Annotated in this window: 54 protein-coding genes and 1 pseudogene (1 of these 55 running past the window's edge); 10 read left to right on the top strand and 45 right to left on the bottom strand. The window is 46.1% G+C overall.

The genetic code is table 11. The annotated features are described in order from the left end of the window. Positions 1-102: 102 nt before the first annotated feature. The 6 genes from ABEQ74_RS01640 to ABEQ74_RS01665 form a co-directional block, all read right to left on the bottom strand. Complete coding sequence (locus tag ABEQ74_RS01640) at positions 103-627, bottom strand: CueP family metal-binding protein (RefSeq protein WP_430118772.1); 525 nt, start codon at positions 625-627, stop codon at positions 103-105. A 216-nt stretch (positions 628-843) separates the two neighbouring features. After that, complete coding sequence (locus ABEQ74_RS01645; protein WP_430118774.1) at positions 844-1,143, bottom strand: putative quinol monooxygenase; 300 nt, start codon at positions 1,141-1,143, stop codon at positions 844-846. Between the two features lie 10 nt (positions 1,144-1,153). Beyond that, positions 1,154-1,792, bottom strand: a complete 639-nt coding sequence (locus tag ABEQ74_RS01650) for a nitroreductase family protein (RefSeq protein ID WP_430118776.1) — start codon at positions 1,790-1,792, stop codon at positions 1,154-1,156. A gap of 21 nt (positions 1,793-1,813) precedes the next feature. After that, on the bottom strand, positions 1,814-2,224 hold the full coding sequence (locus tag ABEQ74_RS01655; protein WP_430118778.1) for a MarR family winged helix-turn-helix transcriptional regulator: 411 nt from the start codon (positions 2,222-2,224) through the stop codon (positions 1,814-1,816). A gap of 286 nt (positions 2,225-2,510) precedes the next feature. Further along, a complete protein-coding gene (locus tag ABEQ74_RS01660; RefSeq protein WP_430118780.1) occupies positions 2,511-3,014 on the bottom strand; it encodes a DUF3600 domain-containing protein in 504 nt (167 codons plus the stop codon). Beyond that, positions 3,004-3,567 carry a sigma-70 family RNA polymerase sigma factor gene (locus tag ABEQ74_RS01665; protein WP_430118782.1) on the bottom strand — a complete coding sequence of 188 codons (564 nt, stop codon included), beginning with the start codon at positions 3,565-3,567 and terminating at the stop codon, positions 3,004-3,006. The genes ABEQ74_RS01660 and ABEQ74_RS01665 overlap by 11 nt, the downstream gene beginning before the upstream one ends. 267 nt (positions 3,568-3,834) lie before the next feature. Here ABEQ74_RS01665 and ABEQ74_RS01670 point away from each other — a divergent pair, with 267 nt between their 5' ends. Continuing rightward, on the top strand, positions 3,835-4,323 hold the full coding sequence (locus ABEQ74_RS01670; RefSeq protein ID WP_430118784.1) for a YfbM family protein: 489 nt from the start codon (positions 3,835-3,837) through the stop codon (positions 4,321-4,323). 588 nt (positions 4,324-4,911) lie between these two features. Here ABEQ74_RS01670 and ABEQ74_RS01675 read toward each other — a convergent pair. From ABEQ74_RS01675 to ABEQ74_RS01770, 20 genes are all read right to left on the bottom strand, one after another. After that, positions 4,912-5,844, bottom strand: coding sequence for a DMT family transporter (locus ABEQ74_RS01675; RefSeq protein ID WP_430118786.1), 933 nt, complete (start codon positions 5,842-5,844; stop codon positions 4,912-4,914). A 266-nt stretch (positions 5,845-6,110) separates the two neighbouring features. Continuing rightward, positions 6,111-6,797: a FadR/GntR family transcriptional regulator gene (locus ABEQ74_RS01680; RefSeq protein WP_430118788.1), complete on the bottom strand. Its 687-nt coding sequence runs from the start codon at positions 6,795-6,797 to the stop codon at positions 6,111-6,113. 595 nt (positions 6,798-7,392) lie between these two features. Continuing rightward, on the bottom strand, positions 7,393-8,082 hold the full coding sequence (locus ABEQ74_RS01685) for a class I SAM-dependent methyltransferase (RefSeq protein ID WP_430118790.1): 690 nt from the start codon (positions 8,080-8,082) through the stop codon (positions 7,393-7,395). Between the two features lie 38 nt (positions 8,083-8,120). Continuing rightward, positions 8,121-8,969: a DMT family transporter gene (locus ABEQ74_RS01690; RefSeq protein WP_430118792.1), complete on the bottom strand. Its 849-nt coding sequence runs from the start codon at positions 8,967-8,969 to the stop codon at positions 8,121-8,123. Positions 8,970-9,008: 39 nt separating this feature from the next. Then, the gene (locus tag ABEQ74_RS01695; RefSeq protein ID WP_430118794.1) at positions 9,009-9,797 is read right to left on the bottom strand and encodes an ABC transporter ATP-binding protein; all 789 of its coding nucleotides are present in this window, start codon (positions 9,795-9,797) and stop codon (positions 9,009-9,011) included. 6 nt (positions 9,798-9,803) lie between these two features. Beyond that, positions 9,804-10,649, bottom strand: coding sequence for an ABC transporter ATP-binding protein (locus ABEQ74_RS01700; RefSeq protein WP_430118796.1), 846 nt, complete (start codon positions 10,647-10,649; stop codon positions 9,804-9,806). Positions 10,650-10,680: 31 nt separating this feature from the next. Next, a complete protein-coding gene (nikC, locus tag ABEQ74_RS01705) occupies positions 10,681-11,538 on the bottom strand; it encodes a nickel transporter permease (protein ID WP_430118798.1) in 858 nt (285 codons plus the stop codon). After that, positions 11,535-12,479 (bottom strand): nickel ABC transporter permease, encoded by a 945-nt coding sequence (nikB, locus tag ABEQ74_RS01710; RefSeq protein WP_430118800.1) that lies wholly within the window; start codon positions 12,477-12,479, stop codon positions 11,535-11,537. The genes nikC and nikB overlap by 4 nt, the downstream gene beginning before the upstream one ends. 1 nt (position 12,480) lies before the next feature. Next, a complete protein-coding gene (gene nikA, locus ABEQ74_RS01715) occupies positions 12,481-14,082 on the bottom strand; it encodes a nickel ABC transporter substrate-binding protein (RefSeq protein ID WP_430118802.1) in 1,602 nt (533 codons plus the stop codon). Next, positions 14,079-15,095, bottom strand: coding sequence for an opine metallophore biosynthesis dehydrogenase (locus ABEQ74_RS01720; protein WP_430118804.1), 1,017 nt, complete (start codon positions 15,093-15,095; stop codon positions 14,079-14,081). Before ABEQ74_RS01720 ends, nikA begins: the two co-directional genes overlap by 4 nt. Continuing rightward, positions 15,092-15,427 (bottom strand): opine metallophore biosynthesis dehydrogenase, encoded by a 336-nt coding sequence (locus ABEQ74_RS01725; RefSeq protein WP_430118806.1) that lies wholly within the window; start codon positions 15,425-15,427, stop codon positions 15,092-15,094. Before ABEQ74_RS01725 ends, ABEQ74_RS01720 begins: the two co-directional genes overlap by 4 nt. 14 nt (positions 15,428-15,441) lie before the next feature. Beyond that, positions 15,442-16,104 carry a nicotianamine synthase family protein gene (locus ABEQ74_RS01730; RefSeq protein ID WP_430118808.1) on the bottom strand — a complete coding sequence of 221 codons (663 nt, stop codon included), beginning with the start codon at positions 16,102-16,104 and terminating at the stop codon, positions 15,442-15,444. A 341-nt stretch (positions 16,105-16,445) separates the two neighbouring features. Further along, positions 16,446-17,624: an MFS transporter gene (locus ABEQ74_RS01735; RefSeq protein ID WP_430118810.1), complete on the bottom strand. Its 1,179-nt coding sequence runs from the start codon at positions 17,622-17,624 to the stop codon at positions 16,446-16,448. Between the two features lie 2 nt (positions 17,625-17,626). Continuing rightward, on the bottom strand, positions 17,627-18,907 hold the full coding sequence (locus ABEQ74_RS01740; RefSeq protein WP_430118812.1) for a hypothetical protein: 1,281 nt from the start codon (positions 18,905-18,907) through the stop codon (positions 17,627-17,629). A 54-nt stretch (positions 18,908-18,961) separates the two neighbouring features. Then, a complete protein-coding gene (locus ABEQ74_RS01745) occupies positions 18,962-20,131 on the bottom strand; it encodes an ROK family transcriptional regulator (RefSeq protein ID WP_430118814.1) in 1,170 nt (389 codons plus the stop codon). 331 nt (positions 20,132-20,462) lie between these two features. Continuing rightward, the gene (locus tag ABEQ74_RS01750) at positions 20,463-23,054 is read right to left on the bottom strand and encodes an FtsX-like permease family protein (protein WP_430118816.1); all 2,592 of its coding nucleotides are present in this window, start codon (positions 23,052-23,054) and stop codon (positions 20,463-20,465) included. Beyond that, on the bottom strand, positions 23,051-23,734 hold the full coding sequence (locus ABEQ74_RS01755; protein WP_430118818.1) for an ABC transporter ATP-binding protein: 684 nt from the start codon (positions 23,732-23,734) through the stop codon (positions 23,051-23,053). The genes ABEQ74_RS01750 and ABEQ74_RS01755 overlap by 4 nt, the downstream gene beginning before the upstream one ends. A 24-nt stretch (positions 23,735-23,758) precedes the next feature. Further along, positions 23,759-24,691, bottom strand: a complete 933-nt coding sequence (locus ABEQ74_RS01760) for a VanZ family protein (protein WP_430118820.1) — start codon at positions 24,689-24,691, stop codon at positions 23,759-23,761. Between the two features lie 101 nt (positions 24,692-24,792). Further along, positions 24,793-25,800 (bottom strand): sensor histidine kinase, encoded by a 1,008-nt coding sequence (locus ABEQ74_RS01765; RefSeq protein ID WP_430118822.1) that lies wholly within the window; start codon positions 25,798-25,800, stop codon positions 24,793-24,795. Beyond that, a complete protein-coding gene (locus tag ABEQ74_RS01770) occupies positions 25,801-26,484 on the bottom strand; it encodes a response regulator transcription factor (protein ID WP_430118824.1) in 684 nt (227 codons plus the stop codon). 292 nt (positions 26,485-26,776) lie between these two features. Between ABEQ74_RS01770 and ABEQ74_RS01775 the strand changes: the two genes are divergently transcribed. Continuing rightward, on the top strand, positions 26,777-27,259 hold the full coding sequence (locus ABEQ74_RS01775; protein ID WP_430118826.1) for a MarR family transcriptional regulator: 483 nt from the start codon (positions 26,777-26,779) through the stop codon (positions 27,257-27,259). A 58-nt stretch (positions 27,260-27,317) separates the two neighbouring features. After that, entirely contained in the window at positions 27,318-28,349 is a 1,032-nt protein-coding gene (locus ABEQ74_RS01780; RefSeq protein WP_430118828.1) for a nitroreductase family protein, read from the top strand. Positions 28,350-28,391: 42 nt separating this feature from the next. Here the strand turns inward: ABEQ74_RS01780 and ABEQ74_RS01785 are convergent, their stop codons facing one another. Continuing rightward, positions 28,392-29,300, bottom strand: coding sequence for a LysR family transcriptional regulator (locus ABEQ74_RS01785; protein WP_430118830.1), 909 nt, complete (start codon positions 29,298-29,300; stop codon positions 28,392-28,394). Positions 29,301-29,445: 145 nt separating this feature from the next. On the opposite strand from ABEQ74_RS01785, the gene ABEQ74_RS01790 reads away from it, so the two are divergent. Further along, complete coding sequence (locus tag ABEQ74_RS01790; RefSeq protein WP_430118832.1) at positions 29,446-30,465, top strand: alpha/beta fold hydrolase; 1,020 nt, start codon at positions 29,446-29,448, stop codon at positions 30,463-30,465. 87 nt (positions 30,466-30,552) lie between these two features. Here the strand turns inward: ABEQ74_RS01790 and ABEQ74_RS01795 are convergent, their stop codons facing one another. Further along, positions 30,553-31,200 (bottom strand): uridine kinase family protein, encoded by a 648-nt coding sequence (locus ABEQ74_RS01795; protein ID WP_430118834.1) that lies wholly within the window; start codon positions 31,198-31,200, stop codon positions 30,553-30,555. A gap of 629 nt (positions 31,201-31,829) precedes the next feature. Between ABEQ74_RS01795 and ABEQ74_RS01800 the strand changes: the two genes are divergently transcribed. Then, complete coding sequence (locus ABEQ74_RS01800) at positions 31,830-32,786, top strand: ABC transporter ATP-binding protein (protein ID WP_430118836.1); 957 nt, start codon at positions 31,830-31,832, stop codon at positions 32,784-32,786. A 2-nt stretch (positions 32,787-32,788) separates the two neighbouring features. After that, complete coding sequence (locus ABEQ74_RS01805; RefSeq protein WP_430118838.1) at positions 32,789-33,619, top strand: ABC transporter permease; 831 nt, start codon at positions 32,789-32,791, stop codon at positions 33,617-33,619. Between the two features lie 204 nt (positions 33,620-33,823). Here the strand turns inward: ABEQ74_RS01805 and ABEQ74_RS01810 are convergent, their stop codons facing one another. Continuing rightward, a complete protein-coding gene (locus ABEQ74_RS01810) occupies positions 33,824-34,648 on the bottom strand; it encodes a copper amine oxidase N-terminal domain-containing protein (RefSeq protein ID WP_430118840.1) in 825 nt (274 codons plus the stop codon). A 391-nt stretch (positions 34,649-35,039) separates the two neighbouring features. On the opposite strand from ABEQ74_RS01810, the gene ABEQ74_RS01815 reads away from it, so the two are divergent. The 4 genes from ABEQ74_RS01815 to ABEQ74_RS01830 all read left to right on the top strand — a co-directional run bounded on the left by ABEQ74_RS01815 (position 35,040) and on the right by ABEQ74_RS01830 (position 38,463). After that, the gene (locus tag ABEQ74_RS01815; RefSeq protein ID WP_430118842.1) at positions 35,040-35,852 is read left to right on the top strand and encodes a class I SAM-dependent methyltransferase; all 813 of its coding nucleotides are present in this window, start codon (positions 35,040-35,042) and stop codon (positions 35,850-35,852) included. Between the two features lie 229 nt (positions 35,853-36,081). Beyond that, entirely contained in the window at positions 36,082-36,408 is a 327-nt protein-coding gene (locus tag ABEQ74_RS01820; protein WP_430118844.1) for an ArsR/SmtB family transcription factor, read from the top strand. A gap of 81 nt (positions 36,409-36,489) precedes the next feature. After that, positions 36,490-37,785, top strand: coding sequence for an arsenic transporter (locus ABEQ74_RS01825; RefSeq protein ID WP_430118847.1), 1,296 nt, complete (start codon positions 36,490-36,492; stop codon positions 37,783-37,785). A gap of 180 nt (positions 37,786-37,965) precedes the next feature. Then, complete coding sequence (locus ABEQ74_RS01830) at positions 37,966-38,463, top strand: SMI1/KNR4 family protein (RefSeq protein WP_430118849.1); 498 nt, start codon at positions 37,966-37,968, stop codon at positions 38,461-38,463. 126 nt (positions 38,464-38,589) lie between these two features. Here ABEQ74_RS01830 and ABEQ74_RS01835 read toward each other — a convergent pair whose 3' ends face one another. The 16 genes and pseudogenes from ABEQ74_RS01835 to ABEQ74_RS01910 form a co-directional block, all read right to left on the bottom strand. Next, positions 38,590-39,339 (bottom strand): ABC transporter permease, encoded by a 750-nt coding sequence (locus tag ABEQ74_RS01835; protein WP_430118851.1) that lies wholly within the window; start codon positions 39,337-39,339, stop codon positions 38,590-38,592. Next, positions 39,340-40,101: an ABC transporter ATP-binding protein gene (locus tag ABEQ74_RS01840; RefSeq protein ID WP_430118853.1), complete on the bottom strand. Its 762-nt coding sequence runs from the start codon at positions 40,099-40,101 to the stop codon at positions 39,340-39,342. It abuts the gene before it with no gap. A gap of 189 nt (positions 40,102-40,290) precedes the next feature. Beyond that, positions 40,291-40,632, bottom strand: a complete 342-nt coding sequence (locus ABEQ74_RS01845) for a DUF1048 domain-containing protein (RefSeq protein WP_430118855.1) — start codon at positions 40,630-40,632, stop codon at positions 40,291-40,293. Between the two features lie 72 nt (positions 40,633-40,704). Further along, positions 40,705-41,025, bottom strand: coding sequence for a PadR family transcriptional regulator (locus tag ABEQ74_RS01850; RefSeq protein ID WP_430118857.1), 321 nt, complete (start codon positions 41,023-41,025; stop codon positions 40,705-40,707). A 177-nt stretch (positions 41,026-41,202) separates the two neighbouring features. Beyond that, positions 41,203-42,186 carry an SGNH/GDSL hydrolase family protein gene (locus ABEQ74_RS01855; RefSeq protein ID WP_430118859.1) on the bottom strand — a complete coding sequence of 328 codons (984 nt, stop codon included), beginning with the start codon at positions 42,184-42,186 and terminating at the stop codon, positions 41,203-41,205. Next, positions 42,183-43,559, bottom strand: coding sequence for an FAD-dependent oxidoreductase (locus ABEQ74_RS01860; RefSeq protein WP_430118861.1), 1,377 nt, complete (start codon positions 43,557-43,559; stop codon positions 42,183-42,185). The genes ABEQ74_RS01855 and ABEQ74_RS01860 overlap by 4 nt, the downstream gene beginning before the upstream one ends. Before the next feature lie 44 nt (positions 43,560-43,603). After that, positions 43,604-44,614 (bottom strand): glycoside hydrolase family 130 protein, encoded by a 1,011-nt coding sequence (locus ABEQ74_RS01865; protein WP_430118863.1) that lies wholly within the window; start codon positions 44,612-44,614, stop codon positions 43,604-43,606. 217 nt (positions 44,615-44,831) lie between these two features. Beyond that, complete coding sequence (locus ABEQ74_RS01870; protein ID WP_430118865.1) at positions 44,832-45,737, bottom strand: carbohydrate ABC transporter permease; 906 nt, start codon at positions 45,735-45,737, stop codon at positions 44,832-44,834. Positions 45,738-45,822: 85 nt separating this feature from the next. Next, a complete protein-coding gene (locus ABEQ74_RS01875) occupies positions 45,823-46,722 on the bottom strand; it encodes a carbohydrate ABC transporter permease (RefSeq protein ID WP_430118867.1) in 900 nt (299 codons plus the stop codon). Between the two features lie 72 nt (positions 46,723-46,794). Further along, on the bottom strand, positions 46,795-48,201 hold the full coding sequence (locus ABEQ74_RS01880) for an ABC transporter substrate-binding protein (RefSeq protein WP_430118869.1): 1,407 nt from the start codon (positions 48,199-48,201) through the stop codon (positions 46,795-46,797). Between the two features lie 128 nt (positions 48,202-48,329). Continuing rightward, positions 48,330-49,955, bottom strand: a complete 1,626-nt coding sequence (locus ABEQ74_RS01885) for a response regulator (RefSeq protein ID WP_430118871.1) — start codon at positions 49,953-49,955, stop codon at positions 48,330-48,332. After that, positions 49,942-51,696 carry a cache domain-containing sensor histidine kinase gene (locus ABEQ74_RS01890; protein WP_430118873.1) on the bottom strand — a complete coding sequence of 585 codons (1,755 nt, stop codon included), beginning with the start codon at positions 51,694-51,696 and terminating at the stop codon, positions 49,942-49,944. Before ABEQ74_RS01890 ends, ABEQ74_RS01885 begins: the two co-directional genes overlap by 14 nt. Positions 51,697-51,899: 203 nt before the next feature. After that, positions 51,900-54,965 carry a family 16 glycoside hydrolase gene (locus ABEQ74_RS01895; RefSeq protein WP_430118875.1) on the bottom strand — a complete coding sequence of 1,022 codons (3,066 nt, stop codon included), beginning with the start codon at positions 54,963-54,965 and terminating at the stop codon, positions 51,900-51,902. Positions 54,966-55,382: 417 nt separating this feature from the next. Beyond that, positions 55,383-55,562, bottom strand: a pseudogene (locus ABEQ74_RS01900) (VOC family protein); the annotation flags it as partial. A gap of 92 nt (positions 55,563-55,654) precedes the next feature. Then, positions 55,655-56,128 carry a GlcG/HbpS family heme-binding protein gene (locus tag ABEQ74_RS01905; RefSeq protein ID WP_430118877.1) on the bottom strand — a complete coding sequence of 158 codons (474 nt, stop codon included), beginning with the start codon at positions 56,126-56,128 and terminating at the stop codon, positions 55,655-55,657. A 116-nt stretch (positions 56,129-56,244) separates the two neighbouring features. Continuing rightward, a protein-coding gene (locus ABEQ74_RS01910; RefSeq protein WP_430118879.1) for an ATP-binding protein crosses the window boundary here: on the bottom strand, positions 56,245-57,671 show its 3' portion. It continues 28 nt past the right edge of the window; only the last 1,427 of its 1,455 coding nucleotides appear in the window; its start codon lies beyond the right edge, outside the window; it ends in the stop codon at positions 56,245-56,247.

The following is a 57,671-nucleotide window of genomic DNA, read 5'->3' on the forward strand; positions in this document are numbered from 1 at the left end:
GCGCGCGCCGATTGAGTACCGATACGCGCTGGCTGCTTAGTCTTTTTCATCTGTCTACTTGACAGGGGTATGACCAGTATCGGGGCTTTTTTATATGGCATGTTATGTAAGCTGCATCGTTGTGATACAAGTATTGTTATCTTTAAAAGTAGCGATTTCAGATTCTGCTGTTTTTCCATCATACATAATTTTCACTTGATATTTCCCATCGCGCGGTAACCAGAGATCAATAAATCCATTATCAAAAGAAGTAATCGTTTCGTCCATGACTACAGTACCTTCTTCATCCTGAATAAACACATCGAAGTTTTTTGCTGCCAATTCTCCTTGGCACCCCGTTAAGCTGTGGATTGCACATTCATGTGTGCTTTCAATAAACGGTGCAATGGAAACAAAGAACTCATCCTTTGGAAGGTCATAAGAAGTCTTGTTCCCCTTATCCGTCACAATGAGTTCATGTGATGTAATGGACGCACTGACATCCTCAAAAGTACCAACACTATACGCATGGACTTTTTCTTTAATGTCCTGTGGCTCCGCTTCATTCGATGCACTATTATTGTTATTACAAGCTACTGACACCAGACTCAGTAATAAAGCCGAAACTATGAGCAAACCCTTTTTCATACATTATTCCACTCCTGTTTTCTTGTCATATTGAAAGGTCAAACATTTAGATTGTATCACATATCCATTTAAGTCATTGGTGCTCAACGTCACATCCATCTCTCACTCTAACGCTCAAAACAAACGAACTAGCATCAAAAAAATAAGAAGCCGCGGATTTCCGCGACTTCTTATGCGTATATGATCTTGTCGTCTTACATGCCGGAATATGAAATGCTATTGTTTGGTGATCAGTTGACCTACAAAAGCTTGAGCATGTAACGGGGCTGTCAAGTATTTTGGAGCTTTAGCTACGAACGCCTGAAAATGGCTGCTTGCATTGTGAGCTCCTACTGCTTCTTGGTCTTCCCACTGTTCGACCATCAGATATGTGTTTTCCTGATCCATATCCTTCATGAGCTTATATGATACATTCCCTGCTTCGGCGCGGGATGACTCAATAAGTTCTTGTACCGTCTCCAGAAATTCTGCTTCTACATCAGGGTTAATTTTCATTTCTGCATGAATAATAATCATAGTCATATCCTCACTTCCACTCCGCAATACGATCAATAGGCAGACGAGTGGTTCTACGTGCCTCTTTAGCAGCTTTACCTACAGATATAAGCATAACCGGGACATAACGTTCCTTCTCCAGACCAAATGCTTCTGCAATTCTGGATTTGTCATATCCGCCAATCGGGTTTGTATCATATCCATGAGCACGAGCAGAAAGCATAAGTTGCATGGATACCAGACCACTGTCAATCAGAATCATTTCGCGAAAAGCTTGTGCTGGCATACGTCCAAAAAGATCCGTATAGTTCGCCATGATTTGCTCTTTAATCTCTTGCGGTAAGAACCCTCTCTCCACAGCAGAACTCATGATTTCATCCGCATTATCAAATGCATTCATATCACCGAAAACAGCGATGACTGCAGAAGAAGTAGTAACTTGCGTTTTGTTGCCTGGTGCAAGCTCCTCAAGCGTCGATTTACCTTCTGGGCTATCAATGACAAGAAATCTCCAAGGCTGAAGATTAACAGATGATGGTGCCAATGTCGCTTCTTCCAATATTTCAGTCATTTCCTCACGGCTGATTTTGACTGCGGGATCATACACACGCACAGAGCGCCGAGAAGTAATAATATCTTTATAATCATTGTTTAAGGATGTTACAGTCATAGTATTCTCTCCTATTCTCTATTATGGATGGGTCTTGCTTGTATCTTTCATTCTGCGGATCTGGCTGTTCAGCTTCTGAAGAGCTTGAATCAACCCAAGTCTTTCAGACTCTGTAAGGTCTGTCTGCAGTTCCTCCAGGAAACGATCTTTCTCTGCTTTAAACAGCGCTACCTTCTCTTTGCCTTCTTCCGTAAGCTGAACTAACGTAATCCGGTTGTCGCTCTCACACCTGGTTCGCTGAAGGATTCCTTCCGCTTCCAATTGCTGAACATGACGAGTTACCGCCGCTGGATCAATAGAAACTGCTTTCTGCAGATCTGATTGGCTAATTTGGCCCCCCGTCAGTTTGCACAGGAGTTCGAGTCGATTGGGACTAACACCAGCACAGCGTTCAAACCGGGTCGCAATATGCTTGTTCAAATGCAATAGCAAATACAGTAGGTCGTCTGTATGACATGTAGAGATGATAAAGACCTCCTTCCATTAATTGACCCGTCAATAGTTGATGGGTCAATGATAAAACTTTATGTAACGAAAATCAAGTCTCTTGCATTAATTTCCAGAAAGTTATATAGAGAGACAGGAAACAGGTCGCGAGAAACGAGTCTATAAATGAATCTTTTCTATACTAACCGAGCTTTTTGGAGATTATGTATAAAATGAACACTGACAAGAAAGAGGGACCCTATCCACATCGATGGGGTCCCTCTTCTTATTCCTACGGTTTCGCTGTTCCGTTAATCTTCTCGAAGAACGGGGCCAGCATTGGGAGGAGTTGCTCAAAGTGCTGCTGTTCTTCTTTGGTCAACTTATCCATATGTTTAATTCCTTTTTCATCGGTCATCTTCAGCTTTAATTGCACCATCTGCTTGAATAGGTCCATAAATTCCTCGAATTCCTCTTCTGTGAGCTTGCTCTTTGCTGCTTGAATCATTTCCTCCATCTCGTTATAGTCTTCCTGCGAACCGCCGTGCTGTTCTATCGTTTTTACTGAACCGAATATTGCATCCGCCAGATAGGAAGAAGCAAATACAGCTGACGGAATCAGGATTACTGCAGCTATAATACCTGCGATCACGCGTTTTTTCATTGGGGATCTACCTCTCTTTTTGTTCACATAGTGTTGGTGGGACTGACTTACACGCCCATGTAAATCGGGTGGGCAATGCATCGAATCAGCCACCTGGCGCAGCTCTTCACGTAACTCCTTGTCAATGGACATACGCGTCACCTCCCGACATTTCGTATCGTTTCCGAAGTTCTTTGAGTGCCAGATGATGTCTGGATTTCACGGTGCCGACGGGGATCTGCAGAATGTCTGCGATTTCTTCCAGAGCGTAATCGTGAAAATAACGCAGGATGACGACCACGCGTAGTTTGTACGACAGCTGGCGGACAAGGTTAAACAGCTCAAGCTGCATTTCAGACTGCAGGACAGCTTTATCCGTCCAGTCGAACTGTGCACAAGTCAATTGGCGATTTCGTTCAAAGATACGAATTCGTCGCCAGGCCTTTCTTTTCCAATCCTGGACAAGCCGCACCGTAATCCCGTGCAACCAAAATCGAAATGGCCGGTTATGGTCGTACTTGTCAAACGAGCGCCACATATGCATGTAAACTTCATTTACGATATCTTCAACATCCTGTTTGTTGTAGACGAGAAAAGCAACCGTCCGATAGACGTCTTGGTGAGTCGCCTGATAGACAAGCTGAAAGGCTGACTCGTCGCCTGACGCCGCTTTTTCAATCCACTGAATTAAATCTTTATCATTCATGGGGGCCCCTCCTGAACGTGTTACAACTCTTAATTCGCTCTCGAGGAAAAAAAGGTTCAGTAAAAGAATATAATTTTTTAAAAAGCCGCGATTTTCGCGACTTTAAGAGACTACCCAATGCGAGCACACTTCTGCCACAAACGACATTACAGGCAATCCTTGAATTTGTCGATTATATCCAAAACTCCTTGATATACACAATTTCCAGATGTTACATTTAGATAGTGTAGTAGCGTCACTACTAAAAATAGAGAGAAGGATGCCAAAATGGGAATGTACGGATATTACTTTGCTCTGGATGACAAACTGGTGCAGCAAATCGATGCAGGCGATATTGAATTGAAAAGTTTAAATATAAAAGATTATCCCGGACTAGATATTGATAGATCCTGGGAGGCGATTCACTACTTGCTATGTGGAGATATAGCCGATGGTGAGCCCCCACTCAGCTATGTCGTTCCAATAACGTCAAAGCGAGGCATCGAATTTGGCTCATTCGGGGCGTTCTCCTTACGTGCCGATCAAGTTGCAGAAGCGCACCAAAAGATTTCTGAGATGGATGAAGAGCAGCTCCGATTGCGATACGATTTCCCGACCATGATCAAAGAAGAGGTATATCCTCTTGAACCTGGCATGGTTTCAGTCGAGGATGAGGACGAGTTCTTTGCCTTCATATTGCAGCATTTTAATGAAATCCAACGTTTCTACAGCCAAACTGCGTCCGAGGGTAAGGGTCTGATCTTCTACATTTTCTGATTCCAATTATATCGCAAGTGGTAACAAATACCATTACACAGGCTCAAGAGATTCCTCCTCTAACTTCTTATGCTCGCAAATCATCCGATTTTTTGTCTAGCTTTTCGTTTTCTTCCGCTCTAGTTTGGTTATGTTGCGCACATGAGTATACAAGGTTATTTTTAAAAGGAACGCTATTGTATACATCCAAATAAATTTGAGCTTTTTGTAAGAAGTAAACTGAACCTACCTGTTTAAAATAACTCATGGCAGAATGAATGGATAAGACAAAATCGGTGCGTGGGAGTTGAACGGTGGGATTTCTCCGTCATTATAAAAATGCATGCTGACCCGAGTTCGGGGCAGCATGCACATTCTTGTTTTATTCACTGATGACAAGGTATTGCTTAATTTACATTTAGACGAATCTGTTCTTAAAATGCTGGCACACCTAATCTATGTGCGCATCTCCGAAGGTCAACTGTTTCTGTTATTTCTCCACTTGCAAGCGCAATATAACCTGTTGTTATAAGAAGCAGGGTCGTTTTTCAAGAATCAATGAGTCCAAGATGAGCCCCATGCTCCCCGTCATTTAGCATTTCAACTCATTCAATCGGTTACATCTACCACGTCAGGAGTAGCACTCCGAATGGGTCGGCGGAAAATTTCCGTACAAGCGACACCTGCTAGCGCGATTCCACCACCGATAACATGATAAGCATGAACAGGTTCGCCCAACAAGACGATTGCAATGATTGCGGTTAGGACCGGTAACAGATTCATAAAAACGGAACAACGATTCGGTCCAAGAATATGTACGCCACGGACCCATAGAAAAGGAAGAACGACTGAAGCCAAACCTCCAGCATAGGCGATGAGCGGCAACGTTTCGGTGTTTAAAGCACGCATCGGCGCAGGTGTCGCAAGAAAAGCCGGGAACATGATAACCATCGCGCTGATCGCTTGCATATAGGTAGATTGCCAGCCAGCGACTGGCAAATTCCAACGTTTGAGTAACACACCATATAGCGCATAGACGATGGCTGCAATAAACATTAACGGATCGCCTAAATGAACACCATTTCGTATCAGCGAAACAGGATCACCTCCACTGACTAAGTAGACGAGGCCAACAAGCGATAGGATACCACCTCCAATCATACCGACGGTAGGAGTGTCTTTAAGCATCATGGCACTCAACGCTACAGTAAGAAGCGGCGTCATTGAAGTAAACACTGCGATATTAGTTGCCGTGGTTGTTTCCGCTGCCCAATAGGATAGGCTTTGGAAAAAGCACATCGATAAAAAACCAAGAATAGCAAATTTTCCTATATGCGGCCATATCACTTTACGATTTCGCCATGCAGGCACGGCTACGAATGTGCTCATTAGGAGTACCGCCAACACCAAACGATAGAAGGTGATAGCTTCTGGTCCGATCGTGTGTGCGGACATACGGGAAACGATAACATTTCCTGACCAAAGCACGATAGCAAAAAAGGGATAAAGAAACGTGAGTTTATGCGGTTTGTTTGAATTCATATATTTCCCTCCTATAAACATGATATCATCTGATGTTTAACGATAAAAAGGTAATATGCTTGGCGAGTTCTCCTAAGCTTAAATTCGAAGACAAATATTCTGCTGAAAGTAGAAAAATATAGGTACTCTTTCTCCAGAATTTGTATCACTATTCTTTTAAACAGCATATCATCTGATGTTTAACGTCGTTTTTTTTGCTACTAGAGTTCATTTCATTGTAACAGTATTTTGATCACCTCCTTTCGTTTATAATTGTTGCTGTAAATTTATAACTCAGCAAGGGTCCCATTCAGAATGTCTAATGTCCATTTTACTGCTTGATCGGGATCTCCTTGTTTGATCGCCTCATACACTTGTTCATGATAATAACTTAGCGGATTATGGGAGCGGTAATTTTGATTCAATTTGTCCATGGCATCGGATAAAACCTGGGAGAAAGTACGAAACATATCAATAATCACTGCATTTTTGCTTGCCATTGCAATGGCCATGTGAAAATCAATATCTGATTTTGCGTATAGGTCATGATCATCCTGCTCCAGCGCCATTTTTCTCGTATCCAAATGTTCGCGCATGTTAGCTAAATCCGTCTCATCGCGGCGCAGGGCAGCCAATCTGGAGTTTTCTAATTCAATCATTTTTCTTGCTTCGAATACCTCAATAAGTTCAGCGCGATGCAGACGGTTAATGAGCGGTTCCTGGATGATAGGAGAGGACTTCAGATATGTACCAAACCCCTGCTTCTTATCTAACAGGCCAGCATGAACCAACACTCGAATGGCTTCCCGAATAGTGGATCGACCTACGCCAAACAATTGCATCAGTTCAGGTTCCGGAGGAAGCAGGTCCCCAGGTTGAAGTTTCTCCGTTGAGATTTTATTTTGGAGTTGGATGACAACATCGTCAACGAGCTTATGGTGTTGAACCGGCTTTACCGACCCTTTTGATAACATCTGATCATCTCCTTTTTAGTATGGTAGCATTGTGTTTAATGTGAGGCAAGAGCAAATTATTATCGCTCCCATCCTTTTCACCATTAAATTTATGGGCTTGTGCGTAATAAAAACATCCCGCTAAGCGCGGGATGTTCTTCGATCAATATTGAGGATTTCATGTAAGATTTTTTTGTGGCGTACGCACTAATGAACCCGATCGACCTCATGACCGATAGGTCGACGAATGCCAGAACCATTACGAAACATCAACTTGACGTCAGGATCACTAAGCGAAAACTTGTTGCAAATGGATACTTTTTGAAGAAACGGCAGTCCCAGTTTCCCCCGAAACGTTTACAGATAATAGCCGGGTAACGTATCAGACGTCACCAGCAGATCCACTCGCTCGTCTCCAAGGAAACATAGTCGATATATTTAATCTCTTGCAAATAGAGTTGATCCCAGAGCCTGTTCACAAGAAGTGACGAGTCACATTCATACGTGTATACAATGCGATTCCCAAAGGGATCTGTGGTTTCTGACAGCTTTCATGAGATGCGACGGATTTCAAGCTATTATATGAGAAAATAATTAGTATTTATTGAAGCGAGCATTACGCTTGCGGAGCTACAAATCGGAATAAATAGGATTGTTCGTACGCAAACTGCAATTGATCTACTACTCGGTTATACCACTTATTTCCATGAGACAGATCAACAAAGCCTGCTGGAAGCATGCGACGAACGCTCACCTGAAACCCTGCCTGCATGAACGCTTGGGAGATGGTATCCAGTGTGTGATCCTGCATCGGGATAACCGCATTGCTATTAATGCGCTCTCGTATCACGGGTAAACTGGGATTGCTTGTGTAATCGGCAAAGGTTGCATAATAGACTCCTCCAGGTTTGAGACAGGTTTTGATTTTCAACGCATGTTCATCCAGATTCGGAATCAAGTACAACACAGCAAGACTGAAGGCAAAATCAAACCGATTCACAAACTGCTCAGGCTGCCCGGTAGCATGGAATTCAAGCGGCAATCCTCCCTTGCGTTGGTTCGCAATATCAATGGATTGCCGTGCAAGATCTGTTCCAATGCCTTCCTTGAAAGGACGCAACTCATATAGAAGTCTTAAAAAACCACCCTGGTTACAGCCAAAATCAAGGACGCTGCATTCTTCCAAATTCTCTTCCGGTATGAAACCGAGTACTCTCTTCCAGTGTGGAATATGATCATCCTCCATCCCCTGCTCCCCTTCACCAGGATGTTGCCACCACACCTCATATAGCGTTTGTTCGTTCAAAATGAAAACCTCCTTCATTTAAAATACATAGGTAGAGTCTATTGCGCTTTAGCCGAACCCCCTCGACTTGATAAAGCAATACATCCCGCCACAATAATCACACCACCGATTACAGTCAACATGTCCGGAATCTCTTGCCAAAATATAAAGCCAAACAATCCATTCAGTACAAGACCGAAATAACTGACAACTTGAACCACAATGGCACTCTCATGCGTGAACGCGCGAGTAAGGAACACTTGGCCGAGCAGCGAAACCACACCAATGGCCAGCAGGTATGCAGATTGAATAAGGTCTGGAATGACAAATTGCTGCCACATAAAGGGCAACGCCACCAGCGCCGATGTTGCCACAAAATAAAATACAATTTCATAGGATGGATGTATTCTGCTTAAATAACGAATGGAAATCCCGGCAGCTGCCGAAAAGATAGCACCCAATATCCCTACCAAAGCATATATTGAATAACTGGTATACTCATGGGGCTTAATCAGAAGCACTGCTCCCAGGAAAATAAAGGGCAGTATGCTTAGAGTTCTTCGGGAAATCTTCTCTTTTAAGAAAATAACGGATAGAACGATCACAAATACGGGAGACATCTGTGCGAGTATACTTGCATCCGTCAATGGGATTCTGGACAAGGTGAAAAAATAGGCTAGCATATACAATCCGCCCAGCACACCTCTTAATGCCAGCATGGGGATTCCTGTTCTAGAAAAAGAAATCTGTCTGGAACGCATCAACACAAGGATCAGAATGGTTCCGATCAGTCCACGGAAGAATGCAATCTCCGCTGGTGGAATCGTTCCACTAACCTCCTTCACGAGAACGTTCATCACGCTAAATACCAATGATGAGAACAAAGCTAACCATACACCATTTTTCATGAGAACCTCTTTCATCGTAGATTATATAAAAATCAACTATTAATCCAGATCATATACCGCTGATAACAGGCACTTCGTATACTCATGCCGTTCAGGCTCACCGATCAGCTCACTTGCAAACTCATCTACGATTTCCCCATCCTTCATGACGATAATTCGATTGCTCATCTGATGAACGGCTGCAATATCATGAGAAATGAACAAGAATGACATCTCCAGATCTGTCTGCAATTGTTTTAACAGCTGGAGAATATGAGCTTGCACTGTAACATCCAGGCTGGAAGTGGGTTCATCACAGATGAGCAGCTGTGGTCTGAGACTGATGCCTCTTGCAATCGCTACTCGCTGACGTTGACCTCCACTAAGTTCATGGGGGTAACGATCCAGATGTTCTGGTCCGAGTCCCACCATATCCAGCAGCTTTGCTGCTGTTTCACGTCTGGCATGGCTGACATCCGCAAGGAATGATGGTTTGACTTCCGGAAAATTATCCAAAGGTTCCAGCACGGATCGCCAGACAGGTAATCGATCATTCAAGGAAGCATTACTGTCCTGAAATACAACTTGAATGTGCTGTCTCATATTTCTGAGCAAGCTCTTTTTGGCTTGTACAAGTGATGTCCCGTCCAGACATATATCTCCACGATCCGGCTCTTCCAAAGCAAGCAGTAAACGTGAAAGCGAGCTTTTGCCACTGCCGCTCTCGCCTACAAGCCCCAGGCATTCCCCTTTCTGTATGGTAAAGGAGACCTGACGGACCGCATGAACGGCTTCCTTCCCTTGTCCATATGTCTTAACCAGATTAGTAACATTCAGCAATGGTTCCATTATCCACTACCTCCACATTTCAGTTTCTTGTATATGGAGACCATGCTTGCGAGTGATTCGAGGACAAGCCCGCAACAGCGCTTGCGTATACGGATGCTGGGGGTCATCCCGAATCTGATCGCGGCTTCCCGTTTCCACAAGACAGCCATTTTGCATCACTGCGATCCGATGTGAACGCTTGATGACCTGCCTCAAATCATGGGAGATCAAGAGAATTGCGCAGCTGACTTCACGCTGCAGATCCTCCATCAAGTCCATAATGGCTCTTCCTGTGATGACATCCAGCGCGGTGATCGGTTCATCTGCAATCAGCAGAGCCGGCTTCAGCATTAATGCGGCGGCAAGCGCAATCCGCTGCAATTGCCCTCCACTCAACTGATAAGGATAACTCCGAAACGAGTGTTCTGCTGGGAGTTTCACGCGATGCAGCCAGTCCATGACCATTTCTTTCGCTTCCTTACGCGTGACCTGAGCATGTGTACGAATGACTTCCACCAGCTGATGGCCCACTTTCATGAAAGGTGTGAAGCTGCCTCGATAATCCTGAAATACGCATCCAATGGCTTTACCGCGCAGCGATTTTACGTATCGGGCCGGTGCTTCTAATAGATCTGTCCCCTGAAAAAAAATCTGTCCATGGGTAACAGTGAGAGGTCTCGCTAAGTGGCCAGCTACGGCACTCGCTGTAATGCTTTTACCACTTCCGCTTTCTCCAACGATGGCCAGTGTTTCTCCAATATGAATATCGAATGAAATGTCTTCCGTGATGCGGTGAATGCTTCCTTTATCCAAGACACTTATCGCCAGCTGATCTACCTTAAGGACGAGATGTCCTTTCTGTAATTCCTTCAATACTAGACCCTCCCATCCGCGCCTAACTTCATTAACGATTGCGTACGTCCAGGTGATCCCGAATGCCATCACTGATCAGATTGCAACTAAACACTACGATTAGAATACACATGCCCGGATAAATCATCAGTTGTGGCGCAGCCTGAAAATATGAGCGCCCCTCATTCAGCATCGCTCCCCATTCTGGAACAGGAGGCTGTACGCCTAGACCAAGAAATGAAAGCATGGATATTAGCAGAATAAATCGGCCCACCTCAAGCGCAGCCATGACAGCGAGTGGAGACAGGACATGTCTTACTAAGTGACGATATAGAATGGTCCACATCCCACTACCTGCTACAACAGCTGCTCTGACATAATCCTTCTCCTTCTCCAGAAGGATAATACTTCGTACCAATCTTGCATAAGTAATCCACTTTACACACGCAACGGCCAACATGACATGCAGAAGACCGGGTCCAAGGAAACCGGCAACAGCAACAGCGAGCAAAAACTCGGGCACTGCCCCTATGCCATCTATGAATCTCATCAGCAGAGTGTCCAGGCGTCCACCCCAATATCCGGATAACATACCGATAGGTACACCAATCAGGATGACGGTCAGTAGCACAAGAAAGGTCGTACTCATCGTGGTGCGCGTCCCCTCAATAATGCGAGATAATATGCATCTGCCCAGATGGTCTGTACCTAGTGGAAACTGAGCATTGGCTGGAAGTAAACGATCTGACATACGAACCTGCAATGGATCGTTGGGCATGATCCAGGGTCCAGTGAGAGCGACGAGAATAAAAAGCAGAATGATGCCTGCGCCCATCCATACCAGTGGATTGGATCGTAGTCGTCGACTTTCGTAAGGGCTTATACCCTGAAGTAGAAATATTCTTTTCACGCTCGGCGCCCCCCTTTGGGACGAATTCTGGGATCGAGCAATCTGTAGCTAAGGTCCACAAGTATATTGGCCGTTACAACAAATACACCTGTAAGAAGAACGTAACCCTGAATAACCGGATAATTTCTTTGGGTAATTGCCTCCATGACCATGCTTCCTAGTCCCGGCCATGCAAAAAGAGTCTCTGTTACAACAGAGCCCGCCAGCAGTGCACTCAGACTCATTCCAAATATCGTTATGACCGGAAGCAAGGCAGCTCGAAGGGCATGTTTTACAACGATCCTCCATTCGGCTATTCCCCTAGCCCGAGCGGCACGAACATATTCTTGAGATAACGCATCAAGTATTCCGGACCGGAGTAACCGAATGTACTCGGGGGCCATGACAAACCCCAGCGTAATCGATGGGAGGATGAGATGTCTAACGTCACCGCTTCCCATTGTCGGCAGCCAGTTCAACTTGAAAGAAAAGGCATAAACTAACAACAATCCAAGCCAGAAGCTTGGGATGGAAGCGCCGATCAGCGCGAATAAACGGCTAAAATGATCGGGCCATTTTCCTTTATATTTTGCAGCTACTACACCAAGCGGAATGGATACAAGCAAGAGCACGATAATAGCACCTGCAGTCAGGGAGACGGTAGCAGGAAGTCGATCCATCATCAGGTCCCAAACGTCCCGGTTGTTGACCAAAGACTTTCCCAGATCGAGTTGCACGACACTCCAGAGCCAGAGGCCATACTGTTGCACCAACGGCAGATTTAACCCAAGTTGTTCCCTCATCTGTTCCTGATCCAATTGGGAGACCGCTCCCTCACTGGCCTTTAATATCGTGAACACCGGGTCACCCGGTGCCATCTTCATCAGTAGGAACGTAGTCATACTTAGCATCAAAAGTACAAAAATCAGCTGAAACATTCGTGAAAACAACTGCCTATACATATCACTTCACATCCAGTGTATGCGTTATAATGTAAAACTCCTCTGCTCCAGGTTTCCAACCGGTTACCCGATTGTTCACACCTACCAGGATGTTAGGATTGATAATATAAGAGTGAGGCACATCCTTGTTGATCACGGTCACCGCCTGTTGTGTGAGTTGATTTCGTTTCTCTGTGTCACCTGTCACATTCAGTTCCTTCAAAATGGGCTCAAGTCCCTTCACTTCAATGTTGGCAGGATTATATGAACCTCCCGGAACATATGCGGAATTCAGGAATGAACCCCCGTCCCCCCTTGGTGAAGTTAAATAACTGGCCGTAGAGATGTCCCAATCCGTGTGATCTGCGATATAAACATCCGGATATTCCACGGAAACAATCTCAATCTTTATGCCTGCTTTAGCCGCTTCCGACTGAACCACCTGAGGTATCAGAGGCAGTTCAGGATTAACTCCGGTAAATGCAATAAGCTTCAAGGTCAGCGGCTGCCCTTCCTTCTGTAACATGCCATCTGAACCCTTGCTATACCCGGCATTTTCCAATAACTGTGATGCGCCAACTTCATCCAGTTTTTGATACCCTTCTTTATTGCCAAAAGGAAGTGCAGCATTAAACGGCCCATTGGCTGGTGATGCATGGCCGAGCATAATATCCTGAACAATTGAATCCCGATCAATAAGTTTATCGAGCGCTTGACGAACACGAAAGTCGCTGACTTTTGGACTGACCGGGTTATAGGTGAAATAGTGTGTTCTCAAGCCCGTAACAGAGCTAACACCCAGTTCGCTGTCTGTCTCAATGGAGGCAAGCATCTCTGGAGCTAAGTGAAATACAATGTCCGCTTGCTTGGACTGGAAGGCGAGTGTTCTGACATTGGCATCTGCGTTAAACTTGAATGTAACCTCGTTTAGCTTGGCCTTTCCATCCCAGTAATCGTCGAAACGTATAAGGTGGATTTCACTGCCTGATGTGAAGCTGGTGACCCTGAACGGACCGGTCCCTACTGGGGCGCTGTTGAATGCCACTTTGCCCATACTGTCCTCCGCAGCTACACTGATAATGCTGGTGGTCGGATGTACAAGTTCTGTTGGGAATGCAGGGTAAGGTTCTCTTGTAGTTATCTGAAGCTTCTGTCCACTTGCCTCGATCGAATCAATTTTCAGTGCAGCTGCAAGTGCTTTGCTGTCCGTAATTCCTCTCTCGAACGATGCTTTTACAGCTTCAGCATCGAGTAGGGTGCCATCCTGGAATTTGATACCTTCCCGAATGGTGAAGATCCAAGTCCGGTCGTCCTTGGCTTCCCAGTCAGATGCCAGCCAAGGAGAAACCTCCATATTCTCATCAAGACGCAGCAATGTTTCTGTTATACCCGCGCGCAAAGCGATCCACGTATTGTGCGGGTCGAGCGTATCATTGGGAAGACTATGTATGATCGTGAGATGTTTGGATGCAGATGAACTGGAATTGTTTTTCTCACTGGATGAACTGGAAGAAGCACTCCCCCCATTGTCTTGAGTACAGCCGGGCAGAATAATGGACAGGCATAACATCCATATAAAACCTAAGAAGACAGTTCTGCGCTGAGATCGAATCCATACACTCATGACTTGAAAACATCCTCTCTATCCTTTAAGTTTATTGTTTGCATTTCCCTGATAATCACTTCTGCTTCATCCAATGTGCTGTCATTAATGAGATCAGGAAGGAATGCTTCAGTTCCTTGTTCCTCCATAAATTTTCCTAATTGTTTTTCAAAGGTTAGGATAAACGTCTTGGCTTGGAGCATTGGAAGGTAAAGTGCTTGCCCGACAAGGTATAACAGCTTTAATTTTCTGTAATCTTCATAAGGAACACGAGGAATAACCCATCTCCCCTCTTGATCTCGACTCACCTGTTGGTAGGGTACAGCTGCGAATGGACGGTATTGACCCTGTTCGTCAGGAGTAGAGAATGGATCAATGAGGAGAGATGCATACCTAACATATAACAAGTACTCTTGGTGAATATCCTCAAACTGAACAAATCCCTCGATGTCTAATCTGGAGAGCGTTTGCTCCTGAACGGGATAGTTGTCATCATTCATAAATTTCAGCAAATTCACCGGATCCGCTCCAAACTTCACAAGAACACTGGAGATTTCCTTCCACAGTCGCACCATGCTGCGGATGGCATCTGGTGTAATGGGTCCTTCCGGGTATAACTTATACATATACTTGGTGGAGCGAGTGAGACTGAAAATCTCTTGTAAAGAAAATGAATTCAGAAAAAACGGTGGATGGACATAGGTCGTAATACTTCTGCTTTCTGCCTCGATTGGATGAGATGTCCGTTCGGCTGTAATGCCGAGGCTCGACATAAAATCCTGAAGTATAAACAACATGCTGCTGTTTGCCTGGCTGGAACCGATGTATATCTTCCTTTTCAGGCCTTTGATAATGGATTTTAGGAGAGTAGATGAATCTGGGGGGAATTTTGTTGCTGCATAGTATGTGGAGAAGCTAATCACCTCTACATGATCGCGGGACTGGCCAAGGCTTTCCTTTACTAGAATATTGGAGCCTATTCCTGGTGATATCAGAATGATTCGTTTAATCTGAATCCGCTGATCCAGTTTCAATTCATGAATGATCTCAACGTAACTGTGGCTGGGAACACATAGAACGATGGTTTGCAATCATCTTCTATGGAGTCGAATCCTGCATAAAATTTGTCCAATCGCGCTGTCGCTGAAAGATGCTTGCCGCGCTCAACCAGTACTTCCGTACATAGCTGGAATGAATATTGATCAAGCTCTTGTTGCAGTCGCTCCGCATGAATTCCTAGGCGGTTGGTCAGACCCAGACGGCGACACCAACCTTTAGACAGATCTACGGCAACATGAATACCCGCTGGCCCTGCACCCACAATCAATACATTGCCAAGAGGGGGAGTTTCGTGCAGCTTGTTCACCCTCTTCACCTTCCTTATACTATGCTGTGCTTCGGTTCGATAATCATTGTTTCATAGAAGCCTTCTCCTGCTGAAATGGCGGTCCTTCGCCAGTCATCGGACAGGTCTTCTTCAAGCGGATAATTAAAAAGCGTTTTCAGTCCGTTTCCATACCTCATCATGATGCGCGTGCCAGGTTGAATCTTCTCTTTCAAATCATTTAGAACATCCAATTTGTTACGAACAAGAGAGGCAATAACAACATGCGTAGCTTCATTCACAAAAGATATTTCCTTAAGTGGCTTTCCAGTAAATATAATTCTGCTGCCAAGTCCCCAAGTTTCTGCTACTTTTCTTCCCTGTTCCACGGCTTCCGGATCAATATCCAAGCATACAATAGTTGCATGGGTCTCATGAGCGATGGTTAGTGCCGAGAGAGGAAATGCGCCTGAACCGACAAAAAGAACTTTGGATCGATGCCCAATATGGAAATCACGCAGCTCGTTTCTAACGGATCTGGATAGTATTTCGATGTACTCACTTACATTCAAGCGTTGCTCAATGGCGAGGCCGGATTGATACTTTTCCATATCACATAGCGCTTGTACAGATGTTTCACGCAGTTGCTCAACATACAATTGGATTTCCTCCTGACTCCCCCACTCAAGCCACTGCTTGTCATTTTCTTCAATCGTCATAAATTGACACAGCGCATCCAGCTTCATTTGTAAGAGATCGAAACACTCCTCGTGCTCCTTCGCCTAGGCACTTAATTGTTTAATTTTGTATTCAAGTGATCTCAAGGAAAGTAAGAAGGCATATTTGCTTTTCATTTCATTCCCTCCGTTCTGGACTAGACACATAATCAATCCTATTGTCGCTGCAGTATAAACAGAGGTGTATAGAAAGCGCTACCAATTTAACGTGTTTACATTATACATAAAAAGGTATTTTTACCATATAGCTCAATATGGCTATAAAAGTAAAAAAAGCCCGCAATTTGTGCGGGCTTTTAAGCGTTTATCATCTGATTTAATTGTTATTTATCGATTTTCGGCGTCTTGATCATGAAGGCAAATATACTAATAAGTGCCGTAAAAAGAATCAGTACGTTGAATCCGTTCTGGATTCCGAAGGATTTGGAGATCTGACCAATTAAGACTCCAACAACGGCACCTCCGAGACCCGAAGCAACGTAGATCAAGCCTTGCAAGGAGCCTGTTTTTTCTGTCAGTTTGGAAGCAATACCTTGCGCAGTTGGAAACAAGACGGACATCGCCAATCCGAACACCATGATAAGATAGCTGAAATCTTTCATGAAGATGCGTCCCGCAATCAAAGAGACAAGGGCGAAAAGCGAGAATAATACCAATGTGCGGCGCTCTCCTAGTTTGTAAATGATGAATCCTCCGGCAAACCGACCGATTGTGAACAAGAAAGCGAAGCTTGCAATGATATAACTTGCGGTCGCGGCCTTGTGTGCGGCATCCATTCCTGCAATGTCAAGCGACGTGTAGAGAATCGGGAAGAAATTCAAGAACCCGGCCTCCGCGGCGACATAGAACAAGATGAATAGAATGACCAGGATAATCTGGCTATTCTGGAAGAGCTGTAGCACAGATTTAACCGTAACATCATTTTGTCCATTTACTGCAGAGGTTTGAGACTGTTTGAAAGAGATTAAAGCGAATAAGATGATGGCAATAATGACGGCAACGCCTATATAGAATGCTCGCCAGGTGACGTTGTGCTCAAAAATCATATTGATAATCAGCGGAGTCACGATCATACCGACCCCGAACAACGCATTCGCCAAATTAAAGACTACCCCTGCGCGTTCCTTGAAGAATGCTGGAATCAGGGTGGCAACAGACACGGTCATGGAACCGATCCCGAGACCGACGATGAGATAGAATCCCAGGAAGAATGTCACGGTAAACGCCATGCTGGTTCCGAATAAGCCGATCATCATGAGTACGGTCCCGGCCATCATGACAATTTTGATCCCTTTGCGGTCGGCGAGTATCCCCGCCACCAAGCTTGCCAGAAGGAATCCGATTTGGAAGATGGATACCATGAGGCCGACCTGACTTATATCAAGCTGTATATCGTATTGTACCTTCTCTAATATGATCCCTTTTGTATTCTGAATCCCGCCGAGCACGAACATCGTGGCAAAAATCAAGAAAAAGATAATGGGTCGCTGTAATTTTTGCATGATTAGTGAGCTCCTTTTTCTCGGAGATTTTGAATAGCTTCAAACAGATCGTCGGTTGCCCAGCCGTAGCAGTAATACAACAGATCGTCGGCTGCGCTCCGTTCGCCGGCATGGATCGCTTCTAGTAAATTTTCCGGCGTGAGGTTCCACATTTGGATACCGCTAAATATGCGAGTATCCGGCGCGGATTTCTCACGAACAATATTGTTCTGATCCGCAACGAACTCAATCGGGAAACCTTCCGCTTTGAACGTCTTGTAAGAAAGGTCATATGGAAGATCAAAGAATTTCTTAAATGCATGGAATGCTGCTTCCTCTTCCTCCGGTGTATCCGTGAGTTTATGGATCAATCCTTGTACGTCAGCTCCTCCTCCAAGCTTGTGATAAGGGAAGTGCTTCAGTGCAGGAGATAGTTTCGTCAGGCTGGCATAATCTTGTCCGAGCAACCAGCCGTAGGCAGGCGGCCACAGGTCGAGCCAGATTGTAAACTCTTCATTGATCTTTCGTACCCGCGTGATGAGATGCTCCACGAATTCCGAGACACTGTCTTGACGGAATTGGATCCAGGCCTGAATAAGTTCATTAGCGTTCGCATAGTCGACGGCCGCATCGAATTGTTTCGCTTTGAACATCATACTCCATGTGTTAATTGCTTCTTTAATGGCATGAACGTCTAGGTGCCGCGCCTGCATCTTTGCTTGGCAATGCGGACAGAAGCAGGTCAGCAGTTGCTTGGGATTGATCTCCTCTCCCGCCCAATCCGGATAGCGAATGCGGTCAATCATGTAGGAAGTGAATCCATAACGTTGATTTAGATCCACGAAGGCTTTTTCCCAGAAACCGATTACATCCGGCGCATTCGGACAGAGCCAGTGCGGAATGACTTGTCCCGTATAATCCGTGACCAAATTGTTCTGGAGCTTGCTTCCCTCAAAGTGGCCGTTCAGAATATTCAACCATGGAATGATTTCAAAGTCTTCTCCTTGCATCGCGTTCTTGATGATCATAAGCGGATCCTGCTCAGGAGAGAGAGTAGGTTCCCGGCGTTGATCCAGGCCTGATTCTGCATAAGAAGGCAAAATGGCATGCATTGTGCCTGTCCCGAAGACGACTTCATGGACGGGGTTACGCGGTAACTTCCCAACAGGGACCGGATTGCGCTCAAAAATGGTGTTTACCTCAGGAAAGATGTATTGAACGTCTTTCAGCTTCTTAATGTAAGAAATAATCTGCGACATGCCTTCATCAATAATGTCATGCGGGTGAAGTTGAATGCCTGACATAAGCTCCACGCTCCTTTAGTTTTGATTCATTATTTGCTGGGTTATTCTGGGTTATTACAATTGCTTGTCTTTCAAGAATTGTAGGGTTGGATAGGATTGATTTAGTCCTAAAATCGCTATGCCTTGTAAAGCCGAGTGATGCTGAAGCTTGGAAATTTCTATCGATACGTCCGTGACCTCTGTCGTGTGAAGCTTTACTTTGCTGATGATGTGATCCAGTGATAAAGACTTGGTCACTCCGCCCATAAGTAAAATTTTTTCCGGGTTAATGAGGGCTATCATATTGAGAATCCCCATTGAAAGATGATCCTCGAACTTGTCTACAAGATACTTTGCCTGAAGATCGCCTTGCTTGGCTTGCTGGAATACCTCTTTTGCAGACATCTTTCTCTTGTATAGCTTAAAGGCAGCGTCCTCAATCCCCGAACCGGAGCATGACATTTCCAAATGCCCCTTTTCTGAAGGCGCATACATCTGATCGCGATGAACAACCATATAACCGATTTCGCCTGCGGCATTATGCGACCCGCGAATGACTTTACCGTCAATCATCATGGCCGAACCGAGTCCGGTACCAATTCCAATCAGCACGGCTGAATTCAAATCCTTGAAGGCTCCGGAATACATTTCACCGACGAGCGCGGCGCGTACGTCATTCTCGATAGTAACTGGTACTTGAAAAACTTCTCTAAAATATTGTCCCAACTGAATGTTCTTCCATTCGGGCAAGTTAGGGGAGCCTTCGAGAACTACGCCCGTAGCCTGATCCACGATGCCGGGAGTTGCGATGCTAATAAACGAAAGCCGTTCGATCGGGTGCCCTGATTGTTGAATGAAATGTTTCAAATCGGCAGTCATTCGATCCAGGAATTCATTGCTTGTCTGCAGATCATAAGTCGGAACCATCTGCTGAAAGAAACACTCACCCGCTAAGTTAAACATGCCCAGATGAATCGTCGTTCCGCCTAAATCTATGGCAATGCCATAAGTCGCATTTTTCGAAAAATGCAAGTTCGTTCCACGTTTGCTTGCATCGGCATCATCCTTTTCATCATAGATGAGGTTCTCATCGATCAATTCTTTGACGATCTCTGATATTGTTGCCTTTGTAATACCGGAATGCTTTGCTATTTCAGAGCGTGGTAAAGGTCCCAGGTCTTTGATGATATTCAAGACGATTTCTTTGTTCATCTTGCGTATCGTGCTTGGTAAATTCACTTTCATTAGAGTTAGTCACCTTACTTTCTTACAATAATTAAAATTCATTTAAGTTTATATTATAAACTTAAATGAGATAAAAACAAGAAAATAGAATTCTTTTTTATATAAAACCGAATGATTGTCTCGAATTAAGTTTATAATACATCCTTAATGTAAGCGGAGTCAACCGTAATATTATCCAATTTCAGAATGTTGCGTAGGCTCTCCCACCACGAAACTTATTATGCAACCCGTTAAACAAAAAAGAACCGTTCCCAGGTTACCCTAGAATACGGTTCTCTTCCATCATGCTTAACACTCTGCCGATATTGATCAATATTAGGCAATCAGTTGCTTATATATTCTCCTGCTTTAACGCATCAATAATATTTTCTTTTTTTACTTTCCTGCTGGAAAAAACAATCGCACAAACGACAATAACAAATGCCGCGACGACAACAGAGAGCATACTCATCCAGGGAACGATGAATCCATAGCTAAATTTGTTCGCAAATGCCCTATAGATTAGAGTCATCAGGGCGAAACTGACGGGAAGCCCGAACAGCAGCGATTTGACTCCATAAAAGATACTTTCATAGTTCATCATTTTGGCAAAGCCTTTTGGCGTCATGCCAACGGATTTCAACATCGCAAATTCTCTTTTTCGAAGGGATAGGCCCGTCGAGATCGTATTAAAAATGTTTGCTATGGAAATTGCAGAGATTAATATGATAAACCCGTAAGAGAAGACGGATATCATTAAAATCTGTTGCTCTTCGTTTTTTCTGGATTGATAAACATTATAGACATTCAGATTTGTCTCATACATCTCTTCGATTTGCTGCTGTGTTCTCATCGGTTCCGCACTTTTCAAATAAAGGTATGTCTGAACGTTAGCTAGCTCCTCATCGTCCGCCAGTCGATCCATGACGCGTTCCGACACGATCATAGTTAACCCACCTAAGCCTGCCGGGCTCATCCCCATCGGAGCTTGATCTGTCAACGCGGCAACGGTTACTTTGTTTACCTCCGTTGCTTCCGTATTTTCGATATAGCTATTCGTTAATTCGATACTTTGCCCAACATTTAAATACATAGCCTTCGTCTGAACATACTTCCCCGTGTCCATATCTTGATATTTGGTTGTATCTATCACAATCACGGCAGGATGATCCGGATCTGTAAGCTGTTCGTAATTTGCACCAACCGCTTTGGCATAGACTTGCAGACTCAAATCATTTAATGCATGAAGCTTAATCTCGTAACGGTACTTTCCGTCTTGCAGCAAACTTTTATCCTTCTTAACCAGCTCTTGCAATTCATCGGCGATGGATGCCTCATCGACCCAGGCGTTCTTATACAACTCTTGTACCAGGTTATATTCCGTTACACCATTCAGAGATACAATTGACTGCAACAACGGGTTGTCTATTTTCTTTCCATCGCTGTACGACAGTTGAATATCATAATTGACTCCTTCCCGTGACAGTTCCAGGGATTGCTTCATGTTGTTGGTAAAGAACGATACTGTCAAAAACAGAACAATGCTGATCACGAGCGAAAATACAATGGCATGATAGCGCCGTTTGTTCCTTTTTAAGTTTTTCAATCCGATTTCTGCTTCAATGCCGAATAGCTTTCGAATGAGCTTCGGTGTTTTCACCGCTTTGGCCGTAAGCTTTACGTCGGTTGATTGACGAATCGCATCCATAGCGGAAACCTTAGACGCTTTGATCGCCGGGAGATACGCCGAAATGAAAATCGTAACCATCGAAACCACACAGGCAATGAATAGCGATAACGGCGTGACGATCACCATCAGCTTTTCATTGGTCCATAATGCTCCTTGTATCATGGTGTTCATGAACCAAAATGTGATCCCAATCCCGGCAAGACCGCATAGGATGCCAATGGGAATGCTGATCAAGCCAATGATGACAGCTTCAAAAAGCACGGAATTTCGTTTCTGTCTTTTTGTCGCCCCTGCGCTCGCAAGCATTCCTAAATGGCGGGAACGATCCGAGACGGATATTGCAAAAGCATTATAGATGAGCGAGATCGAACCGATCATGATGATCGCCATCAAGATCGCCGATATTGAGTACATCATGCTTTGTGAAGCACCGCTTTTGGATAAACCGTAATAATGCAGCAAATCGTTATTATATTGGACCGTTTCGATATCGTTACTCTTTGCCAAATTTTCCGCATGAGCGAACAAGGACGAATTGATTTTCTGCAAGACTACGGCCGCATTGACTCGATCGTTTGCCCCGATGATGTTTTCATCGACATAACTAATAATCGTATAACCTGGTGCCCAAGCCGTTTCCCATACGGGACGCTTGATGAAGCCTACTACCGTGTAATCCCTTGTCTTGATATGCTGCAACGTTTCGGTCAATTTGCCGTCTTCCCTACGCAGCGGTTCGGTCTGATCCAAGGGATGATCGCCCCCTTGCTCGAATCGTTCGCCGATACGAAGGGATAGACGATCGCCGATTTCGTACTTCACTTTGGCGTTCGTTGCAATGGGCTCGGAGATAACGACTTCCTTGTCTGTTTGCGGAAGACGCCCCTTGCTTAGTTCTACCTGAAATTTCGCGAAACCTTGTGCATCATATTCCTTGATGAACAAGTATGGTTTATTCGGATTTTGTCCTCCTTCTAATGGGGCATACCCAAGATCTCTTGTGATCGCAACGGTTTTGGTTGCCTCATCGCCATGTATCGCTGCAAGCTGTTCTTTTGTTACATCTTGATATTCGACATGCCACTCCCCTGAATCCCCGATGGTTTGTCGGATCATTAAATCCGAGAATGAAAATGCAAGCGTAGCGACAGCGGTCACCATGGCAACCGAAATGATGACGCCAATGATGGTGACGAGCGTACGCCTCTTGTTTTGCTTTAAATTCCGGATGGTAAGTTTGTAGACAATATTCACCGACGGATCACCTCGTCTTTGGCGATCTTCCCGTCTTCAATTGAAATAATCCTGTTGGCCTGTAAAGCGATTCGTTCGTCGTGCGTGATGACAACCAGCGTCTGACGATATGTTTTATTCAACATTTTCAACAAATCGATGATCTCGCTGCTATTTCTACTATCCAAATTCCCGGTCGGCTCGTCTGCCAGCATGATGGCAGGGTTACTGATGATCGCTCTGCCGATCGAAACCCTCTGCTGCTGTCCCCCGGATAACTGATTAGGTAAATGGTTTAAACGATGCTCTAAATTCAACGACTTTACGAGTCCATCAAATTGCTTCTTGTCTTCCTGTTGGTTGTCCAGCAAGAGCGGCAGCGTCATGTTCTCTTTCACCGTTAAGGTGGGAATCAGATTGAAAAACTGATAGATCAGTCCGATTTGTCGCCGCCGGAAGATCGCCAGACGCGTTTCGTCCAATGCATAGATGTCCGTATTCTCTACGAGAACTTTGCCGCTTGATGGTCGATCCACGCCGCCCAGCAGATGAAGAAGGGTTGATTTTCCCGATCCGGACGGGCCGATAATCGCTACAAATTCACCTTTTTGAACCGAAAATGAAACATCGTCAAGCGCCTTTACCGCCGATTCACCAGTGCCGTATATTTTAGAAAGATGCTCGATTTTTAAAATTTCCATGGCCATATCTCCCTCCCCTCATGCTCAATTCCAGCTATATATCATCTCTTTATATCCAACATCCCACAGGGTTATATTTCCCTCAATGGTTATCGTAAGCTCATTGGCCTGAGGGAGATAAATGGAGCTCATATCCGGCTCATGGCGTCCGGCTTCTACGGATACAGTCAGGAACTCATGTCCATCGGCGGTAACCCTCATGCAGCCTCGGGAATCCTCTTGATCGGGAATTCCATAATTCAAGAAGAGGTATACCTCCTTCTTATTGCCTAACGTGTACGTATACGTTTCCTTACCTTGGGCGCTATACACATTATATTGTGGTTCCACGTCTTGACCGCCAATCTTAAAACTAGAAGGTTTGGTTCCTGTTGAAGGATTCCCAGTACTATCCCTTAAATCGTTTATCGCTACAAAGGGGCCCATTTCTTCAGTGAACACTTGGTCAACCACCCCGAAGATCCCCCACACGCCGAGCATCAAGACAACGCTGGAAATACCTGTAGCAACAATATTTCTCCAGAAGTTTTTCGTGCGAAATCCAAGTTTGTAGGCTCCGAATCCGATGGCTGCGCCCAATGAGTTCTGTATGACGTCGTTCATGTCGAAGCTGCCAAGGAAAGTTAGTGCCTGAATCGTCTCCAGCACCAGAATGGACAGGATGAACAAAGTTATGAAGCGGACAAAGCTAGTCTGGTATAGCATCGGAATCAAAATGCCAAAAGGGATAAAGGCTGCGACGTTCCCGAAGCCCACAAAGTCCATCAATGTTGGATGTAAAAGATCGGACAGACCTGGCAGTCTAAAAAAATCGTTTGGTAAAAAAATAAAAGTGTAGCCGCTGATTTGATCTACCTTATCTACTCTGCCGAAAGCGAAAAACAAAAAATAAAGAATAAACAGGGTGTAGAATATCGTGATGGCAAAAATAATCTTACGCTGCTGCTTCAATTGCATTGTCTTACCTCCATCGTTCTTCTGATGAATATCATTTTATCTGTCTAATATGACTTTCCAGTGACGATGGAGGTGACAATTCAGTCACTTAAGGAGCAACTCTAAATCACGTGCTTATAAAATTTAATCCGAAACTGTGTACCCTTCCCGCTGTCGCTCGTCACATCGATCACACCGTTCTGGCTAGAAATGATGCTATGAGCCATCGCAAGCCCTATGCCGATGCTCCCTTCGCTAGCGTTCTTTCCTTTGTAAAAACGTTTGAAGATATAAGGCAAATCTTCTTTGGAAATGCCTTTTCCGTTGTCGGCAATGATGATTTCCGTAAATAACGCGTTTTCGGAAAATGTGATGGTGATCGTTCCGCCTTCAGGTGTATGCTCCACGCCGTTCTTCAAAATATTGATGACCGCTTCAGCAGTCCAATTGAAATCACCGACAAAAGTGACGTTGTCATCGCCGTCGATGGTAACCGTCTGTCCCTTAATATCCATCGGAATCATAACCGGCTCTAATGCCTTTTGGATAAGGTTTTTCATGGGGATTGGATCTTTTTTGAATTGGATGGTCTTCGCATCCATTTTCGATAGCTTTAATAAAGAGGAAACAAGCCAATCGATCCGTTCGAGCTGGATGCGAATATGATGGGTGAACTCCGTTCTTTTGGCCGAAGGCAGGTCAGGGGCGCTTAACAAATCCGCCATCACTGTCATGGAGGTGAGCGGCGTTTTGAGCTGATGTGAAATATCGGAGATAGCATCCGTCAATTGAAGTTTGTCCCGCTGCAATAGCGACCGATGCTCCGATAACATGCGCGTCACTTTGTAAATATCATTTTTTAAGATGCTCAGCTCGCCTTCCTGGTTATCGCGAAAGTCAAGAGAAAGAGAATCATTGCCGTTGCTAATTTCCTTCAAGTACACAGTTAGCTTTTCAAGCTCGCGGTATCTCCATCTCGTATATATCATGCTGCTGCCAATGAGCATAATCGATAGCAAGAAAACGAGCGCCGCGGCGACAGAAGATATCATAAAAGCTGCAGCAATCGCCGCTAGGCTGATTGAACCCATGACGAGCAAAAACATCTTAATTTCTCGATTGCGCAGCATCTAATCACCAACCTTATATCCAAGGCCACGTACGGTTTTGATCAAAGTCGGATTCCCTGGATCATCCTCCAACTTTTCCCTCAGCCTTTTGATATATACCGTTAATGTATTATCGTTCACGAAATCGCCGGCCACATCCCAAATCTGCTCTAAAAGCTGAGTTCTTGAAAGCACTTGTCCAATATGGTTGCCAAAGATCAAAAGCAATCGATACTCCAAAGCAGTTAGCGAAATCTCTGCACTGTCTTTAAAGACTTTACCTTCTAGCGTGTTTATACGGATATTGTCGATATCGATAATGTTCTTGGCCTGGGACGGCTTTTGGTATCTACGCAAGACGGACTTGATCCGCGACAGAAGTTCGCGAACTCGAAATGGTTTGGTAATATAATCATCGGCTCCCATATCCAGCCCCATCACGACATTGACCTCATCGTCGATCACCGTTAAGAAGATAACCGGAATGTCTCGCCGCTCCTTCACCATTTTGCATAATTCATAGCCGCTTCCGTCAGGAAGCTGTAAATCAAACAGGCATAAAGCGAACAGATCGATGTCCTCGGCGAGCACCTTTTTAGCAGATTCGACATCATGGCAAATAACGGTCGAATAGTGCTCTTGCTGCAGCGAATATTCTAGACCGGATGCAATCGTTTTATCATCTTCGACCAACAAGATTTTCATATCCAAACAGATCATCCTAACGTTATGATTGAATTTATGACCCCATCTTAATTCTGATAGTTTACCAACTCAATAGGAAAAATAAAACCCTCCTCTCCCCAATGACCCTCTGGAACCCAGGCAAATTGTTAATGGAGGCCATTAGAAGCATATGCGAACCCAACCCTGCACTTAAATGCTCAGTAGCTGATTGTCGGACATCACATGCAAGATGCATGCGGCACTTGCTGAATCTCACAAACTGTGATATTTTAATTTCCAAGTAAACAATATGGAGTGTGAAACCGGATCTATGGATTACCCTGATCGCATCAAGCCAATCATTTATGAACAGCTGCTTCACTTCTCTCATTTGCATGAACAGCGAATGGAGCTGGAACTTAAAGAAATCAAAGAGATGATCCAGCTTCATCAACTGAAAAGCGTACCTGGAAATTTATCGACCATCCATGTCTTGGATTGCATCGGCCAACATGAACCGATCAATCATTCCGCGATTGCCGAAAAATTAAAATTGTCGAAGGCGAGCATTACAAAGATCAGCAAGAAGCTGCTTTCGCTTGACCTTATTCATCGGACTCAGCTTAATGACAATCGCAAAGAGGTCTATTTTCGTCTAACGACACAAGGAAAGCAGCTGTTCCAATTGCATCGGACTATGCACGAAGCAGAGGAACAGCGCTTTATGCGATTTTTGGACGATTACTCCGAAAGCGAGCTGCAGACGATTTTAAAGTTTTTTCAAGGGATGGCCCGGTATATAAGCGAGAGATAAACAAATTTTTTTGGTATTATTGTTTACAAGTAAACTAAATATATAAGGAGGAATCAGATTGAATATTCCCCAAACGATAAGAGAACGCAGAACCATCCGGAAATTCAACACAACGCCGGTAGCGCCCGAACTGGTCGTATCCTTGTTGAACGATGCGGTTAACCTGTACGAAGACAAAGGCACCTGCCGCTGGCGCTGTCTTTATGCCGGCACGCCGGAATCGCGTCATAGATTGGTTGAGAGCATGATGACCAAGATGAAGGAAAACCGATTCGTTAAGCTCATGCCCTCTAAAATGATTGATTTTTTCATTAAACGAGTAACTGAAATTCCCGCTCACCTGATCTTCATCGCGGAATCCGCCTCCGATCGGCGGCAGAGCGACGAAAATTACGCTGCAGTCTGTAGTGTAATGCAAAATTTTCAACTGCTTGGCTGGGAATGCGGATTGGGCGCGCTGTGGGACACGGACCCCATGTTTCAAAACGAGTCATTTCTTACGGAAATCGGTTTGCAGGAAGGTGAAAGGTTTGCCGGGATTTTGCACATTGGATATTACGATAAAGCTCCGAGAGCCCGAAGAAGAACGCCGGCGGAGCAGAAATGGACCGCAATCGGCGAAGGCGGAAAAGCGGATGTGCTTCAGTCGGCACGTGTTCGGGTTTCAACGCAAAGCATTCTGGAAGTACTGAATGACGCTGTCTGGGCCCCGAACGACGGACTAAGAGAACCGTGGCGCTTTATCTATGTGTCGGGCAGCGAAGCGGCCGGAAAGCTCTTGGATTCTTATGGGAATACATCATCGTCTTTTCTCTTGATTGTAGCAGAGCATGAAGAGGACCCCCACAAGCAGGAGGAGGATTATGCAGCGATATGCTGTTTGATCCAGAACGTACAACTATTAGTTAAATCTAGACCGTGGTACGCACGCCGATCGATACCGGAATGGATTTATGACCTGGATCAGTGCAAGGTGTTCGGCATTCAGCCGGAGGAGCGGATTGTAGCGGTACTGGAGCTCGGAGAAAACGATCGATCGTTGCAATCGGAATCGTCTCCTCCCCCGCTCCTTAACATCACGCATCTATGACGAAAGTGTCCACTTCCACTTCGTTCAAGCAATGCTATGTTTTCATAATGACCTATTATCTTCTTCTGAAGCGAGAACCTCCCTTGCGGCTTTAATGAAAGATATCATGATGGGGGAAAGCCACTTGTCTTTATGCCATAACATCTGTGTATATACGTGCAAGTCAGGAATTTGCCATGGAAGAGCAACAAGCTCGCCCCGTTTAACTTCGGCTTCCGCTACGATTTCAGGAAGAAAAGCAATACCAATTTCCGAAATTGCACATTGTTTAATGGCTTCGGCACTTTGAAACTCTAAATAAGTAATCGTATCTATGCCCTCTCTTTCAAATCCCCGATCAAACATGGTTCGATATGGACAACCCTTTTCATTGGTCAGGAACACTTCTCCGTGAAAGTCTTCCAGCTGTAGTTCAGTTCGTTTCGCGAGTGAATGGTTTGGGGAGGCGAATAAGCGGAAAGTTTCCTCCACCATCGGCTCCACTGCAAGTCCGCTTGAGCGAATGGGTTCGTCGAGCATAAAGACGGCATCCGCGGCTCCCTCAAAGAGCGCTTGCTTCAGTTCTTGATTGGGAACAGAGCGGAAGATGAGACGCACTCCTGGACAGAGAGATCGAAATCGTTGAAAGACAGCTGGAAGCCGATAGGCGCAAATAACCTCATTAGCACTTATCGTTAGAGTGCCGCTAAGATTTTCATTGTCATGAACGACGCTGCGAGCTTCGTCTAATTTGTCTAGAACACTGTGGATCTCAGTTAAAAAGCGTTTACCCGCAGTTGTAAGAACGAGCTGCTTGCCCAAACGGTCAAAGAGGCGAACACCAAGCTCATCCTCCAATGCTTTTATTTGCATCGTGACGTTGGAGGGGACATAGTTCAGTACTTCCGCTGCCCGACTGAAATTTAAAGTTGATGCAACCGTGCGGAACGTAATCAATTGGCGCAACTCCATCATACGATCCCCCTTTTACTATCAAAAAAATTGAATATAACTTTGAATATCATTCACTTTTATTGAGACTAACACAGATCTATACTAGCAACAAGAAATACATTTTCTTAATGTATGGTTTCATTTTGAAGGGAGAGACAACATCATGGATTATGAGATTTTTGATTTGGGTGACGTAACATTACAATCAGGAGTGACGTTACCGAGCGCTTTTCTTGCGTATAAAACGTATGGAAAATTGAATGAAAAGAAAGATAATGTCATTGTCTATCCAACGGCTTTTGGGGATCAGCATATTCAGAATGAATGGTTGATTGGAAACGGCATGGCACTGGATCCGCAACAATATTTCATTATCGTTCCAAATCTGCTGGGCAACGGATTATCTTCGTCTCCCAGTAACACGCCTCCCCCATTCGACCGAGCAAATTTCCCGCAAGTAACCATTTATGACAACGTTCAATTCCAGCATCGGCTGGTGACCGAAAAATTCGGCATTCGAAAGATCGCTCTTGTTGTTGGATGGTCCATGGGAGGCGTTCAAGCGTTCCAATGGGGGGCAAGCTATCCAGACATGGTGGAACGAATTGCACCTTTCGCCGGAGTTGCCAAGACGTGGCCCCAAACGTATATGGTCCTGGAAGGAATGAGAGCTCCGCTCATGGCTGCTGTCCGCTTCGATACAAGTAAACTAAATCAGTTGACTTCTGAAGACATGCGCGCCGTTGGCCATGTCTATGCAGGATGGGGCGTATCTTCCGCGTTTTACAGAGAGGAACTTTACCGGGATATGGGATTTGATTCATTGGCAGATTTTATGTCTGGGGTCTGGGAAGATAGCTTTATGAATATGGATCCGCACAATGTCCTAGCGATGTTATGGACTGGCCAAAATGCAGATATTAGTGCGAACCCCACCTATAATGGAGATTTTGATAAGGCGCTAGGAAGCATTAAAGCACTTGCCTGCGTCATGCCAGGAAGCACAGATCTCTTCTGCCCGGCGGATGATAACGAATACGAGGCTAAACTTATGCCAAACGCTATTTATAATCCGATCGAGTCGATCTGGGGTCATTTTGCCGGCCGCGGAATCAACAGTGTCGATAATCAATTTATTGATGATAACCTAAAACGCTTGTTGGCGCTAAATACGAACACTTAGATCATCATGAACACGGTTATCCCGTCCGATCATATTATGAGGTCACCAGGACTTTCTGGTTGACCTCCTTTTTAATTGTCAAACACTCTATTTTGATATACCATTTCTTTCAAGAAAATAATCCTCATTGGAATTTTTTATCACAACATCAAAATTTCGATGGTATGGATGCATAAATAAGTCATATTGAATTCTTCGCTGTTTATGAGAATTTCTCAAATTATCAATATCTTTTCCTCTTTCAGTGACATCGCGTATACTTCTTCTCATCAGTTCGGTTTCCTCATCCGTATACAAATAAATTTTCAGATCATATAGATTGGGGTCTGTAAAAGCAACTGTCATGCCCTCTACAATACTTATCTTGTTCTCAGCTGAAAGCAACATACTCTTTGTATAGTTCGTGCCTACTGTATATAAATCCAAACCCTCTCTTATCATATGAATGTCTCTCTCCAAGGCGAGTACATTGTGAGCAGCAGGATGACAGGCAGTCATTTTCTCTTGATGCATTTCACCATGTGATTCATAGTTAATTAAAGTGTACTTCCTAAGATGTGAACCGATAATATAAGGATCTGTATTGATATAGTTCACATGATCATGTCCCAAAAGTTTTAACAGATTATGAGCCAAAGTTGTCTTTCCGGACGCCCCATGACCCGAAATCCCAATGATAAATCTGTTCTCTTCCCCTCTAATCGATTTCGCTATCTGATGCAATATATGGTCCATATTAACCCCCATTTGCTTTATTGGTTTATTTCACTATCTTTCGTTCTATGTAATTTGTAATCATATTTTATACCATTCTGTTAAGCTAATTTGTCACAGCAATTATAATATAACGGATCCAGCTGATATTCTATATGCAAAACAACCTTCAACACCACTGACTAAATAGCGCTAAAGGTCCTCGGTTTCCACTTAAACAATAAGTGCCGCTATTCGGTACTATTGTCAAGCATCTATGTGGAAGCAACCGGTATATAATTGAGGATATTAATCGCGGTTGCCGACCTTAAACTCTGGTCACCTCTTGACCTCATAACGAAGTCTCATGAAACCGCTCGTTTCATATAATTTTGTAGCTAAGCACGCATGCCAAATACGTATTCCCGTCTGCTCGAAACTTTTGATTCGGTACTCAACATTCCGCTTCTCCATCCCCAGACCGAGACAAAAACCATCCTGCCGCCCATTACTCCTTGTGAGAACAAATGATAGCTTTATATTAATGCCTGATTTACCGTATAGTATACTTAGGCACCATCCAACAAAAGCATGTTCAGTCAAAAAATACATACTCTCTGGGTTCAGACACGCAGCAGCATAAACATAGCAAGAACAGAAAGGAGTTTAGAATGGTGAAGCTGATCTACCAATTAGAGAATGTGAATAAAACGTATAAAAAAGGAAAGGTTGTTGCCAATCAAAACATAAGCTTCGACGTTCAACAAGGGGAAATTCTCGGTTTGCTTGGTCCGAATGGAGCTGGAAAATCCACCTTGATTAAACAAATGGTAGGGCATCTTGCTCCCACTTCAGGTACAGTGTGCTATAAAGGAACCAGTGTACAGACTCAAACAAAGCGAGTGGCTCAGGAAGTGGCTTACTACTCACAAGAGCCCCACGCCCTCACCAGTTTAAAAACCTGGGAAGCTTTGTATTTTACAGGAAGATTGCGGGGATTGACGAAAGAGTACGCCGTAAAACAAACAGAGGAATTGTTGGAACGCTTTGGAATGCAGGATCTCCGTCATAAGCTGCTGAAGAATGTTTCCGGCGGACAGAAACGTTTAATTGGGATCGGTACTTGCTTGATCGGCTTCTCCCCTGTCATGATTCTGGATGAACCAACCAATGAACTGGACCCCAAAAAGAGAAGGCTAGTATGGGATCTGATACAAGAACGCAATCGCCAAGGAGTAACCATAATTCTGGTGACGCACAACGTGCTGGAAGCTGAACAGGTTGTGGACAGAGTAGCCGTAGTGAATCACGGCAAGCTATTGGCCATCGATCATGTAAGTGTCTTAAAACAAAGGGTCGATCAGCGAATGAAGCTCGAAATTACGACATCCTTAGGGGAAAGCGATTATGTTTGCCAAAGCTTAAGCTCGCTGGGACAGTGGACCAAAACGGGAGAAAACCGAGTCCGGGCACTGATCGAGAAGCAAAACGCCAGTTATGCGATTGACGTCCTGACCAAGCAGCATTTACCAATTGAAGAATATTCCTTAGTCCCGCCGAATCTTGAAGATGTCTATTTTCACATTGATGATGAACAAGATAAGCCTGCCAAAGCGGAGGTGGTCTAAACATGGGAGAAATAAAACCAGCCATGCAAAATCAAGACCTTCAGCTTCAAGATTCAGTCTTTCTCCAAGGGCAGGAGCAGCAGAGCATAATCCAACGCAGAATTACAGAATGGTTGATCCTAGCCCGCATTCAATTCACAATCATCCGCGAGGCATGGGTTTGGATTTTCATCATGGCATGCATGTTTCCGCTAACAACGCTGTTATTTCTCAAATTCTTTACAGTTGACCCAACGCCGGCTGTTATGACACGTATTATTACGGGGAACATGCTCTTTGGCTTAATCGTCATGGGACTCAATTCCATGGCTCAAGAGATATCTTGGCAGAAGCATCAAGGTCACTTCACATACTATTCATCCCTGCCGATAGCCAAGGTCAACTTCATCTTTGCCAATCTGCTGCGCGGCTTGATCATGAGTGTACCGTCTTTTGTTATTTTAGCGATGATTGGCCAACTAGCTTACGGCATTCAATTCCACTATAGCTGGGGACTTGTCCCTGTACTGCTGCTCACCGTTTTCAGCGTGGTTGGCGTAGGTGTACTGATCGGCTTCTGGTCTCCTAGCCATCAATTGACCAACATGCTCGTTCAGGCATTGATGATGTTCGTCTCGTTTTTGACGCCAGTTATGGTGGATATGAATCAATTGCCTACAATCCTGCAGTGGTTCTCTTATATCTTTCCTACCACCTACGCTGCAGATGCCATGCGCGAGGTGTTGATTTCGGGCTGGTCCTCGTCTGTCGCCTGGAACACGCTTGTACTCTTACTTTTCTCACTGATTTCCATCGTCTTGATTTTAAAAAAGGTAGACTGGCGTGTTGAATAGTAAGAAGAATGCTATCTCAATACCTCGATAAGTCATTTAGAATAATTAAAAGGACTAACCAGAATACATGTCTGTTGCTAAGAATAAAAAAAGGTTGGTCTTCATCACATTGAAGATCAACCTTCCTTTATTATTTAGATATCAACTCAAACTTACATAACAATTTGAGGTTGTATTCCTTCATGTTAACAGTACCTTGATTATTTAAAAATCAGGTTCCAAGCCCATGTTAGGAATCTGTCTCCAATAATCGTTAACCTTGTCCACCTTCCATACTCCGTCTGCAAAAATGACATGCAATTCCCGATCAAAAACATAATGCAGTTCGCCCGTTAATATATTCCCAGGAATAAAGGATTGTATAAATGTCGCCTTTGTTTCGCTTGTGTAGTTCACGGTTGTTGTATTCATATCAAATTTCATATCTTTATAGCTCAGCCCTTCCTTTTGGATAATTTGCTGAATAAGGCGATCTGTAAAAAAAGGTTTGAAGTAAGTGCGAACCTGCTTCACTTTCGAGAGATCAGATGCCTCATTCAATTTCTCCGATAACCGTGCGACACGCGCCTCGCTTAGTCGTTGGTTAGTAGGTACTTGATACTTCGGCTCCATCAACTTAACGACTACTTGCTTGCCATCCAGAATAACCGTGGCTTCTTTGACTTTTTGGTCCCATTTCACATCTGCCCCCATGGTTTGGCTGACGAACCTTAATGGTACATAGGTAGTGTTATGAATGAGCTCAACCGGTGTATCGAAATCAACGCGATCCTGGTTCACTAAGGCCCTACTAAATTGGACTGCGAGAGTGATTACATTCTCGCCTTTGATCAATTGAGCTGTTTTTTGAGATTGGTTCCATTTTACATCGATACCCATGTTCTCCGATACCGACCGTATAGGGATCAACACCCGATTGTTCTTTAGAACACCATTCTCGATCACACCAGTCTCCGCTGCGTGTGAAGGCACGACGTTTGCAAGAAAAAAGATCATGGCCGCCGATATACTAAACAGTAACTTTTTCAAATTCATTTCTCCTCCTAACAGCACCAATATTTTCTGGATCTCTACCTTTAAACGTCTAATCATTGAATAAAGTTACAGATGAATAAGAAAAGTCACCGATCATCATGTAAGTGATCACTCTCCCCGCATTGTAAGCCAGCACAGATTTTAGAGGAGAGCTTTTGGTTTGGTTAAGGTCATATTCTTACACCCCGTTTACCATCTACCAATGTCTAGCTTCTGATGTTCACTTGGAATATTTTAGGTAGATTTGTTCATTAAACAATGATACATTATTGGGGATCTATGCCGGGCAGATTATTCTCCTTCTATCTCTATTAGTAGAATAGTGCGCAAGCTTGGATATACGATTATGCTTTGAATTGTTTAATATTTGGGGGAGATCGCTCATATGGACAAGGGTTCTGCTTTCAGTACAAACATTATCGGCGCTGGCGAGGTTGGCAGCGCAGTCTCGGTCGATATGGTCAAAAATGATGTTCATAAAACAAACAGCTATTATTGGGATACATTCGGTAATGACTTCTTGGGGGCAATTGTACTACCTTTTTACGGATCGTTTATTTCAGAAGAAAAATGCCAGCTTTTTGGCGATGTCTCTGGGAAAAAGATGCTGGAAATCGGCTGTGGTAACGGTCAATCCTTACAATATCATGGGGAACGCCAAGCATCCGAACTCTGGGCTGTAGATATATCGGAACAACAAATAGAGAAGGCAGCGAAGCATTTGAAGGTGTGCGGACTTTCTGCAAAATTAATCTGTTCTCCCATGGAGGAAGAATGCGGCATTCCCACCGATTATTTTGACTTTGTGTATTCAATTTATGCCATCGGCTGGACCACCGACCTCGAAGGTACTTTTCGCCGGATCGCTTCTTACCTTAAACAAGACGGTGTTTTCATATTCAGTTGGTCTCACCCTATACATAAATGTGTGGTTATGGAAAATGATATGCTTGCCTTCAAGAAATGTTATTTCGATGAATCTTGGTATTCTGTTTCTCTTGAGAAAGGTGAGCTAGCATTAGCTGATCGCAAACTGTCTACCTATGTAAATGCTTTGGCCAAGGCGGGATTTGTCATTGAGGAAATGATTGAGGAATCTGATGAAGACATTATGCAATCGAGGAATGATAACAGCGATTTTGCCAAAAAAGCAAAGATGCTACCAGTTACTTTTGTAGTCAAAGCTAGGAAACTGTAGTTGCCCCCTTCCCATTGTATTGGCTACATGTATACCAGGTAAGTTGTTGGCTTCATCTCAAGACAATGACTTACCTCAGTAAAAATAAAAACGCCATCCATTTGGCGACTTCTTATGGGTGTTTATTATCCCTTGTTATCCCTCGTCTTAATATTGTTCCATTGATTTATAACTTATATCTGAGTATTATATAATCATTCACTTATATAATGGGTAAGGAGGAAACGATATGGAGCAGATTCAAGAAATGGCGGATAAGCTGAAGCTATTAAGCGACGGTACTCGGCTGACGATCTTAGCATTGCTGAGAGAGCGGGAGTTTTGTGTGTGTGAGCTCGTTGATATCCTTGAGATTTCTCAACCGGGCGTAAGCCAGCATTTACGGAAATTGAAATCTTATGGCCTTGTAAAGGAAGATAAACGCGGCCAATGGGTGTATTACTCATTGAATGTTGATGATCAACCCTATATTAAGTCCGTACTCGAATATACGCCTAATTCGAAAGCCATCTTGACTGCATTGAACAAGGAAGAAATAACTTCGGATTGTAAATAAGTTATTTTTCTCGTCCCATATATAAGTGAATAATTATATACTAATTTATGTTAATCCACATTGCACGGTTCGGAGGTCGACATGGTAACAATTGTTTTAGCATGTATTATTTTTGTACTCACCTTAACTCTAGTCATCTGGCAACCCAAAAATCTATCGATTGGATGGTCAGCATGCGGAGGTGCCATCCTTGCGTTGCTCGTAGGAGTTGTTCATATACAAGATGTATGGGATGTTACCCTAATAGTCTGGAATGCCACCTTAGCTTTCATCGCAATCATCATTATTTCACTAATTCTAGATAAGATTGGATTGTTTGAATGGGCTGCTTTACATGTGGCACGAGCTGCTCATGGAAACGGCATCCGTTTGTTTGTTTACGTTAGTATTCTGGGCGCTATTGTATCCGCCTTTTTTGCCAATGATGGTGCGGCACTTATTTTGACACCGATTGTGTTGGCTATGGTAAGGGCACTTCACTTCGATGAGAACAAGGTGTTCCCTTTTATAATCGCGAGTGGTTTTATAGCAGATACTACTTCTCTTCCGCTCGTTATAAGCAACTTGGTCAATATCGTGTCCGCTGATTTCTTTGGGATCGGATTCACGGAATACGCTAGTCGTATGATCATACCGAATCTGTTTTCTCTGATTATCAGCGTCTTGATACTGTACTTCTTTTTCCGAGTAAGCATTCCGCGTCAATTTGAAGATAAGCGCCTGAAGCATCCTGCCGATGCAATCAAGGACCCCGTAATGTTCCGTATTTCCTGGTATGTTCTAACGGTACTGTTGTTAGGATACTTTATTAGCGGATTCCTACATATTCCTGTATCCATCATAGTCGGCTTCGTTGCTATTTTATTTCTTCTCATTGCTAACAGAAGTCGTGCTGTTCCAACTGAAGAGGTGCTCAAAGGAGCGCCTTGGTCGATTGTCTTTTTCTCCATTGGCATGTATGTCGTGGTATATGGCCTTCGAAATGCGGGGCTTACAGACTTGCTCGCCCAGGTCATCCAATCTGTTGCAGATCAAGGAATGTTTGTGGCCACACTGGGCATGGGCTTCATTGCTGCGATCCTATCATCCATCATGAACAATTTGCCTACCGTTATGATTGATGCACTCGCCATCGATGCCACCCGAACCTCTGAAGCGATCCGAGAGGCGTTAATTTATGCCAATGTCATTGGTTCAGATCTGGGACCTAAAATAACGCCTATCGGCTCATTGGCAACCTTGCTTTGGCTCCATGTACTTTCAACCAAAGGAGTCAGAATTTCTTGGGGCAGATACTTTATAACGGGAATCATTCTCACGATTCCTACGTTATTTATTACTTTGCTCGGGCTGTATCTATGGTTATCTGTACTATAGTTCGCAAGCAATACTAAGAACAAGCCGGTAATTTCAATCACTCGGCTTGTTCTTTTTCTTATCCATCCGATATGAGCTGCTGACAATTAGATAGTTCAAGCAGGATATGGAGAAAACTGACTAGAATAATTATCATAACTATTAGAAATTTGGATCGAATCTTATGAGAGCAGGTGAGCTATGAGTAACAAAATTAGTGAATTTATTACATGGGCTAATGAAAACGGTTGGGCTATAACCATAGATCGGGATCGCAATATAAATTTAGGTGGTGCCTTTATATCAAGATATAAAGAAATTCCTAATGAATATTTAGGTTTTCTAAGTGCGGTAAAACAATGCGTCACTCCTAATGAGAAAACTTGGTTTCTTTGTGAGGATGAATACAATAATCGTTCAGACGATGCGTTTAAATGGAACGAAATTGAATCACTCAGTTTAGAAGCAGCAACGGAAGACGATATATGGAGATCAGAAATAACAGCGTGGTGGGATAATTACCTGCCAATCGTAATGTCAGTTGATGGTGGGTATTCCTTCTATGCAATCGATTTAAACAATGATAAAGGTGCTATTGTACGTGGATATGAACCAGAATTTGAAGAAGTTGAAAAAGTAGCGAATCATCTCGAAGACTTTCTGGTTTGGATTATGACAAACTCAATAGAGTTCCAGTGAAATTAGAGATGGTACTGTATTTTCCGGTTTGGATACCTTAGGCTGAATCACGAACAGTGAAAGTACCTTTTACCGGATTACCTCGTACCAGCCTAATAATTCTTTAAAATTATTTCAAAAGAGCACTTATCCTAACTGTCGTTTAAATGCTTTACCAGCGAAGAAGTATGCGATGACCATGATGCCGACGCACCAGGCAAGCGCGATCCAGATATCCTTATCAACAGTCCCATTATACAGGAGCGCACGAATTGTATTCACAATGGAAGTCACGGGCTGGTTCTCAGCGAACAAACGCACAATTTGAGGCATAGTCTCGGTGGGAACAAAAGCCGAACTGATAAACGGCAGAAAGATCAGCGGATACGAGTAGGCGGTCGCCCCTTCCATAGACTTCGCTGTCAATCCGGGAATGATCGCCAGCCATGTCAGCGCCAGTGTAAACAGCCCGAGTATCCCGGCTGCCGCGAGCCAATCCAGAATATTAGCGTCGGAACGGAAGCCCATTAATAGCGCTACGAGTATGACCACCACGACAGTAAGAGCATTGGAAACAAGCGAGGTTAAGACGTGAGCCCACAATACCGAAGAGCGTTTGATAGGCATGGTAATGAAACGCGCCATCAGGCCGCTTTTTACATCCGTAAACAATCGTAGTGAAGTATAAGCGACACCGGATGCGATAGCCATCAGCAAGATCCCCGGTAATAAATAATTGACATAATTGTCCGTCCCTGTCTTTATTGCACCGCCAAATACGTAGACAAACAGCAGCAGCATCATAATCGGCGTAATTGCCACCGTGATAATTGTATCCGGACTCCGCATAATGTTGCGCATTAAACGCCCTAAAAGCACCCCTGTTTTGTTCTTCATTTACATCTCCTCCTTCTTGCCGATGATCGCGAGGAATATTTCCTCCAATGTCGGCTGCTTCTCGATGTACTCTACTTTCGCTGGCGGGAACATCGCTTTGAGTTCGGTAAGAGTACCGATCGTGATTATGGTCCCGCCATGCAAGATGGCGATACGGTCCGCCAATTGTTCCGCTTCATCCAGATACTGCGTCGTCAACAAGATGGTCGTGCCGCCGTCGGCAAGCTCTTTGACGGTATTCCAGACCTCAATCCGCGCTTCCGGGTCAAGTCCTGTTGTCGGTTCATCGAGAAAAATGACGGCTGGACTGCCGATCAGACTCATGGCGATGTCAAGCCGGCGCTTCATCCCTCCGGAATACTGGTCCGCCCGGCGGCCTGCCGCCTCGGTCAGGCTGAATCTTGCAAGCAGATTATCCGCAACTTGAACGGGGTCGGAAACTCCGCGCAACTTGGCAATCATTATGAGGTTTTCTCGCCCTGTAAGCATACCGTCAAGAGCTGCGAACTGCCCTGTCAAGCTGATGCTTTGACGAACATGATCTGCTTGACGCTGGACGTCATAGCCACAAATACCTACGTCGCCCCCATCGGACTTCATCAGCGTCGAGAGAATGTTAACCGTCGTCGTCTTGCCCGCCCCATTTGAGCCCAGCAGTGCGAATATTTCACCACGCCGCACTTCAAAATCCACTCCCTTAAGGACTTCCTTGTCTTTAAAGTTTTTTCTCAACCCTTTTACTGAAATCACTGCATTGCTCATTCCTCTTCCTCCTTATAAAGTGTGTTGCAAGGCCGCTTGAGAGATCCCGAAATTACGGTCGACTGCCCACCTCTATTTAGTCTGACTGATAATCTGTATGACTTAGTACTGAGCTAAAAATATAACTGAGTAGCGAAGGCGGCAATTCATATTTGAAACCTGCTAATCAGTCGATTTGATCTATTGAATTTATTTTTTACCCAATCGGTTCATGATGCTCTGATTCAAATCTTCACGATACTTGGCGACATAGGTTTTAGCGTTTGCAACTAGTTCATCGGCGAAGGACGCCACGTCATCCCCGGTGATTTCCAGCACTTGTCTGCCATCCGCTGCACCGACTTCGAACAGCTCGATTAATTCATACTGAATGTGCAGCATATCCATCCCGTTGCCTGTTGTGAAATTCCACATGTAGTTTTGAATTTTCTTAAATACGAACTGGTACTCCTCTGGCAGGGCATCAACCCGTGCCATCATCATTTTGTACTCTTTTTTATCACCAATCAATTTTTTGAACATTTCCATCATATCATTTCTCCTCCTTTGATCATAAAGCTTAACAACACACTCCCAAATCATAGTGCGGGATATCTTATGACGTTAGATTGACTTCAAGACGTTGATTTTGGATGATACAAAATCCCATTTTTCCCAAAACAATTTAAGCTCTTGGCGGCCAGCCTCGTTAAGCGAGTAGAATTTACGGGGCGGACCCATATCGGACGGTTTCTTTTCGATGCTCACCAGCTTTTTCTTTTCCAATCGCACAAGGATGGTGTAAACCGTCCCTTCCACGACTTCGGTAAACCCAAGTTCGTTCAATCGGCGGGTAATCTCGTAGCCATATGTTTCATGTCGGCTAATGATTTCCATTACGCAACCTTCCAGCGAACCCTTTAGCATTTCGGTTAAATTTTCCATGTTCAGAACCTCCTTTATTTCGTCCCTCCTCTAATTAGTCTAACTTATATTCAGTATGACATAGTACCAAGGGAAATTTTTACTCAATAGCTTTTGGGGATTCAAAAGCTATTGAGTAATACTTATTACGAGTATATCGTAACACTGAGTAGTGATGAAGTCAACTGCTTTTTCGATTCATTTTGTTTGACCATAAAGATCCCGGAAACGCCGGCCTAACAGCTCATATCCCTCGGCTCCTGGATGCAGGCCGTCCGTCAGAAAGGCTTCATCCTCCGGTCCAAGCCAGTTCAGGCCATCCTGATAGTATAATCGGCGATCGCCCCGCTCCCTGAGCATCTCCACCGTCTCGCGGATCGCTTGGCGCATCATGGGCAGGGTGAAGCCCAGCGGATTGAGCTCCGTTTCGCGGACGGTGCCATAAATCGGGGAGATGACAAGCAGCGGAGTCTCCCTGTGTTTGTCGCGTATGGTCTCCAGCAGTCCAATCAGCTGCGGCTTGAACATGCGAGGGCTTAAGGTGCCTGCGCCATAGATGTTTACGCCCGCACATATGGAGATGAACTCGGCCGGCAGGTCGCGTATCAGCCGCCCGATCATCGGTTCCATGTGGCAGTTGCCGGAGAAGCCGAGATTGGTCAAACTGAAGCCGCAGGCTTCGGCGACAATGGCAGGCCAAGCGCGAGAGGGGCCGGAAGCCCCGACACACTGGGTAATTGAGCTGCCGTAAGTAATCCAGCGGGGCCGGGTGTCCGGCAGCGGGACTCCGACAGCTTGGGTGCCAATCCGCAGGCCGGTGACGGTCATTCCTATGTTTTGCGGAAGCCAAATCTCCACATCCTTAATTTCGGCGGGAAGTCCGGTAAACAAGGCTTCTGTGGCTCCGACGGACAGGTGAATTCTCTGGAGCAGTTCTCCTTCTGCGACACAATCCATAACGGCAGCATCCGCAAGCGATGTGAAGGATACTGCCACCTCTGCGGAATCCGTGCGCAGCCGCAGGCGAACACCGGCACAAATCTCGGCCTTGCCATCGATGCCCGCAGGCGGATACAGCTTGTAATCCATGTAAGGAATACGCCAAGGCTTTATTCCCTCCTCCCGATGCTGGAGCGACACGGAGCCGTGAAACCACTCATCCGTTAAAGGAAGCTGCTTCACGGTGCATCCCCTTCCTTCTGCTTCTCAGCCGGTGTGAAATCCTCTCCCAGCCATACATCCTGCTCCAGCAGCCGCTCCTGAAGCTCAGCTACAGAAATGCCGCGCGAGCCGGAGCCATCCCGCAGCGCCAATGCAGCCGCCGTGCCTGAGGCCTGGCCCATGGAGAAGCAGTTCGGCATCACCCGCAGGGAGCCTTGCACCGCACGATCGGAAGAGACGCTGCGTCCGGCCACCCAAAGGTTGTCGATGCCAACAGGCAGCATAATCCGATACGGTACGCCGTGGGAAACCCCCGGCGGCAAGTGGTTGAAGGTCATGTCGCTCTTGCTGTTAGCGAGATGAATATCGATATAATATGCATTCCGGGCAATGTCATCCGGGAAGGAGCGCGCAGCAAGAAAATCATCCACTGTCAGGATATAATCCCCTTCGATACGCCGCGTCTCCCGGATGCCGAGCTGCTCCCCGCTCACCACCATATGGGCGTGTTCAAATCCCGGCACATAGCGGCGGAAGAACTGCAGCTGGCGTTCCGCCGTACGGCGTCCTTCAATTGCCCCGCGCGTCAGATCCTCCGCAAGGGTGCCGTCCACGCCGAATACATGGCCGAAGTTAACCCCTACCAAATAGTCGCTGACCCAAGCCAAGCCGGAGATCGACTTTCTCCCCTCCGGCAGTGCACCATCGGCAATCGCCAGTTCTACCGTCTTATGCAGTTGACCTGTATCCCCGCTCTCTTCCAGGAAACGCTTAAACTTCGGACGGTCCACATTCGCAAGCAGATAACACATGCTGCCGGGCTGAAGTTCGCCCTCGTCCCCGCCCTTTTGAAAAGGAACTCCCGCCAGAGCGGCAATATCTCCATCTCCCGAGCAGTCGATAATATACCGGCAAGGGATGAACGAACGTCCTGTTTTGTTGACAACAATGACACCTTCAATCTTCCGGTGATCCTCAGACAGCACTACATCGTAAACAAAGGTATGATACAGCGGCGTAACGCCGTTTTCCAGAATGGCATCGTCATAAACCCGCTTCAACACCTCGGGATCGATTGGCACCCAATCCAGTAGCTCTTGATATTCCTCACGGTACTGGGGTTTGCATGCCTGTTTCATCCGTTCCATCAGCTGAAGTCCGAGACCGCGGATAATCGGCTTCCGCTTATCCGTAAAGGGACAGAAGGCCGGGACAAGCGCAACAGTACCCATGCCGCCAAGGAATCCTCTCTGCTCCACCAGCATCGTTCGCGCTCCCCCTTGCGCAGCGGCAATAGCCGCGGCGATACCGGAAGCTCCTCCGCCGATTACCAGCACATCCACCTCATCGGCAACCGGAATGTTGACCGATGGCAGCGTCATATGTCCGTTCATAGAGATCTCCCCATTTCTGTATAACTGTATGATGTCATCATTGCTTATTTGACCGTGCCTTTCAGACAAAGATGCAGCAGCTCATCTACGTGCGCAGTAGCCAGGCATTCTACGGTATCGGCGGCGCCGTAGTAGATTTTGACTTCACCGGACTCTTCCAGAATCATGCCCCCTGGAAAAATAACATCATTCCGGAAGCCCCCTTCGGTCTCATAAGCAGCTTCCGGCGCCAGCAGCGGCGTCCCCGCCCTGCCGATGATCTGGCTGGGATCTTCAAGATCCAGCAGCATAATACCGGAAGTGTAACGCTTCTGCCAACTGTCCTCCCAGCCATTCTTGCCTCGGCTGCGGTCAATGTCCACCGCATGGAACAGGGTCAGCCAGCCTTTATCCGTTTTGACAGGCGGAGCGCCCGGCCCTACCTTGTCATTGGCATAGGCTACATCTTCCACCGCCAGCAGCAGCTTGGAGTTGCCCCAGTATTTCAGGTCAGGCGAGTCGCTCATCCACATGTCAAAGCGGTCTGTGCCGCCCCGGCTGTATACAGGCATCGGACGTTCGAGCCGAACATACTTGCCTCCGATCCGCTCCGGGAACAATACCATGTTGCGATTGTCCGGCAGAGACAGGCTCAGCACCTTAAAGGAAACGAAATCCTCGGTCACGGCGATGCCGCCGCGCAGCCCGTGCTTGGTATCGACCGCAAAGCACATATAACATTGTTCGCCAATTACCGTTAGACGCGGATCATACACACGGATGACCTCTTCATCATGCCAGGACCAGCACGGTGTCGGCTGTACATCCCAGGCTATGCCGTCATCACTGAAGGCCAGCCCGAGATTGGTCGTATGATGAGGGGCGACAAGGCCCTGATGTTCATCGCCGTAGTCATTGCGAAATACCATCACATATTTGCCTTTAAACTTGGCAACCCCGGCGTTAAAGACCATCGCCGGACCGTAAGGCACATCACCCGGCGACAAAATCGGGTTGGCGGCATGCCGGGTCATAACCGGGCTGGAAAACAAAGGTCCTATTGTAGAATCTCTCATTTGCATCATGCTCCTTGTAGAGGTTGTTCAAAAAGGCCACTTTTGATCACGAAGTGAATCAGGAAGTAACTCGGCATCGAATCTTGCATTCAGCCAGGCCTTCCGGTGCTCACGTACCCCAAACGTACGCTCCGCTCCTGAAGTCCCTAGCTTTATCCAACCTTCTCGGTGCTGAAAACCGGCCTTTTCGAAATCGCACTTGTATATGGAATTGAATTTAACCTTTGACTGAACCTGCTGTCACCTGAATAAATGACTTGTTTGCCACAATATAAGCGAGCAGCATTGGCAGGATAGACAGACATGCTCCCGCCATCATCAAGTGGATCTGCATCGCCGCAGAGGAGCCGTAACGGAGGTTCGCCAGACCGACGGTGAGTGTCTGCAGCTGCGGATTCGTCATCGTGAACACCAACGGCAGAATGTATTCGTTCCAGGCATGGCGGAAGGCAAACAGTCCGGCCACGCCCAGCCCCGGCGTCAAGAGCGGCAGAATAATCCGGAAGAAGGTTCGGGCGAACCCGGAACCGTCCACCATTGCCGCTTCATCCAGCTCGCGGGGAATCGCTTTGAAGAAACCCAGCAGCATAAAAAATGTACTGGAATGAGCGCTGATCAGAATCAGAATAACTCCCCACAGCGTGGTATTCAGGTTCAGCGCGACCATCAAATCAAATTGCGGGCGCATCACAATAGCACCGACGGATATAAACATCATCGAAGCCTGAGTTGTCACATACAGAGATTTGCCGGGAAAATTGCGCCGATCCACCACATAAGCCGCCATCGCAGCTACCAGCAGAGTGCCTGCCGTAACCATAATGCTGACAAAAGCACTGTTCCAGGTATAACGGGCAAAATTGGCCTGCTTCCAGGCTTCCGCATAGTTGACAAACTGCAGCTTGGCTGGCAGCAGACTACCGCCAGTCATCATTTCGGCTCCGGTCTTAAGAGAACCCGACAATGTCATCAACAAAGGAAATAATGTCAGGATCGCCGTTATCAATAGAAACAGCCACATGACCGTATGACCCATAATTCTGCCTGCGCGACCGGTTAACGGGGATTTTGTTTTACCGCGTCTGTCCGGCTGTTGGGTTTGAGGTAACACCTGTTCTTTCATACGCTGATCCTCCTGCACGCCTGCAGCAGTTCATTCTAAACCGATCTGCGGCGTTGTCATCAAATCTTAAAGTCATACATAACCGCTAATACATTTTGTTCATTTTACGGCTCAATAAGAAATACAAGCCTGTGATAACCCCGACAATAACAGCGGTTGCGAAGCCTACCGCGCTGCCATATCCAAGCTGCTGCTCTACAGGCGAACCCGTGGATACCGGGAACAACAGTTTATATAGATAGAGATACATGACCTCGGTTTTGCCGATCGGTCCACCCTCCGTGATAAGCATAATGCTCTCATACCCTTTCAGGGATGCGATAATGGCGAGCATAATGACCAACTGGGCAACTGGTGCCAGCATCGGGAGCGTAATGTTCCAGAACCGTCTTCCGGCGTTCGCCCCGTCAATGGCCGCGCTCTCGTACAAATCCTGCGGAATACTTTGCAGTCCGGCCAGAAACAGCAGCATATAATTGCCGACAGCGCCCCATACGGCCACAAGAATGATCGTAAGCATCGCAAGCTTCGGACCTAGCCAGTCAATTGGCTGGGAGACCAGGTGCAGCTTCATCAAAACCGTGTTCACCATCCCGTTGTAGGAATTGAAGATCGTATAGAACACAACGGATATGACTGCGGTACTGATGATCGTTGGCATAAAATAGATCCCGCGCAGCAGATTTCCGCCGCGCAGCTTGCCATTCAGGATGACGGCCAACAGCAGGGACAAGGGCAGCGTCAGCAGCAACTTGCCTCCGGCATAGATAAAGGTGTTGCCCACCGATTCCCAGAACAGCGCGTCTCGCATCAGCCGATGGAAATTGTCCAGGCCAACGAACAGCGGCTGGCCGTATCCGGCATATTCGTAGAACATATAGCGCAGCATCCAAAACAAAGGGTAGATTCCCAGGGCCGCCGTCAAAATAATGCTTGGGGCCAGAAACAGAGAGTTCTCCCCCAGTCGTTTCCATTTAAAACTCACGATTCGTTCCTCCTTCGGGGAAAGAAAAGGGGCATCCGCCAAAAAGTGCGCGGCAGCCCCATCCTTGGCCAGTTATTCTCCCTGCGGTTTGGTTGGATCAAAGGCAGGGTTCGGCGTTGCAGCGGCCTCGCCTTTCTCCACCGCTTTGGACAATGCGGCGTTATACCTGGTGTTCAAATCTTCTGTAATCGCTTTCGTGTCTCCACCGTCGAGAATGTATTTGAAGAAAGCGTCCGCATAGTTGGAACCCTCCGGCGTGATATTTGGCGACACAGGCCAGAGCGAGTCGTGTTCTCCAACCAGGAAGCCTTCCATGCCGCCGATCTCAGGCTCTTTGGCCTGTTCCACAATACTTGGCACAATGGCGATACCGAAGCCTTTTTCATGATAGGTCTTCAGAATCTCGTCACCGTACATATACTGCATGAATTTCCAAGCGGCTTCCTTATTGGCCGATTGGGCGCTGATGCCGAGCCATGTTCCGGCAGACACGATTTCGGAAGTCCCTTTAATCTGTCCGTCCAATGTTGGGGCCAGGGCACCGCCCCAGTTGATTTCAGTCGGGAATTGATCCATGTACACACCCGGCTCCGTCGAGAAGGACAGATACATACCGATCTTGCCTGCGGCAAATTGGGCACGCAGCGGGTCGATGTCCAGCGCTTCTGCACCAGGCAGAATGCTGCCGTCAGCATACATTTGCTTGAAATATTCGATGACCTGCGCGTAAGGCTCAAAATCGAATTGTCCTGTTTTCAGATCAAAGCCAAGTCCCTGATGACCGCTCAAGGAAAGAATCTCCCGGATGGAACGGTCAAATGCCTGCTTCGGATTTTTGAAGTTCAGCGCGAAGCCATAGATGCCTTCAGCTTTGCCAACTTCGGTAATTTTCTTGGCATCGTCCACCATTTCCTGAAGCGATACCGGGGGATTCTCGATGCCGGCTTTCGCAAAGAGATCCTTGTTATAGACCAAACGCAAGGTGAGACCGGTATTGGCGAGTGTGTACACCTTGCCATCAAAACGGTTGACCTCATCAATCAGCAGGCTGCCGAATTTCGTATTCATATCATCGGTAAGATACTCGTCAATTGGCGCGAGATAACCTTTTTTGACAAATCCGGACGTATTGGCGCTCTTTAGCCGCAGCACATCCGGTGCCTGGTTGCTGGAAAATGCAATGTCGACGCTTTGTGTGTAATTCTCAGACATCACCGTCAATTCCACCTGAATATTATCCTCATTTGTTTCGTTGAACTTGTTAATCAATTCCTTGATATACTCTTGATCGTGACGGTCGTCGGTCCAATATTTAAGCTGTACGGGTTGGCCCGTCTCCGCTGTGGGAGTTTCCGTGCTGCCCTCGGACTTTCCATTCGTTGAACCTCCATTCGCATTGTTGTTATCATTCCCGCCGCAGCCTGCGATGCCGACGGCCAGAACGAGGCTCAAGCCGAGGCCTAACCATTTTTTTCGCATACATTCTCCCCCTTTGATTGACTCTTATATTGTGAACTCGTTGTTATTATAGACCCTCGTATTCAGAAGAGGAGTGCGGCAAATTCACTCTCCAGGGACAGAAATCTATGGTCTGTGCAGCATGTACCTTACGTCTCCGGTCGGTCCATATGATAGCCTGCCCTGAACTCCGAAGGCGTCTGCCCCGTGATTTTCTTGAACATTTCACTGAAATATCTGCGTTCCTCATACCCGACAGCCGCAGCCACCTCCTGCACCTGCGCCCCCTCCACAAGCAGCTGCCTCGCTTTTTGGATACGTTCCGAGGTCATATACTGTGTGACGGTCATCCCGGTCACCTGCTTAAACAAGCTGGAAAAATAGCTGGCACTGAGATGCACGTGGGCCGCGCAATCGCCGACGGTAATATCCTCGGACAAACGGCGCTTGATATAGTCAATGGCTTTATAAATAACCTTCTGCCCTTCGGATAAGCTGTTCCGGCGCACCAGTTCGGCTCCCTCCGTGCACAAGACAAGCAGTTGACGCTGCAAAGAGGCTAGCGGTACCCCTGTCGTCCCTTGCCCTACCCTGAATCTCTGGATCAGCGGTTGTATGTCCGAATATGGAACCATTTCATAAAAGGTGCGGATTGCTGAAGCGGCCAGCTCATCGTACAAGCTGAGGAGATAATCTGGATTCTGCCGGGAGATCAGCTTCTGCAGCGTTTCCGAAATTGTGGACAAAATAGTGTTCGTCCGGTCCACGTTCCCGGAACGAAGGGCCAGCAGCAACTCGTCCTTATATTCCAGCGCCAGCGGCTCCTGACTTCCGCTCTGATGAATGTCGTTATACATAATAGCCGCATTGCCTTCGGTAAACAGATGGTGGGAGAGCGCGCGATGAGCCTGACGATAGGAATCCGGCAGCTCGCTGATCTCCTCCACTCTGCCGCCGACACCGACCGAAACCGTGAACTTGGTATAGCGTTCAATATTCCGGCAGCACTGCTCGGCAATTTCGATCGGACTGGACGGTCCTGTATCGTTCAGTACGGCCAGGTATCGGTCATGGCGGGCGCGAAAAACAACGCTGCAAGCATATTCGGCAAGTGTGTCCTGCATAACGTTCAACAACGAGAACCGGATCAGCTCCATCTCCCGGATGGACTGCTCGGCAACCTGCTCCCGAAAACGGTCAATTTCAATCAGCATCACTACGAACCCCCGCGGCTCCAGCTCGATATTCAGAAAACCCCACCGTCCCGAGGCCTCTTCCCATGAAGTGCGGTGGCTAACAAGCAGCGCAAAATATTCCTGCCGCAGCACCGGCATGCTCTCACGCAGCTTGTTCTCCAATTCCCTCAGGCTTAGCAGCTTGGACCTCTCTTCCATAATCTCCGCTTTGGCTCGCAGCACTGCCGACATAATATCCTCTTCCGAGAAGGGTTTCACCACGAAATCAAATGCCCCCAGCTGCACCGCCTGCTGCGCATATTCAAAGTCCGCATAGCCGCTGATCAGAATAACCTTGCAGCTGCGGTTCTCTTCCAGAACTGCGCGCAGCATACTCAGCCCGTCCATTCTCGGCATTCTTATATCGGTAATGATCAGATCCGGCTGTAATTCGTTGATCAGCTTAAGCCCATCTTCCCCATTGCTCGATACACCCGCGACCTGAATGCCCTGTTCTTCCCAGTTCATCGCGGTCAGCCCGTCTACCACGCTTTTGATATCATCAATAATGCAAAGACGGATCCCCTCAGGATTGCTCATCCCAATGCCCCCCTTTCCTTGGTAAAGAAATCCGTATTTCTGTTCCGCGCTCCGGCGCACTGTCCACATGCAACTTCGCATCATCCCCATAATAGAGCTGGAGCCGCCGGATCATATTGGACACGGCATATCCTTTCTTCGATTCCAGCCAAAAGAGCGCGCGCACTTGGGTCTGGTCCATGCCGTTGCCGTTATCGCGCACGGAAATTGTCCAGCGCTCCCTGTCACTGGCAACGTCGATCTCGATCCGACCGCCGTCCTTCAGGTCGCGAAAACCGTGCAAAATGCTGTTCTCAACCAGCGGCTGCAGCATGATGCGCGGAATCGAAAGCGCGGACAATTCCGGTTCGCGTACATGGATTTCATAAGAGAATAAGCCTTCATAGCAGTTTGACTGCAGCTCCATATACTGGCGCACATGCTCCAGCTCTTTGGACAATGTCGTAATTTCCCGGCCATTGTTCAGCCCAAGTTGGAACAGACGGGAGAGCGACATAACCATCTGCTGTGACGTCTCGATCTGCTTTAATTTCAGCTTCCAGTAGATGGTGTTCAACGTGTTGTACAGAAAATGCGGGTCCATCTGCGCCGACAGCGCTTTGATCTCCGCAGACCGCTTATGGGTCTGCGCTTCCGTGACCTCATCGATCAACACCACAATCTGCTCCAGCATCCGGTTGAACCGAAAGCCCACCTGTCCCAGCTCATCTCCGCTGCTGCTCTCAAATCGGGCGGTCAGATCGTTATGCTCCACCCGCTTCATCACCTTCAGCAGTCCTTGCAGCGGCTTTAACAAATGGCGAGAAAACGCGCCAGAGATCAGCATGGTAACCACGAAAGCAGCCAAAGCTACCCCGGCGATCAGCCATTTAACATACACCAAGTCCTGAAGAACATCGGCCTGAGACCGAATGGTGGTCATCGTCCAATCCGCAATACCAAGATGGGCATAATTAAGCAAATAGGTTTTACCATTCAGTTCAAAGGATTGTCTGCCCTCAGGACGGTTCATGACGCCGCTTAAGTTACCCGCATCAACCGCCTGCCGAACCAGCGGCTCCTTCACAGGGTAGACCGCCTCGCCCTCAGCGTTCAGCAGGAAGCTGGACGCTCCTTCGCCGCTGTCTCCCTGCACCAGCTTTCGGAAGCCGTCCTCCCGGATATTCACGACAATATAAACATCATTTACAGGGTTGTCAAAAATCGGCACCAGAATCAGCGAAATAACGCGTTCTCTGCCGGAGAAGAGCATGTCCTCATGCCCCTCCACCCAAAGGTTCTTTTTCTCCTGTTCGATGCGCTCATACAGGAAGGTATCCTCGAATGCGGTAAGTCGGTTGCGATTCGCAGACGAGGGATAAAACTCGCCAATTGGCGTGGATACATAGATTGACTGGATTAGCGGCTCAGCGATCCGCGCCTGTGAGAAAACGTTATCAAGATCGTTCAAATGTGTAAAATACCTGCCGGCTTCGCCGGAGGCGGCATCCCTTAGCATATCGTAGAAAGGCTGGCTGACCATGAACGTCATCATAATCAGCATCAGTTTATTCAGCTTCTCATCCACAATTTGCGCCGAGCGGACGACCGTGTCCTGCGTGAGCTTCAGCGCATTTTTCTCCAGGGTAGCGGCCGAGATGTAATAAGATAACCCGCCGGTCATCAGAACAGAGAGCACAATGATGGCCAGAAATGCGACTTTGAGTTTGTTGCGGAATGATTGCCTGCGGAAATAATCCAAGCTTTTCACGCCTTCCGTTAAAATCTGTGTCCTTCGATTATGTCACCGCAGTCCCCTGTTCGACAATGTTAAAAAACGAAGCTGGCCCCAAAAGCCGTTTTATGGGCTTTTGGGGCAGCTCCTTCGCAGGATTCCATTTACGTTGGCCGATATATGACTCGATTCATATTGGACGAATACGGGCCTGCATCATGCGGTAACCGTTAATTCGGGTCGGGAACCAGAACCAGAGCTTCATCAAAAGCTACGCCGGCCGAGGTTGTCCGAAATCCTATCTTCCCTTCCGTCAATTCCGTTACAGGATTGGTCCATTCCACTTTCAATTCTCCATCCACATAACATTTCATGGTGTTCCCTTGGATGGCAGCCTTAATCGTATACCATTGCTTCTCCATCGCCGTGAACGGAGTACTGGATACAAGCGTCATGTTGTTATCTACGGATTTGTACAACTCCAGCTTTTTAGCTGCTGAATTGATTCGATACATATAAAAATTCTCTGCGTCCTGTACTCTGAAGAGAATGCCTGCATTGGCATTACTAATGGGCATCTTCACTTTGGCTTCATACGTATAGTCCTTCCATGCATCACCGGCGGTAATGAGTGCAGCAGCTGAACTATGCTGAATCAAAGCATTGGTGTCGTCTGCTGCAACGCTCCAGGAACCTGAAGTCGGCGTCCATCCAGTCGTATCTCCATCTTCAAAATCGTCGCTGAATTGGATGAACGTAGGGTCCGGATTAACGGGAGATTCATTCACATCCGTGACCTGGATCGTAAACATCTTCTCGTAGTACATTCCCCCTGAGTCTATGCTCTTCACCCGGATACTGTAGCTGTCCTGCACTTCGTAATCAGGCGTCACAGCAAGAAACAATGCATTGTCCGATATGGTGAAGCTTTTGTTGTCCGTGTCCCCGGCTCCTGCTGTCAGCATGTAAGCAAATGTCTCCCCCTCATCAGGGTCGATGGTGGAGAATGTTCCGACCATACCTCCTGCCGTTGTGTTTTCAACTACGCTGCTGTTGGAGAGCACAATATCCTCAGGCGCTTTATTGATTGAGGAAACAAAGGCATCGTCAAAATGGACGCCCGCCGAGGTTGTCCGGAATCCGATTCCCCCTGCTGTCAATTCTGTTGCAGGATTAGTCCATTCCATTAGTAATTCTCCATCCACATAACAGGAAATCGTGTTACCTTGTACAACCGCCTTAACCTTATACCACTGCTTCTCTCTGGCTGTGAACGGTGTGTTGGCTACAGACGTCAATTGTCCGTTTACAGATTTGAATAACTCCAGCTGTTTAGCTGCTGAATTGATTCGATACATATAAAAATTCGCTGCATCCTGTACTCTGAAGAGAATACCTGCATTGGCATTGGTAATTGGCATTCTCACTCTGGCTTCATAAGCATAGTCCGTCCATGAGCCACCGGCATTCGCGGTAATCAGCGATGTAGTCGTCTGGTTCCCGCTGGATAACACTTTATTTGTGCCGTCTGTCGGTACTGTCCAGCCGCCAGAAACCGGTGTCCATCCCGCCGTATTTCCGTCTTCAAAATTGTCGCTGAACAGCGGTGGCTTGGAATTGGCGAAGACGATACCATTTACATTACTGTTAGCGGTGGCATTCAGGTCGTTCAAGTTGGTTGCGAGCTTGCCTTCAACATACACATCCGTGAACGTGACACCGTTAACCATTCCACCTTTTGTGGCATTCCCGGAAAGCCTGGATTTCTGAGATCCCGTCTCACGAACATTGATGTTCTTGAATGTAACATTGCTGACATCGCCGGAAGTACTGGTTGAAACCCCGAACCAATAATTCCCGAATTGATTGATACCGACTCGTTCGATATCGATATTCTCAAATGTAATATTCTGGGCGTATCCTTCCTCCGGAAGAGTATTCAATTGGTAACCATGGTCAATGAGCAGTGCTCGGGCGCTCTGATACACATATGAATTTCGGATGGTTACGCCAATCTGCGGCTGAGCTACCCCCATGCCAATCTTGAAAGCCGCACATCGGGTCCAAGCAAGAACGTCGTCAAAGACCACATTTTCCAAATGTTCAAGCTCTCCCGGCCATCCTTTGGACATGCCCGTCTGCAGCCAGGTTTTAGTAGAAAATGTGTCATCATCCGATATCCCGATCGCGTGCTGGACCAGCACGTCCTGACTTTCGTTTATATCGATAACGTCATTCTCGATTTTGTATAAATCCTGGAATCCCTTCAGATTTTTTATGGTCACATTGTCGGAACGAACAACCATAAACGACCAGAAGCCGCCATCCCGCAATATTAAACCATCAAAATTAAAATTCGTGGTTGCGATCGGAACCAGCAGGTTATTCAGGAATCCTTCATTTTTATTCGGTGCCGGCATCTTCCGCTCGCGCATCGCTATGCCTTTACCATCAATAGTTCCTCGTCCCCGTATCGTAATATTGCTGGAATCTGTCGCCGTACGAATAAAATACGTTCCATCCGCATTACGTGAATCCTTGCGAAAATCATTCGTGTAGTCCTCACCCTTGCCTGTGCCGACAATCACGGCACCTCCGGCGAGGTAAAAGGTCACATTGCTCTTTAAAGTCAGGTTCCCGCTTTTATAGACACCTGCCGGAACAAACACAACACCGCCGCCGGCTTGATTAGCATCATCGATAGCCTGCTGGATACCATCTGATGCCATCCATGTCCCCGTGTTATCCACGTTGTATGGCGACTCTGTCACATTATAAATCCCGGCACCTGTGGACGGGGGAATATCTGTCTCCAAGGGATCTGCTGCGATGACAATTTTCTTTTTCCAGTCGTTGATTTTTACGATCACATAAGTGGAGGAAGAAAGCGTAAATGTCAGCTTGTTTCCATTGACCGTACCTGCGATGTTTTTGGCCTGCGGACTGATGGAGTAAGATGTAATCGGCTCATTCACAGTAACTTCGATCTTGACCGTACCGGAAAAAGAAAATTGAGCGTAATCATAGTCAGCCAGATAACTGATAACAGGAACCGCTTCGTTATCCGCTTTTAATGAAAACACACTGGATGCGGTATAGATGGATGGCATCGGGTAGTTCTGTATCGTGGCTGGACTACTTGCGGCCTGTGTCAACGATGCCGGATCAATGGCATCTATCATATCCGCCGAATAAACAGAATGGCTCTCCATCTCGGTCGCATTCGCAGCTCGGGGTAAAACTCCGGTGATTATAATGGCAAGCACGACCAACAGACTCACTGCTTTTCTTGTCATGGTAAGAATTAATACCTCCTCAACATTATTCGTCTTCCCACCGATAATAAGGCAGCGCAGCTCCGTTCGCCCAACCGTATTCTTGTTTATGGCGCTATGAATGCGCTACCATTTTTTCGAACGATCAAGCCCTCCCTCCGTTAAAACTTTTCACTGTCAAATCGGATTATAATGCCTGTCTAAAAAGAAAGGAGTGGGGCAGGCCCACTCTCCAGGGATACATTTCAACTGTTCTCCTTACACGCGGGAAATGTGAAATCAGCAATATGTTAAAGAAGAGAAACTGAAAATTATGTATGTACTCTTTTATAGACACTTTTTCATAGCGCCTGAAGCGAGTCTGTAAATATGCCAAGAAGGCTTACTCCCTCTTCAACATGTGGAATAAGCCTTCTATATGCTTTGTCACCATTTAGATTACTGTTTGCTCGACATAACACTATCAAGAAACTTATCTGCATCACAATTAAATTTCCATGATACGCCGAACTTGTCCACCAGCAGTCCAAAGCACGAAGACCAAGGCATGTTGGATAAAGGCATTATTACATTGCCATCAACAGACAATTTGTGAAAATATTCATTCAGTATCTCTTTCGTAATTATTTATATCAAATGGTAGAAAGATATTCCTAACGGGTCCCATTTAACATTAAATTGTTGGCGGGACCCTTGGTTTCTCCATGAGATTAATAATTATAGAATTGTTTTGATGATCCAATCCATGCTTTTGTATATTCATTTTCATGGTATTGTCTGTTTTCAAACGCCTGAACAGCCGCATTGGCAACGTCTATATCTTGAGCGCTTGTTCCTCCACTTACACCGATGCCACCTACAACTTTACCTTGATCCATGAGAGGAATTCCTCCACCTAATATTACCAGCCTGCCTTGATTAGTCGTGTTGATTCCGTAAGTCGCTCCTCCGGGAAGCGCTGTTTGAGCTAAATTCGCTGTCGGCATTTGCATAGCTACACTGGTCCATGCTTTTCCTTGAGCAATGTCTATACCAGCAATTCTGGCATGGTCCATTCTATAGAAAGCAATCAGGTTTCCCCCTTCATCAACAATTGCAATATCTGAGCTTAGACCTAATTGTCTGGCACGCTCTTCGGCAATTTCTAATAACTTCTTAGCAGTAGCTAAAGTAAGTTTATACATTAAAACTTCTCCTTTACTTCACAAGTTATTATTAGAATATGGTCAAATGTCCTTAGTGGTGAATCCAAGACCTCCCCTTTATATAGCTTCCATTAGTACAGAAACAGCCCTGCATCCTATTTAAGGACGGAGGGCTTGGCCTTCTCGTGCGGCTGAAATCTCAGCAAAATTTCGATCTTTGTTCCTTGGTGAAGCTCACTTTCCACATGGATTTCCCCATCATGAGCCTTCACGATATCGTGCGCGATGGCCATGCCAAGGCCGGATCCTTTATGCAGCTCTCCTGTGTTCGTTCCGCGATAATAACGGTCGAAAATCCGTTCCAGCTCTTCTTTCTTGATCCCTTTACCATGGTCCTCGACAACGATCCGAACGAAATCCCCTTCTTTCTTGACACTGACTTCAACAACCACATTCTCATCGTTATGGACGATCGCGTTGTAGATTAGATTGGCGACCGCACGGCGAATCAAGATGTCGTCGACCTCAACGAGGATCACGTCATCACTATACCGGTATTCGATATTCCGGTTGCCGTACCGGGCATCATTCAACGTATCTATGACAACGTTACGGACGATGCTGACGATATTTACGCTTTTCAGATCCAGTGTCAGTCCCTTGTTTCTTAAACGGGTGGAAAGGTTCAAATCCTCGATTACGTCTTTCAAATAAAGCGATTTCCGTTCAATGATTTCCGCGTAATCCCGCATTTCCTCAACCGTAAAATCATAATCCTTGTCTCGCATCATTTCGGCGTACCCCTGAATCGAAGCAAGCGGCGTTTTAATATCATGCGATATGTTCGCGATCCACTCCTCTTTCATCCGGTCCAGCTTTTTCCGTACCAATTCGCTTGCCCGCAGTTCCTCTGTCAGCACGTTGACGTTGTAAAATACGTCCTTATAGAGGCCCTTCGATTCGTAGCGCACCCGGTAGTTTTTATCGGCCAACTGTTTAATCCCGTCAATGAGCGAGGAAAGCGGCTTGGTTAACCTTTTGCTGAACAAATAAGCGATGCAGAGCGCGATGAAGCCGTCGACGCAAAGCAGAGTGAGGATTCCGATTTGAAGAAACCGACCAACCTTTCGGATATCATAGGTGAGAATATTCCGCTCCAGATTAGGGTTTTGAAAACCCAGCAAATAGCTGTAGCGTTCCCCGCTTCCTAGCTTTTCCCCAATAAAAACGATTGACATCAGTTCTTCTTCCAGATACTTGTAGGTCTGAACGATATCCAGTGGCGTATATTTGGTTTTAGCTTCAGACGGCACACGATATCCATAAACCTCTTTGCCGTTTTCGTCCAGAATTTGAACCCAGGCATGATTTCGCTCCAGTATTTCCTTCCCTTGACTGGTAATGGCGATCCCCGGCTCGGATAGAACGATTTCTTTACTGAATGAACGGGTAATAGCTTCGGCTGAAGCTTCTTCTTGTTGGAACGGGTACTGGGGAGATACACTTTGGTATATAAAAAAAACCGTTACCACTAAAATGTTTATAAAAATAACAACGACAACAATTAGAACGACGGATGCCA

The sequence above is a fragment of the Paenibacillus solani genome, from assembly GCF_050475945.1.
Classification (GTDB): domain Bacteria; phylum Bacillota; class Bacilli; order Paenibacillales; family Paenibacillaceae; genus Paenibacillus_AQ; species Paenibacillus_AQ solani_A.

What these genes read in the sequence shown, in the direction of transcription:
- nikA (WP_430118802.1), bottom strand. Translation starts at nt 14,082, where the DNA reads ATGAGTGTATGGATTCGATCTCAGCGCAGAACTGTCTTCTTAGGTTTT.
- ABEQ74_RS01680 (WP_430118788.1), bottom strand. Translation starts at nt 6,797, where the DNA reads ATGTTATCAAAAGGGTCGGTAAAGCCGGTTCAACACCATAAGCTCGTT.
- ABEQ74_RS01805 (WP_430118838.1), top strand. Translation starts at nt 32,789, where the DNA reads ATGGGAGAAATAAAACCAGCCATGCAAAATCAAGACCTTCAGCTTCAA.
- ABEQ74_RS01785 (WP_430118830.1), bottom strand. Translation starts at nt 29,300, where the DNA reads ATGGAGTTGCGCCAATTGATTACGTTCCGCACGGTTGCATCAACTTTA.
- ABEQ74_RS01865 (WP_430118863.1), bottom strand. Translation starts at nt 44,614, where the DNA reads ATGAGAGATTCTACAATAGGACCTTTGTTTTCCAGCCCGGTTATGACC.
- ABEQ74_RS01660 (WP_430118780.1), bottom strand. Translation starts at nt 3,014, where the DNA reads ATGTCCATTGACAAGGAGTTACGTGAAGAGCTGCGCCAGGTGGCTGAT.
- ABEQ74_RS01835 (WP_430118851.1), bottom strand. Translation starts at nt 39,339, where the DNA reads ATGAAGAACAAAACAGGGGTGCTTTTAGGGCGTTTAATGCGCAACATT.
- ABEQ74_RS01860 (WP_430118861.1), bottom strand. Translation starts at nt 43,559, where the DNA reads ATGAACGGACATATGACGCTGCCATCGGTCAACATTCCGGTTGCCGAT.
- ABEQ74_RS01885 (WP_430118871.1), bottom strand. Translation starts at nt 49,955, where the DNA reads ATGAGCAATCCTGAGGGGATCCGTCTTTGCATTATTGATGATATCAAA.
- ABEQ74_RS01815 (WP_430118842.1), top strand. Translation starts at nt 35,040, where the DNA reads ATGGACAAGGGTTCTGCTTTCAGTACAAACATTATCGGCGCTGGCGAG.
- ABEQ74_RS01735 (WP_430118810.1), bottom strand. Translation starts at nt 17,624, where the DNA reads ATGCAAAAATTACAGCGACCCATTATCTTTTTCTTGATTTTTGCCACG.
- ABEQ74_RS01895 (WP_430118875.1), bottom strand. Translation starts at nt 54,965, where the DNA reads ATGACAAGAAAAGCAGTGAGTCTGTTGGTCGTGCTTGCCATTATAATC.
- ABEQ74_RS01790 (WP_430118832.1), top strand. Translation starts at nt 29,446, where the DNA reads ATGGATTATGAGATTTTTGATTTGGGTGACGTAACATTACAATCAGGA.
- ABEQ74_RS01675 (WP_430118786.1), bottom strand. Translation starts at nt 5,844, where the DNA reads ATGAATTCAAACAAACCGCATAAACTCACGTTTCTTTATCCCTTTTTT.
- ABEQ74_RS01690 (WP_430118792.1), bottom strand. Translation starts at nt 8,969, where the DNA reads ATGAAAAATGGTGTATGGTTAGCTTTGTTCTCATCATTGGTATTTAGC.
- ABEQ74_RS01775 (WP_430118826.1), top strand. Translation starts at nt 26,777, where the DNA reads ATGGATTACCCTGATCGCATCAAGCCAATCATTTATGAACAGCTGCTT.
- ABEQ74_RS01800 (WP_430118836.1), top strand. Translation starts at nt 31,830, where the DNA reads ATGGTGAAGCTGATCTACCAATTAGAGAATGTGAATAAAACGTATAAA.
- ABEQ74_RS01665 (WP_430118782.1), bottom strand. Translation starts at nt 3,567, where the DNA reads ATGAATGATAAAGATTTAATTCAGTGGATTGAAAAAGCGGCGTCAGGC.
- ABEQ74_RS01770 (WP_430118824.1), bottom strand. Translation starts at nt 26,484, where the DNA reads ATGAAAATCTTGTTGGTCGAAGATGATAAAACGATTGCATCCGGTCTA.
- ABEQ74_RS01845 (WP_430118855.1), bottom strand. Translation starts at nt 40,632, where the DNA reads ATGATGGAAATGTTCAAAAAATTGATTGGTGATAAAAAAGAGTACAAA.
- ABEQ74_RS01760 (WP_430118820.1), bottom strand. Translation starts at nt 24,691, where the DNA reads ATGCAATTGAAGCAGCAGCGTAAGATTATTTTTGCCATCACGATATTC.
- nikB (WP_430118800.1), bottom strand. Translation starts at nt 12,479, where the DNA reads ATGTATAGGCAGTTGTTTTCACGAATGTTTCAGCTGATTTTTGTACTT.
- ABEQ74_RS01820 (WP_430118844.1), top strand. Translation starts at nt 36,082, where the DNA reads ATGGAGCAGATTCAAGAAATGGCGGATAAGCTGAAGCTATTAAGCGAC.
- ABEQ74_RS01755 (WP_430118818.1), bottom strand. Translation starts at nt 23,734, where the DNA reads ATGGAAATTTTAAAAATCGAGCATCTTTCTAAAATATACGGCACTGGT.
- ABEQ74_RS01850 (WP_430118857.1), bottom strand. Translation starts at nt 41,025, where the DNA reads ATGGAAAATTTAACCGAAATGCTAAAGGGTTCGCTGGAAGGTTGCGTA.
- ABEQ74_RS01830 (WP_430118849.1), top strand. Translation starts at nt 37,966, where the DNA reads ATGAGTAACAAAATTAGTGAATTTATTACATGGGCTAATGAAAACGGT.
- ABEQ74_RS01670 (WP_430118784.1), top strand. Translation starts at nt 3,835, where the DNA reads ATGGGAATGTACGGATATTACTTTGCTCTGGATGACAAACTGGTGCAG.
- ABEQ74_RS01880 (WP_430118869.1), bottom strand. Translation starts at nt 48,201, where the DNA reads ATGCGAAAAAAATGGTTAGGCCTCGGCTTGAGCCTCGTTCTGGCCGTC.
- ABEQ74_RS01640 (WP_430118772.1), bottom strand. Translation starts at nt 627, where the DNA reads ATGAAAAAGGGTTTGCTCATAGTTTCGGCTTTATTACTGAGTCTGGTG.
- ABEQ74_RS01695 (WP_430118794.1), bottom strand. Translation starts at nt 9,797, where the DNA reads ATGGAACCATTGCTGAATGTTACTAATCTGGTTAAGACATATGGACAA.
- ABEQ74_RS01765 (WP_430118822.1), bottom strand. Translation starts at nt 25,800, where the DNA reads ATGCTGCGCAATCGAGAAATTAAGATGTTTTTGCTCGTCATGGGTTCA.
- ABEQ74_RS01870 (WP_430118865.1), bottom strand. Translation starts at nt 45,737, where the DNA reads ATGAAAGAACAGGTGTTACCTCAAACCCAACAGCCGGACAGACGCGGT.
- ABEQ74_RS01825 (WP_430118847.1), top strand. Translation starts at nt 36,490, where the DNA reads ATGGTAACAATTGTTTTAGCATGTATTATTTTTGTACTCACCTTAACT.
- ABEQ74_RS01740 (WP_430118812.1), bottom strand. Translation starts at nt 18,907, where the DNA reads ATGTCAGGCATTCAACTTCACCCGCATGACATTATTGATGAAGGCATG.
- ABEQ74_RS01840 (WP_430118853.1), bottom strand. Translation starts at nt 40,101, where the DNA reads ATGAGCAATGCAGTGATTTCAGTAAAAGGGTTGAGAAAAAACTTTAAA.
- ABEQ74_RS01650 (WP_430118776.1), bottom strand. Translation starts at nt 1,792, where the DNA reads ATGACTGTAACATCCTTAAACAATGATTATAAAGATATTATTACTTCT.
- ABEQ74_RS01730 (WP_430118808.1), bottom strand. Translation starts at nt 16,104, where the DNA reads ATGACGATTGAAGAAAATGACAAGCAGTGGCTTGAGTGGGGGAGTCAG.
- ABEQ74_RS01905 (WP_430118877.1), bottom strand. Translation starts at nt 56,128, where the DNA reads ATGTATAAACTTACTTTAGCTACTGCTAAGAAGTTATTAGAAATTGCC.
- ABEQ74_RS01795 (WP_430118834.1), bottom strand. Translation starts at nt 31,200, where the DNA reads ATGGACCATATATTGCATCAGATAGCGAAATCGATTAGAGGGGAAGAG.
- ABEQ74_RS01645 (WP_430118774.1), bottom strand. Translation starts at nt 1,143, where the DNA reads ATGATTATTATTCATGCAGAAATGAAAATTAACCCTGATGTAGAAGCA.
- ABEQ74_RS01745 (WP_430118814.1), bottom strand. Translation starts at nt 20,131, where the DNA reads ATGAAAGTGAATTTACCAAGCACGATACGCAAGATGAACAAAGAAATC.